This window comes from Myxococcus sp. SDU36 (genome assembly GCF_030168875.1).
GTDB classification, from domain to species: Bacteria; Myxococcota; Myxococcia; order Myxococcales; family Myxococcaceae; genus Myxococcus; species Myxococcus vastator.
Genome location: NZ_CP077414.1, coordinates 2,576,296 through 2,633,966, shown reverse-complemented (window position 1 = coordinate 2,633,966; position 57,671 = coordinate 2,576,296). Strand labels below are relative to the sequence as shown.

Sequence of the window (57,671 nt, the reverse complement as noted above, 5' to 3'; positions counted from 1 at the left end):
TGACGATGCCCAGCATGGTCAGCAGCGACCGCAGCTTGTTGGCGAGGACCGCATCGAATGCGACCCGGATGATTTCACCCATGACGTGTCCTCCTCGTTGGCGTGGGGGTTAGCGCGGTCCGCGCGGGCCGCCACCCGCGCCGGGAATCACGCCGCTCGTCCTCTGGCGCATCCGCTCGGTGCTCTGCTGCTGCTGCTGCTGGAGCTTCGCCACCGTGATGAGCACCACCTCCTCGCCTTCCTCCAGGCCACGCACCACCTCCGTGCTCTCCCAGTCGCTCATCCCCAGGGTGACGCGCCGGGGCTGCGGGCCGGTGGGGCCCTGCACGAAGACGACGCCCTGCCGCGTGTCCGTCGCGCCCTGGACCTCCTCGCGAGCCCGGCGGCCCGCGCGGCCCTGGCCTCCGCCGCCCTGGCCTTCCCCCATGCCACCCTGGCTCCGGGCGGGCACCGCGCCCGGCCCGGCGCCGCTTCCCACCGCGGCGGTGGCGCCCACGCCGGCCTCTCCCACGGCCGACACCGTCGTCGCGTCGGACGGCGCGCCCGGGGTGCTCGGAGCTCCCGGCGGCCGCATCACCGCGCGCAGCGCTTCTTCGGAGACACCCACCGCGGCGGCCGCGGTCCGGGCATCCCGTACGCCCACCACCGCGCTGTTGGGCACGGTGAGGGCGTTGCGCCGGCGGGAGATTTCAATGGCCACCTCCGCGTTCATGCCCGGCCGCAGCAGGCCGTCCGGGTTGTCCATCCGCACCAGCACCGGGAAGAGGGTGACGTTCTGCTCCACCAGGGCCTGCGGCTCAATCTTCACCACCTCGCCGATGAAGGTGCGGCCCGGGTAGGCCTCCATGGTGACGCGCGCCTTCTGGCCGGGCTTGATCTGCCCGACGTCCGTCTCGTCCACCTTGGCGCGCACCTGCATCACCGACAGGTCCGCCATCTTGAACAGCGCGGTGCCACCGGACACGTTGTTGGTGGCGGAGGCGATGATGACGCCCGGCTGGATGGTCCGCTCCAGGATGGTGCCGGGGCTGCGCGCGATGATGGTGACGTCCCGGCTGCGCTCACGCGCCAGCTGGAGGTTCGTCTCCGCCCGCACCTTGGTGGCCCGCGCCGTCGCGGACGCGTCCACGGCCGTCTCGTATTCCTGCTGCGTGACGTAGCCGTCCTTGCGCAGCGTCTCCATGCGCTGGCGCTGGGCCTCCGTCGTGTTCAGCCGCACCCGCGCGGACTCCAGGTCGGCCTGGGCCTGCGCCAGCGCGTTCTGCACGTCGCGCGGCTCGATCTCCGCCAGCAGCGTGCCCTTGGCCACGGTGTCGCCCGTGTCGTGGTGGACCTTCAGCACTTCACCGGAGGCCTGGGACTTCACCTCCACGACGCGCAGCGGCTCCACCAGGCCCGCGGACTCGGCCACCACTTCCATGTCCCGGCGCTCCACCACGGCCACCGCCGCCGAGCGCTCGTTCGTCTGGGGCTCCTCGCCGCGCTGGGTGACGTACACCCCCGCGCCGAGAAGAAGCGCCGCGCTGCCTGAGATGATCCACTTCTTCGTCTTGCTCACGACGACCTCCCGTTCCCTGTCCCACGCAGCGCGCGTGGCGAAAATTCAGTCCCGATTCCGCTCGTCCCGCTCGATGACGCCGTCCTTCAGGAACAGCACCCGCCGCGCATGCGCCGCGATGTCCGCCTCGTGGGTGACGATCATCAGCGTCTGCCCCTGGCTGTGCAGCTCGCCGAAGAGGGCCATGATCTCCTCGCCCGTGCGGCTGTCCAGCGCGCCCGTGGGCTCGTCCGCCAGCAGCAGGGCGGGCTGCGTCACCAGCGCGCGGGCAATGGCCACGCGCTGACGCTGGCCGCCGGACAGCTCGTTGGGCCGGTGGTCCATCCGCGCGCCCAGGCCCACCTTGTCCAGCATCGCCGCCGCGCGCTCGCGCCGCTCCTTCCTGGGCATGCGCGCGTAGATGAGCGGCAGGGCCACGTTGTCCAGCGCGGAGGCGCGGGGCAGCAGGTTGAAGCTCTGGAACACGAAGCCCAGCTCGCGGTTGCGGATGCGGGCCAGCGCGTTCTCCGACATGCCCGCCACCGGCTGGCCGTTGAGCCAGTACTGGCCGGCGCTGGGGACGTCCAGGCAGCCGATGAGGTTCATGAAGGTGGACTTGCCGGAGCCGGACGGGCCCATGACGGCCACGTATTCGTTGCGGTGGATGGTGAGGTCCACGCCGCGCAGCGCGCGCACCACCTCGGAGCCCATCGTGTAGTCCTTGCGCAGGCCCTCCACGCGGATGACGACGCCGGAGATGTCCCGCGCCGGGCCCGCGCCCGCCTGCTGCTGGGTATCCGTGGACGTGCTCACAGCGGCCTCCCCGCGAGCGCTTCCAGCTCCGCGCGCGCAATCCGGTAGTCGAAGCGGGAGGCCACCAGGTTGATCTCCGCCGTCACCAGATTCTCCTGGGACGTCAGCAGCTCGATGATGGTCGTGGCGCCCAGCTTGTAGCGCTCCTGCTGCACCTTCAGGTCCTCCTGGGCCACCGCGACGGACTCGGTGGCCAGGGCGATGCGATTCGACGCCAGCTTGAGCTGGTTCAGGGACGTGCCCACGCTCGAGCGCAGCACGCGCCGGGTATCAGACAGCGTGGCCTGGGCCACCGACGCCTGCGTCCGCGCATTCACCACGCGCTCCTCGCGAACGAAGCCATCGAAGATGGGGTACGACAGGCCCATCCGGACCGACCAGCTCGTGCGGCCGCCGATGAAGGCGGGCTCGTCATTGAACCAGTCATAACCGCCGGACAGCCGCACCGTGGGCAGGTAGGACGACCGGGCCACCTTCACGCTGGCTTCGGCCGCCCGCAGGTCCGCCTCCGCGGCCTGGATGGACGGCGCCTGGGCGGTGATTTCGTCGGTCAGCGCCTCGTCGGTGAGCGCGAAGGTGGACACGTCCTGGAGCTCCAACGGCTGGGCGTCCACCGGGCCATCCTCGCCGATGAGCCGGCCCAGCGACAGGGCCGCCGCGGCGTGCTGGGTCTGCGCGGAGAGCAGCGCCTCCTGCGCGGAGGTGAGGTCGTACTTCGCCCGCAGCACGTCGGAGCGCGTCGCCGAGCCCACCGCCAGTCGCCGGTCCGCGGCCTCCGCGTTCTGCTTCGCCCGCTCGATGCGGGACACGGCGACCTCTTCCAGGCCCCCGGCGCGGAGGACTTCGTAGTAGGAGCGCTCCACGTCGAGCACCGCGGACGCGCGCTGCGCAATCAGTCCGGCCCGCGCGGCGCTGGAGCGCGCCTGGGCCTGCTTGCTGGTGGCGCCGCGCTGGCCGCCGGTGAAGACGTTCCACGAGCCCGACACGCCGGCGCTGTACGTGTCGCTGGGCGCGTTGAACACCACGCCCGTGTTGGGGTCCAGGCGCTGGCTGCTGGCCAGCGAGCCGTTCGCGTTGGCGGACAGGTTGGGCAGGTAGGCACCAAACGCGCTGCGCTCGGCGGCCCCTGTCGTGAGGACCGCCCCGGCGGCTTGCGCCACCTGGGGGCTCGTCTTCAGCGCCCGGGCGATGGCCTCCTCCAGGGAGACTGTCGTCATCGTCGCCTGGGCCAGACCCACGCCGGGCGCCGTCACCAGCCCGAGGAAGCCCAGGGCCAGGGCCGTCATCCGGTAGGGTTGCCGCTTCCACCACGGTGTCTGTGCGTTTTTCATCGCAAGCCGGACCACTGCATGTGCCTTGCCACGGTCCAACTCCCTGAAATGTGGAGGGAAGGTGGCGCCGGGGCTGCGGGAACCGCAGCGCGAGTGCGGATTCCGCATGCGAGGCCGGCCATCTTCGCATGCACACCTCGGTGGCCCCTGGGGCCCGCGCGAGCGAGCCTGGACAGCGAGCCTGGGCCCCGTGATTGCACAGGGCAGAGGCGACAGGTGGGCGCGCCGAGGTTCCGTGCCTGCTCCTCCGCTCTGCCAGCGGCCACATGGCCGCCCTCCACCCCCCGGAGAACGCCTCATGCCCCCGCTCATGCTCGGACGACCGACGGCTCCCAAGGCGCGCGGCGCCGATAGAAGAGGGTGCGGATTCCGCACTCCGCATGCAGAGTTCGCAGCCTGTGGAGGTGTGCGATGGAGCTGGAGTCCCCGCGGCGGAGGTCGGCGATGAGCGGCGCTCGCTGGTGGCGGCCGCTTGGGCCTCGAGCGCCCTGGGTGGCGGCGGTGCTCATGTGCGCGGTGCTGATGTCCGCGGCGCTGTTCATCCGGAACACGGCCATGGAGTCGTCCGCCCTGGTGGCTCGGGGCATGGCCAACGTCATCATGGTGGCCGGCTTCGAGGCCTTCCGCGACGCGGAGGGCCTGCCGGACCTGTCCGCGCTGAACGCCTTCCTGGCGTCCCACATGGAGGGCGGCCTGCGCTACGTGGCCGTCATGGAGGACGACCGGGTGCTGGCGTCGGCCGGGGAGGGGAAGCTGGGGCGGCTCCTCTTCCAGGAGGGCGCGCCGCTGGTGGTCGAAGGGGCGCGCGCGCGCCTGGTCCACCGCATCCGGCGTCCTCGGCCCGCGTACGGCCCCCTGACGCAGCAGGAGGTGCGGGCCTTGTCGGAGCAGGGGGCGTCGCAGGAGCCGCGCAAGCACCTGCGCATGGTCTACGAGTTCGCGCCGCTCACCGCCCTGGAGCTGGAGTCGCGCTCGCGGCGTCTGCTGGGCGTGGCGGTGGCCTCGTGCGTGGGCATCCTGGTGTTGGCCTTCGCCTTCTCCCGGTTGTTGGCGCAGCGCGAGGCGCTGTCGGAGGAGCTGGAGCGCGGTCGGCGGCTGGCGGCCCTGGGCACCATGTCCGCGGTGCTGGCGCATGAGCTGCGCAATCCCCTGGCCTCGCTCAAGGGCCATGCGCAGTTGCTCGCCGAGCGCGTGGAGCGTGACGCCGTCCTGGCGCCCAAGGCGGACCGGGTGGTGTCGGAGGCCGTCCGGCTGGAGCAGTTGATGAACGACCTGCTGGGCTTCGTGGCCAGCGGTGAGCTGCGCCGCGTGGAGGCGGACCCCAATGACGTGCTCCGCGCGGCGGTGGAGAGCGCCGGCGCGACGCGGGTGGAGGCTCACTACCTGCCGGACCGCACGCCCTGGCCGCTGGACGCGGGCCGGTTGCAGCAGGCGCTGGAGAACGTGCTGCGCAACGCCGTCCAGGCCAGCCCCGAAGGCCAGCGCGTGGAGGCGACCGTGGAGCGGCGGGACACGTCCCTGGTGTTCACGGTGAAGGACCATGGGCCCGGCATCGCGGCGGGGGAGGAGGAGCGCATCTTCGAGCCCTTCATCACGGGACGCGTTCGCGGCGTGGGCCTGGGGCTGGCCATCACCCGCCGCATCGTCGAGCTGCATGGCGGCACGGTGAGCGCGCGGAGCCATGCCGGCGGTGGCGCGGAGTTCCGCCTCACCGTGCCCGCGAGAGGAGCCTGAGCCATGGCGCGAATCCTGGTGGCGGATGACGAAGAGGGCGTGCGCTCGTTCCTTGCCGAGGCGCTGGAGTACGAAGGGCACTCGGTGACGATGGCCGCCGACGGCGAAGAGGCCGCGAGGCTGATGGCGCGGCAGGGCGTGGACCTGTTGCTCACGGACCTGCGGATGCCGGGGATGGACGGGCTGACGCTGCTGCGCAAGGTGCGCGAGGAGCAGCCCGACGTGGAGGTGGTGGTGCTCACCGCCGTGGGCACGGTGGAGAGCGCCGTGGCGGCGATGAAGGCGGGCGCCTTCGACTACCTGCTGAAGCCGGTGGGCAGCCCCGCCGAGCTGCGCATGACGGTGGCGCGGGCCCTGGAGCGGCGCGCGCTGCTCAACTGGAAGACGCAGGCGCGGCAGTCCGCGGGCGCGGTGGAGCTGAGCTGGGGCGCTCCCGCCATGCACCCGGTGGTGGAGGCGCTGCGGAAGGTGTCGCCCACGCAGGCCACGGTGCTGCTGGTGGGGGAGAGCGGCACTGGCAAGGAGGTGACGGCGCGGGCCCTGCACCAGTGGAGCGAGCGCGCTGATGGGCCCTTCGTGGCCGTCAACTGCGCGGCGCTGACGGAGACGCTCCTGGAGAGCGAACTCTTCGGCCACGAGAAGGGCGCGTTCACCGGCGCGGTGGCCCAGCGGCGCGGCCGCATCGAGCTGGCGCAGGGCGGCACCTTCTTCCTCGACGAGGTCGGCGAGCTGAAGGCCGAGCTCCAGGCCAAGCTGCTGCGCGTCCTCCAGGAGCGCCGCTTCGAGCGCGTGGGCGGCACGCGGACCCTGGAGGCCGACGTGCGCTGGGTGGCGGCCACCAACCGCGACCTCAAGGGGATGATGGCGCGCGGTGAGTTCCGTGAGGACCTCTACCACCGGCTGGCCGTGTTCCCCATCCGGCTGCCGTCCCTGCGTGAGCGGCGCGAGGATTTGCGGCCGCTGTCGGAGCTGCTGCTGCGCCGCATCGGCGACGAGCTGGGACGCCCGGGGCTGCGCCTGTCACCCGAAGCCGTGGCGCGCCTGGAGGCGTTCACCTGGCCCGGCAATGTCCGCGAGCTGCGCAACGCGCTCGAGCGGGCCGCCATCCTCGCGGATGGGCCGGTGGTGGAGCCTGGGCACCTGTGGCTGGATCCGACGGGCGCGGCGGGGCCCGTGGTGGATGCGCCCGTCTCGGAGGGGGGCCGGCTTCCCAGCCTGACGCTGGAGGAGCTGGAGCGACGGGCCATTGAGCAGGCCATCGCGGACGAGGCGGGCAACCGCAAGCGCGCCGCTCAGCGGCTGGGGATTGGCTTGCGGACGCTGTACGACAAGCTGCGGCGCTACGAGTCGCCCTGAGCGCATCGAGCGGCGCGGAGATGCACCTCCGCGCCGCGAGTGCCCCGGCAACCTACGCGGGGGTCACGGAGGGCCGTTGCCCTGCCGCTTCGAGTTCAGCTCCACCGCGGTGGCGTAGATCTGCGCCCAGGAGCGGTACTTCACGCGATCCAGGAAGCCCTTCTGGTCGTTCGCGTAGTCGAACATGTCCTTGCGGAAGAGGGCGTCGGCGGCCTTGCGCGCATCCGGCCCGAGCGGCGTGCCCTTCTTGTCGAAGTAGCGCAGCAGGTCGTAGCCGTAGTCGTGCGTCTTGGCCGCGGGGTCGAACTCCTTGTCCGGGCCAATCTTCAGCGGGACGGAGGCGTAGCCCAGCGGGTCCTGCATCCGCTGCCCGTGCGGCGTCTGGATGGCGTAGGGCTTGTAGCCGATGACCTTCTCGAAGTCCGCCGGAGGAGGGCGGGCGCCGGTCAGGTACTCCATCATCAGCTTGCCGTGGTCGCCCGCGGGCGCCGCACCCACCTTCGCCGTGCGCTGGAGCGCCGTCGTCGTGTTGCTGAACGAGTCCTTCTGGTGGATGGCCGCGGGGACAGCGGCGGCGTTGGGCTTTTCCGCGGTGGGCGACTCCGAGGAGGAGTTCGCCGGGCGGCGGGCCGAGACGGGGGCGTTTCGAACGAGCATGATGAAGTCCGGGGGAGAGCTTCCTCTCAGTTTGTCGCAGTTTGTAGACTTGAAGTTGCGTGGAAATGACCGACGCACCGCGTGGTGCCAGGAGAACTCAGTGGAAACGGACCTTTATCGCGACGGAATGGCCCGGCTGGACGCGGGGGATGTGGCCGAAGCCCGCCGTCTGCTGGAAGAGGCGCTGCGCAAGTTTCCCGGCGACGTGGCGGTGATGCACGGATTGTCTCGCGTGTTGGATCGGGCGGGCGAGCGCGCACGCTCCGTGGAGCTGCTGGAGCACGCCCATGCTCGGGCGCCCTCGGAGCCGGGCCCGGCGCATGACCTGGCCATGGCGCTGCTGGAGCGGGAGGAGGACACACGGGCGGTCCAGGTCCTCACGCCCGTGCTGGAGGCCCACCCCGAGGACACGCGGGCGCACCTCTTCATGGCCATGGCCCTGGCGAAGTCGGACGCCGCGCGTGCTCGCGTTCACACCGCGAAAGCCCTGACGGACTCGAATCCCGACGTGAAGCTGCAGGCCAAGGCCCTGGACGACGTGCTCGCGGAGCACCAGCGCGTGTCCTGAGCTGCGCCACGCGCGGAGCGATGCCCGGAGCGCGCTACCAGGGCATCGCTTCGATTCAGTCCGTATCGCGGGTGCGCTCAGGCGCGAAGGGCGATCACGGTCACCCCGTCCCCGCCTTCGTGGCCCTCCCCCGGCCGGTACATGCGGATGTACGGCGACGCGGACAGGTAGTCACGGATGGCCTGCTTGAGCGCCCCCGTGCCATGGCCGTGGATGACGAGCGCGGCTTCTTCGCCGCTGCGCATGCCCCGGTCCAGGAAGGACTCCAGCTCCGCCAGCGCGTCGTCCGCGCGCATGCCCCGCACGTCGCAGCGGAAGTTCGTGGCTTCCACCTCGGCGGGCGCCGCGGAGGCCGCGCGCTTGAGCGCCGAGTCCTGTTTCTGACGCTCCGGGAACTTCGCCTGCTGCGGCTTGCGCGTGCGCGCGCCTGACAGCTCCGTGGTGGGCACGCGCATCTTCAGCGCGCCACCCGCGGACACCACCGCGTGGCTGTCCGCCAGCTCCAGGATTTCCACATCGCGGCTCAGCCCCGAGTGGTGCACCCAGGCGCCCACCTTCAGGTTGGCCGGGCCGGGGGCCTCCACCTGGAACAGCTCCGCCTTGGCGGCCAGGGCGCGCTTCTGCGCTTCGTCCGCGCGCTGCTGGAGCTGCTGCCGGGCCTCGGAGAGGGCCTTCTCGTTCTGCTCGGAGCGCAGCTTCGTCAGCAGCTTCTGCACCTCCGCCGCCGCGTGCTCGCTGGCCGCGTGCACGTCGTCGTTGAACTGCATCATCCGGGCGCGGCGCTCGCGCTCGAAGGTCTGCTTCTGCTTCTCCAGGTCGGCCCGGAGCGCCTCGGCCTCCTGGGCCGCCACGCGGGCGCGCTCCAGCTCCTCGTGGAGCTTGCGCCGCTCCTCCTCGGCCGCCGCCAGCGCCTTGGTGAGCGGACCGCCCGCGTTGACGGACAGCTCCCGGGCGCGCTCGCACACGCGCAGGGGCAGGCCCACGCGCGCCGCCATCTCGATGGCCGACGACTGGCCCGCGGCGCCCATCTGGAGCCGGTAGGTGGGGGCCATGCGCTTCGAGTCGAAGCCCACGCGCGCGTTGAGGAAGCGCGGGTCCATGTGCGCCAGCGCCTTGAGCTCCTCCAGGTGCGTGGTGACGAGCACCACCACGCCCTTGGACATCAGCTCCTCCAGCACGGCGATGGCGATGGCCGCGCCCTCGCGGGGGTCGGTGTCCGCGGCGATTTCGTCGATGAGGACCAGCGAGCCCTCGCCCACGGCGCCGATGATGTCGCGCAGCATCACCACGTGCGCGCTGAACGTGGACAGGCCCTGCTCCAGGTTCTGCGCGTCACCCACGGTGGAGTGGACGGAGCGGTACAGCGGCATCCGGGAGCCTTCGGCCACCGGAATCGGCAGGCCGGCGCGGAGCATCAGCGCGCAGAGGCCCACGCCTGTCAGCGTCACCGTCTTGCCGCCCGCGTTGGGGCCGGAGACGACCAGGGCCTTCGCGTCGCCCGTGAGCGTCACGTCGTTGGCCACCACCTCTGCGCCCTTGAGCACCAGGCGCGGGTGGCGCAACTGCCGCAGCTGCATGTCGGTGACGTTCTCGAAGGTCGGCGTGCTGGCTGCCAGGTCCGCGGCGAGGAGGGCCACGCCTTCGGCCTCGTCCAGCTCCGCCACGGCGTCCAGGCCCTCCAGGATGCGCTCCGACTCCCGGCCGAGCTGGTCGCTCAGGGCCTGGAGCACCTTGCGCTCCTCCTCGGTCACCTCCGACTGGGCGATGGCGAGGTCGTTGCCCAGCCCCACCATGGCCTGGGGCTCCATGAAGAGCGTCTGGCCCGTCTGGCTGGCGTTGTGGACGATGCCGTCCACCTCCGAGCGGTAGTTGGCCACCACCGGCACCACGTAACGTCCGTTGCGGAGCGTGTAGTAGTTCTCGCGCAGCTTGGGGAGGAAGGCCTCGTCGTGGAGCAGCTCGTCGAGCCGCGACTTGATGCGGCGGTGGAGGCCGCGTGCCCGGTCCCGGGCCTCGCGCAGCTCCGGGCTGGCGCGGTCGGAGATCTCACCGTCCGGTTCGAAACACTGGTCGATGCGGCGGGCCAGCGGCTCCAGCGAGGGCATCCGGCGGGCAATCTCCACCAGCCGGGGGACGCGGGCTTTACGCTCGTCCAGCGCCTCGCGGGTGCGGACGAAGGCGAACAGGAGCTGCGCCGAGTCGATGAGCTGGCGGGGCTCCAGCATGCCGCCCTTGGCCGCATGGCCAATGGGCGTGCGCAGGTCCGTCACGCCACCCAGGGGGAGGGAGAACTGCTCCTGGGACAACGCGCGCGTCTCCGTGACGAGCGCGAGGGCCTCCGCCACGGCCTCGGGGGTGTCCAGGAAGGGCCGGGCGAGCACCCGCTCCCTGCCTGGCTCCGTCCTGCAGCGTTGCGCCAACGCGCGGAGCACATCCGCGAAGCCCAGGTCTTCCAGCGTTCTTTGCGATATCTGCACGGTCATGGGTTTCATGCGCGGCCGTTTGGCCGTCAAGAGGATCTATTGAGGCGCCCGGGTCGGCTCTGCTATCAGCCGCACATGAGGTGGGTCATTCTGATGGCTTTGCTGGCGGGCGCGACTGACGCAGCGGAGCCTTCCGCCCTGACACCGGCCTCGTCACGGACGGTGGCTTCGCTCCCGGAGGCCCTGGCCCTGGAAGCGGATGGGAATGATGCGGGCGCCATGGCGGCGCTGGAGGACCTGGTCCGGGCCCAACCCGCGTGGGAGCTGCCCCGGTTGGAGCTGGCCCGGCTCCTGTTGAAGACGGGCGGCGCGCTGGAGCAGGCGGAGTCCCACCTGAACGCCGCGCTCCAGCAGGCTCCCAATAATCCCCGCGGCTGGTACCTGCGGGGATTGTTGTGGGAAGAGCGGGATGACCGTCGGCAGGCCGTCCAGGCGTACGAGCGGGCCGTCCAACTGCGCGCGTCCTATGAGGAAGCCCGCTTCCGGCTCGGGACGCTCTGGAGGGACCTGGGAGATTTGCTCAAGTCGGAGTTGCACCTGCGTTACCTGTCTCGGCTGAAGCCGGAGTGGGTGCAGGTGCGCCTCCAACTGGCGGAGGTGCTGGAGAAGCAGGAGCGCTTGCTGGACGCGGAGAAGGAGCTGCTGGCGGCGCGAGGCTTCCAGCCGGCCAGTCCGCTGGTCCTCCGGCGGCTCGCCGACTTCTACGCGCGCACGGGGCGACCCCAGCTCGCGGAGCGGGTCCGCGCGTCGCTGGGAGCCCCTCCGAAGCGGCGAATGCGCGACCTCAAACCATCTCGTCGCTGACAGCGAGCAGTCATGCGGTACGCGGTTGCGATTGCGCCCTCGACGGTGGCGCATACACTGCGCGGGCTTTGAAGACCGCCAACCTCGCCATCGTCTTCACCGACATCAAGGGCTTCACCGAGCGGACCAGCCGGCAGACGCTGGAGGAGAACCAGCGCCTGCTCCAGGTCCACGAGGCCCTGCTGGCGCCGCTGTTCAAGGCGTTTGGCGGGCGCATCGTGAAGTCCATCGGTGACGCGTACCTCGTCACGTTCGAATCGCCCACCCAGGCGGTGCTCAGCGGCATCGCCATCCAGGACCGGCTGTGGCACCACAACCGGACGGTGGAGGTGCCGGAGCAGCTTCACGTCCGCGTGGCCATCAACGTGGGCGAGGTGCGGCTGGACGGGAACGACATCTTCGGCGAGCCCGTCAACATCGCCGCCCGGGTGGAGGGCATCGCCGAGGCGGGCGAGGTGTACTTCACCGAGGCCGTCTACCTGTCCATGAACAAGGCGGAGGTGCCTTCGAAGGAAGTGGGCGCCTTCGAGCTGAAGGGCATCCCGGGGAAGATTCGCGTCTTCCACGTGCCCCGGGCGCCGTACCGCGTGGAGGCCCCCTCCGCCAGCGCCATCGCCGAGGAGCCAGGCGCCGAATCAGCGCCGCCCTTCGGGAACCTGGCCCTGTCCCGCGTGGCGGAGGCTTCGTCGCCGGGGGCGCAGGTGGATTTGTCAGTGCTGGGCCAGCGTGCCGCGGCGGGCGCCGCGGTCATCAGTCAGCGCGCGGCCGCGGGGGCCACGGTGCTGGGGCATCAGGCCGCGGAGCTGGGACGGCAGGCGCGCACGGTGAGCGGTTCGCTCTTCTCGCGCGGCATGGCGGCGCTTCCGCCGCAGGTCTTGAAGCACCGCGCGCTGGTGGGCGTGGGCGCGGCCGTCGTGCTCGCGGGCGTGGCGATGCTGGCGTTCAGCGGCGACGAGACGGTGCGCGCCATCAAGGCGGTGGAGCGGGCGCCGGAGGAGGAGCGGACCGCGCTGGCCAAGGACGTCCGGACCCTCATCATGAAGGAGGAGGACTCCGGGCGGCGCAACTTCCTGCTGGGTCGCTTGACGGAAGCGACGGGCAAGCCCGATGACGCGCTGAAGGTCTACTCCACGGCCGTGAAGGCCGGCAGCCGCGCCGCGGAGGACCGCCTCATCGAGATGCTGTCGCATGCGCGGTGCGACGTGCGCTCGGATGCCGCGTCCACGGTGGGCCGGCTCCAGTTGAAGCGGGCGGTGAGCGCGCTGGAGGACCTGCAGTCCGACGGCGGTCCCGATGACGGGTCGCGGACGGGCCTGTTCGGCTTGTCCAAGTGCGACTCGAAGCAGGCCGCGCAAAGCGCGCTCAAGGGCTTCAAGGGGCGTTGATGCGCCGGCCCTCGGGGCTGGCTGAGGAAGGGACGGCCGTGACGAAGGTGAAGACGGGACTGGACGTGTGGGTGGAGCAGGGCTTCTCCGCGTTGAAGGGCAAGCGCGTGGGCGCCATCGTGAACCCCACCAGCGTGGATGCTCGCTTCCGCCACCTGGCGGACCTGCTGTCGGGCGCGGACGGCGTCACGCTGGCGGCGCTCTTCGGTCCGGAGCACGGCATCCGCGGTGAGGCGCAGTACATGGTCGCCGTGGACGAGGCGAAGGACCGCCGCACCGGCGTGCCGGTGTACAGCCTCTACGGCGCCACCTTCGAGTCGCTGTCGCCCCGGCAGGCGTCGCTCCAGGGGCTGGACGCGCTCGTCTTCGACATCCAGGACGTGGGCAGCCGCTACTACACCTACGTCTACACCATGGCGCTGGCCATGAAGGCCGCGGCGAAGGCCCGCGTGCCCTTCTACGTGCTGGACCGGCCGAACCCGCTCAACGGCGTGGCGATGGAAGGCAACCTGGTGGGGGAGGGCTTCCGCTCCTTCGTGGGCCTGTACCCGCTGCCCAACCGCCACGGCATGACGGCGGGGGAGCTGGCCCGCCTCTTCAACGCCCAGGAGGGCTTCGGCTGCGACCTGACGGTGGTGCCGTGCGAGGGCTGGCACCGCGGCCAGTTCTGGTCGGAGACGGGGCTGCCCTTCCTCTCGCCGTCGCCGAACATGCCCACCGCCGACACCGCGCTGGTGTACCCGGGCATGTGCCTGGGCGAGGGCACCAACGTCTCGGAGGGGCGTGGCACCTGCCGTCCCTTCGAGCAGTTCGGCGCGCCGTGGGTGGACACGGACCAGTTGCTGGCGCGGCTGGCGAAGGAGGACCTGCCCGGGGTCGCCTTCCGGGCCGTGGGCTTCACGCCGACGTTCGACAAGTACACGGGCCAGTCCTGCAACGGCGCCTTCATCCACGTGACGGACCGGCAGGCCTTCCAACCCCTGCGCACCGGCGTCGCCATCTTCCAGGCGCTGCATGACATTGGCCCGGGCTCGTTCGGCTGGCGCGCGGATGCCTACGAGTTCGTCGAGGACGTGCCCGCCTTCGACCTGCTCTGCGGGACGGACCAGGTGCGCCGAGGCATCGAGGCGGGGTGGCCGCTGGAGCGGTTGCTGGAGGGGTTCTCCGCTCAGACGGAAACGTTCGCACGTCACAGGACGTCCTACCTGCTATACGCTTGAGGCGTGATCGGCGTCTTCTCTGACAGCCATGGGGACCTCGAAGCCTTCGACGCGGCCTACGAGCTGCTGCGCTCCAAGGGGGCGCGGCGTTTTCTCTTCGCGGGCGCGCGCTACACGGACCTGGATGAGTGGGTGCTGTGGCGGCGGCAGAAGAGCCGGGGCGGGCGTGAGTACTCGGACGCGGACTTCCTGGCGGACGTGACGAACTGGCTGGGCAGCCAGGACGCGCTGCCTCGCACGCCGTCGCGCGCGGAGGCTCCGGCGGACGTGGCCTCGGAGGACGACCGTCGGCTCGTCATGGAGCGCTTCATCCGCGTGCCCGAGCGCGAGTCGCTCCAGTACAGAGACCCCTCCATCAACAACAAGGTCATGGACCTGATGGGGGACACGCTGTGCTGCGTGGTGCACGACAAGAACGACCTGACGCGGGATGACCTGCTCAACGCGCTGCTCTTCGTCCACGGCAAGGAGCCGGACCCCAAGGTGGTGCAGATTGGCCCGCGCTACTTCCTGACGCCGGGACGGCTGGTGGGCGCCGCCGAGCAGACGTGCGCGCTGCTGGAGAAGGTGGACCGGAACCTGCGCTTCTCCGCGTTCCGCCTGGACGGGCACTCGATATTGGAGCCCCAGGTCATCGTTCTGGAGAAGAAGGCTCCGAAGTTGTCCCTCAAGTGACGTGAGGCCCGCCGTGCAGGTCGCGCTCCTCGGAGGCTCGTTCAATCCGCCCCATGTGGGGCACCTCATGGCCGCCACCTACGTCCATGCCACCCAGGCCGTGGACGAAGTGTGGCTGATGCCGTCCTGGCAGCACCCGTTCGGCAAGCAGATGGAGCCCTTCGAGCATCGCGTCGCCATGTGCGAGGCGCTGTGCGCGGAGACGTCCGGCTGGCTGAAGACGAGCCGGATTGAGCAGGAGCCGGGCCTCTCCGGCCGCACCGTGGACACGCTGACCCTGCTGGTGGCGCGGCATCCGGACATCCGCTGGTCCATCATCATCGGCAGCGACATCCTGCGCGACCTTCCGCATTGGAAGGACTTCCACCGCATCGAGGAGCTGTCGCGGGTGATGGTTCTCAACCGCGCGGGCTACCCGGCGCCGAACACGCTGGGGCCGCCGCTGGCGGAGGTGTCGTCGTCGCTGATTCGCGACCTGCTCGCGCGCGGCGAGGCCCCGTCGGACCTGGTGCCCGCGCGCGCCATTGCCTATGCGCGCGAGCACGGCCTCTATGGCCTGACGCGGACGCCGTAGCGCCGCCGTCCGTCACAGGCCGAAGCCGATGAGGTGCAGGTGGTCCAGGCCCTGCTCGAACCGGTAGGCGTACTGGTAGAAGAGGGACACCGGCACGGCCTGGCCGAAGGTGAGGTTCAGGTGCGTCGAGGCCCCCACGGCCGCGTGGTTGGCGCGGTTGTCGGTGCGGGCCAGCGAGCCGAAGGCCTCGAAGCCGACGTCGCGCACGAAGAGGGACGGGAAGAGCCACAGCGTGGACGCCCAGCCGTAGTCGATGGGGACACGGTATTGGTACGTCGCGGAGCCGATGAGCGCGTTGCGGGCGCGAATCTCCAGGTCCTCGTAGCCGCGGAGGTACTCGCTGAAGGCGATGCCCGGCTGCAGTTGCAGGGGCAGGGACGCGGTCTGCTGGCTGTCGCGGTTGGTGTACCAGATTTGTCCTGCCCTCAATCCGCCGACCTGAAGGAGCCCGGACGGCGCTCCGGGGAGGAACCGGGCCACCGCGGTGAGCCGGAGGTTGTCGCGCCCCGTGAAGGGCAGGCCGCCCGTGAAGCCGTCGACGCCCAGCCGGACGTCGCCCATCGTGGACTCCCGGAGGAATGCACCGGGATACACGCCCGCGGCCAGCGTCATGCCCAGACCTCGCTGCGTGCTGCCGTAGGACGTGGAGTCGCCCGCGAAGTACGACATGGAGACCTCTGGGCCGATGATGCGCGTCAGCAGGCCTGGGAAGCGGTCCGTGGCGTCGTACTCGCGGCGCAGCGCCAGCACGCCGAACGTCACCGGCGTGGTCCAGAACGCGCGCGACGCGAAGGCCGTGGCCTGGAGGTCCGTGCGCTGATTCTGTCGGATGTACGCGCCCGACACCTGGACGTACCAGGGCGCGAGCTGCGCGTTGCCGTAGGCCAGCGAGAGGCTGGGGGCGTCTTCTCGCGAGTCGAAGGAGAGCAGCAGCGAGTACGCGTGGAAGCCGAGCCGGTCCTGCCCCGCCAGGGCCAGCCCGCCCATCGCGTACGTGTCGTCCGTGTTGTCGGGGTCGGTCCCCGCGAGCAGATAGGGCACGCGGAGCTCGGGGATGAAGAAGCGCTCCAGCGGTGAGTAGGGCTCGTCCGAGAGGATTTGAAGTTCCGTGCCCGGGGCCGGCGGGGCCTCGACAGGGCCGTCGAGGCCCGTGGGTGCGGTGGGCGCGTCTTCGGCCGCGGGGGATGGGGACGGCGGTGCGCTGTCCTCGGGAGCAGGGAACGCGGCGAACTCGGACTCGGCAGGCACGGCCGTGGCCGTCTGATCCGACTCCGACGACGGAGGCTCCGTGTGCATGTCGGGGAGCCGGGGCGCTCCGGGTTCGGCCTCGGCCTCGGGAGATGTCGCCGAAGGGTGGGGTGCCTGCGCCAGCACCGCGTGCCCCTCTACCTCCACGCGCGCTGTTCCAGCGTCAGCCTCCACTGGCGCAATGGGCACCAGTGGGGCGCGGTCGATGGTGAAGTTCAGCCCATCCCGGTTGAGGAACACCACCTCCCCGGTCCCCACGGGATGGACGTCCATCACCAGGTGGGGCGCGTCCGTGATGCGAACCACCTCTCGCGTCGTCACCGTGAGGACGTGGGCCTGCAGCCGTCCCTCGTGCTCCCGGAGGAACACGAGGCGTTCATCATCCAGCCACCTGGGCGAGTAGTTGAAGCGCCCATCGCGCGTCAGCCACCGAAGGCGTCCGTCCGCTTCCCGCAGCACCAGGTCCCAACCCGAGTCCCCGGAGACGGGGAAGACGACCCGCTCACCATCCGGAGCGACCGCGGGCGGCCCCACGGAAGTGCTGGCGCTGAAGTCGGTGAGGGCCGTCCGGGTGCCCGTCTCCAAATCCAGCCGCGCCACGTTGGCCGAATCCCCGTCGACGCGGACGTAGACGTAGGCCGTCTCATCCGGGGTGATGCCGCCGCCCATCCCCATCACGTCGTCCCAGAGCCGAACGACGTCACCGGTGCGCGCATCCACCTTCCACAGCTTCGCCGTGTAGCCCCCTTCCGTGTTCAGGTCGGCCATCACCAGGTACAGCCACGCGCCATCGCGGCTGAACGACATGCCGCTCACCAGCGTCGCGGAGCCCAGCACCCAGCGGCGCCCGGGCAGCAGCTCCACCAACGGACGCTCGAAGCGCACGCGGCCGTCCGGCTCCAACACCGTCAACCGCGTGTAGCGCTCCCGGCCCACGCCCACCGTCGCGGTGACGCCACTGGCCGCGTGCGAGGCCAGCCGGGAGAAGTAGCCCGCGTCGGACACCCACGTCCGCTGCGTCGAGGGCCGCTCGCGCACCCGCAGGTCCTCCCGCAGCGACTGCGTGTACTCCGCGAACAGCGAGCCGATGTCCCGCCCGTACACGCGCTTGAAGCGCAGCGTCACCGCCAGCGGTGGCACCAGGGAGCCGCCCTGCTCGTCCACCAGCTTCCAAAGCTTCGCCTCCCCGTAGCGCGCCGCGAGGTACTCCACGAAGTGCATTCCGGTGATGTAGTTGCCGCCGAACGGGTCCAGCGCGCGCTGCTCGGGGGACAGGTAGCCGGGGTTCAGCCGTCCCCCGGTGGCCTGCACCACGGAGTCGTACCAGCCGCGCCAGATGGGGCTGTGCGGCCGTCCCGCGTCCTTGTCGAACTGGCCTTCGTAGTAGGTGGCCAGTCCTTCCAGGAACCACGACTCCGTATAGGAGTTGGGCTGGAACAGGCCGCCCGTGACGAGGTTGAGGAAGCCCCACACGCCGTCCGTCTGCTGGAGCTGCACGTAGTGGACGGCCTCGTGGCAGGCCACGTCGCCGACGTCCACCTCGCCCAGGTTGAACAGGTGGAACAGCTCCAGCGTCAGGTGGGACGGCATCACCATCTGCTGAGGCGTGCTGGCGTAGTCGGGGACCACGTAGGCGTTGTTGAAGTTGGAGCTCGTCAGGTAGACGAGCACCCGGTCCCGCTTCTTCTTCCGCCACGTCTGCTCGTGGAGGCGGGCCACGCAGCCCTCCAGCCGCGACGCCATGCGCAGGGCCGCGCCCCGGAGCTGGGCGGGGTAGTAGAGCTCCAGGGACTCCGTCGTGAGCTTGCGCATCTCGTCCCGAGCGAACGAGGCCTGGATGTTCTGGGGGAAACGGGGTGTGACGAAGGCACACCCGCCGTTTGTCAGCAGGAGACAGGTGGCGAGGACAGCCCAGCGAAGCCACCAGCGGGAAGCGGGCATGCGGGCCATCCTACAGGCCACAAATCGTAGCCACGACCGCGATTTTCACGGTAAGGGATGGCCCCGTCGCCTCCCTATTTCCGAGTCTGGATTCCGCCATGTCCGAGCCCGCCACCCAGGCGCATCCCGTTCCGCAGCACGTTCACAATGCCCAGATGCAGGTCGCCGCTGCGCTGGAGCAGGCCACCGGCAAGCCGGTCGACCTGCTCAAGGCGCCCTGGGCGGAGGTTGAACCCGCCATCGCGCAGCTGACGGGCGGCCAGTTCGAGGTGAACAAGCCGGAGCATCAGACGCTCGCGCTGGGCCTGGCGGGGGCGTTCGCCCTGCGGCTCATCCAGGAGCACCAGGCCTTCTGGTTCCCCAACCGGGACTCGCCGGAGGGCGCCACGCTGGGCTTCCCGGATGCCATCATCATGCTGTCGCCGTTCGGCGCGGTGATGGACTCGCTGGGGCAGGGCAAGTTGGCCCGGCTGGAGGACCTGGCCGCGGACATCCGCCGTTCGCTGGGGCAGGCCCGCTTGGGCGGCAACCCGGCGCAGGTCCTGGGGGGCCAGGCGCCCAAGATGACGCCGGTGGACTACCAGCGCCTGTTCGACCCCGGGTTCCTCCAGTTCGTCGTCCTGGACCCGAAGAAGGCCGCCACGGCCCTGGAGACGAAGCCGGACGGGCTCGCTCGGGACGTGCGCAACGCGCTGGGCCGCACCCAGCCGCCGCTGCCCCCCGAGGCGCGCCAGCAGTTCGAGGGGCAGATTGTCCAGTCCCTGCAGCGCCTGGACACCACCAAGTCGCTCATCGACCAGGCCGAGCGCGCGCCGCGTCTGGCGGAGCTGATGGCGCACCTGTTCGGCACCGTCGGTGGGACGGGCTCGGCGCCCGAGGACTTCTGGCACGACCTGGTGCTGCCGCTGCTGTTCATCGGCAACCCGGCCAGCTTCCCGCCGCTGGACGAAGAGGAGCTGGAGATGTTCCGCCAGGGCGCGGACCCGCTGCCGCTCTTCGTGGACCTGGTGCCGCACGCGCACAAGGCTCCCGATGAGGGCCTGCTGGGCGCGTTCGAGATGAGTGACATCGGCCTGGTGCACCCGGGCTTCGGCCGCGTGGGCGCGCTGCGCCTCATCCGCATCAACGCCTCGCGCATCCAGCCGCTGCTGGAGCAGTTCGACCCCGCGAAGACGGCGGAGACGCTCCAGCGCTTCACGGAGTACGTGGCGAAGGCCGCCGGCAAGCCCGCCACCGAGTCGCCGCAGGGCAAGGAGATGCTGCAGGCCGCGCTGACGTTGCTCGCCGACCTGAAGCGCTCCGTGACGCAAGTCCAGGGCGGCGAGCTGTCCCTGCGCCGGCTCACCGAGGCGGAGGCCGCGTCCGAGCAGGCCCTGGCCGTGGTGCGCAAGGCCCTGCAGGGTTCCATCATCCTGACGGCTTGAGCAGCCGCTCCAACGCGGCGCGCGACGTGGGCTGCAGCCGGTCTCCGGCCAGCCCCAGCGCGCGCCGCGACAGCAGCCGGTAGAGGGGGGCGACGTCCGGAGGGAGCGCCTCCAGGTGCGCCGCCACCACGCCGGAGTCTCCGCGGACGATAGGGCCGGTGAGGCCCCCCGCGAGGCCCCGGGTCTCCAGTCCCTTCAGCGCCGAGTGCATCAGCGGCAGCAGCGCCGCCAGTGCGTCCGCGGGAGGGATTCCCGCGGCACCCAGCGCCGCCACCGCCGCATCCGCCAGCGACACCAGGCCCCCGGCGCTCAGCACCGCGCCCGCGTGGTAGGCCGCGCGGTGGGCTTCTGGCACCTCGATGACGCGGAGCCCCGCGTCCACCGCCATGCGGCGCAGCACGTCCCGCAGCGCGCGTGACGGGGTGCTCACCGCCACGGTGCTGCCCGCCAGCGCGTCACGCGGCGAGGACACGGCGCAGAGCGGATGGAACGAGCCGCGGCTCCGCCCCTTGGCCGTGCCCAGCGCAGCGAGCGAGAGCGCGCCCGCCGTATGCACCAGCGCGGCCGTGCGGGGGAGGGTGGCGGACAGCGTCTGGGCGACGGAGGGGACCGCCGCGTCCGGAACGCACAAGAGGATGACGCGGGCCCGCTTCAAGTCCGAGGGAGCGGCCGTCTTCAAGCCGAGCGCTTCCGCGCGCTGGCGGCCTTCACCCGTGCGGGAGTGGATGCGGACGGGCCAGCGCTTCGCCTGGAGCGCCAGCCCGAGCGCGCCACCCAGGCGGCCCATCCCGACAATCACGACGGGTGGGCGCCGCTTCGAAGGCCCTGCGCGTCGGCGGGGCCCGGGGCTCATCGCTCGCGCTGGAACTGAAGCTGCCCGGAGTTCACCGCGATGCGCACGCGGTCGCCCGTGCCGAACTCACCCGACAGGATGCGCTCCGCCAGGGGGCCCTCCACCAGCCGCTGCACCATCTGCCGCATGGGGCGCGCGCCGAGCTGCGGGTCGAAGCCGCCGGACTTCAGCAGGTGGCCCACCACGTCGTCGCCCGCCACGTATTCGATGCCGCGCTCGGTGGCCAGGCGCTTGCTGCTCTCCTCCAGCAGCAGCGTGGCGATGCGCGCCACCTCCACCTCCGCCAGGGGACGGAAGGGGAGGCGTTCATCAATGCGGTTCCACAGCTCTGGCGGCAGCGCCTTGCGCGCCACCGAGGACGCCGTGTCCATGGCGTCCCCGGGGCCCGCGGCGTCCGCGCCGAAGCCCACCGGGCGGCCCGTGCGGGAGAAGGCCTCCGCGCCCAGGTTCGTCGTCATGACGATGACGGTGTTGGAGAAGTCGATGTGGCGCCCCTTGCCATCCGTCAGGCGGCCCTCCTCCAGAACCTGGAGGAGGAGCATCTGCACCTCGCGGTGCGCCTTCTCGATTTCGTCCAGCACCACCACCGACGAGGGCCGGCGGCGCACGGGCTCCGTGAGCTGTCCGCCCTCACCGAAGCCCACGTAGCCGGCGGGCGAGCCGATGAGGCGCGAGACGCCGTGCTGCTCGGACATCTCGCTCATGTCCAGGCGCACCAGCGCGTCCCGGTTGCCGAACAGCACGTCCGCCAGCGCGCGGGCCATCTCCGTCTTGCCCACGCCCGTGGGGCCCAGGAAGAGGAAGCTGCCCATGGGGCGGCGCGACGCGAAGCCCGCGTAGTTGCGGCGGATGACCCGGGCGATGCGGGTGACTGCCTCCGAGTGCCCGATGACACGCTCCGCCAGGTCCTGCTCCAGCCGGAGCAGCCGTGACGAGTCGTTCATCAAGAGGCGCTCCTCGGGGACGCCCGCGAGCTTGGCCACCACGCGCGCCACGTCGGAGGGCTCCACCACGTCGCGGCCCTCGCGGTGGCAGCGGCTGCCCGCCAGGTCCACCACGGAGATGGCCTTGTCCGGCATGAAGCGGTCCGTCACGTAGCGGCTGGCCAGGGAAGCCGCGGCCTCCAGCGCCTCGGGCGTGTAGCGCAGCCCGTGGTGCTCCTCATAGCGGCCGATGATGCCGCGGAGGATCTCCATCGTCTCCGGCACGGAGGGCTCGTTGACCACCACGGCGGTGAAGCGGCGCTCCAGGGCCGGGTCGGTGCTGATGAACTTGCGGTATTCGTCGTGCGTGGTGGCGCCGATGCAGGGGAACTCGCCGCGCGCCATGGCCGTCTTCAGCTCGTTGGCCGCGTCCTGCGGACCGTCACCCGTGGAGCCCGCGCCCACCAGCGTGTGGATTTCGTCGATGAAGACCACCACGCGGCCCTCGGCGCGGCGGACCTCTTCCTTCAGCGCGTTGAGCTTCTCGGAGAACGAGCCGCGCAGCTGCGTGCCGGCCACCAGCGTGGCCATGTCCAGCTCCACCAGCACCTTCTCCGACAGCGAGCCACGCAGCTCGAGCATCCGCTGCGCCACGCCTTCCACCACCGCCGTCTTGCCCACGCCGGGCTCGCCCAGCAGGCAGGGGTTGTTGGTGCGCCGCTTGCCCAGGATGTCGATGACCTCCTCGACCTCGCGCGCGCGGCCCACCACCGGGTCCAGGCGGCCCTCGTGGGCGGCCTGACTCAGGTTGCGGCCCAGCGAGGTGAGCAGGGGGTAGGCCTTGGCGTCCAGCACGGGCGACGCGGAGGCGGGCTGCGCCGGCCGGGCCGCGGGCGCCGCAGTGGGAGTCGGGGCAGGGGACGGCGCGGCGCGCGCCACGGGCGCGGGCGGCGGCGCAGGCACTTCCGGCTCCTCGTCCACGTCGATGAGGTCGCGCGGCGACAGCGCGGGTGTGCTGTAGCGCGGTGGCGGCGGCGCGGTGAAGGACGGGAGCGACGGCGGCGCGCCGGGCCGGGAGCGCGGCAGGCTCAGCGTGACGGCGGAGGCCGGAAGGGGAGACGGCGGCGCGCCCAGGGGCCGGCTCGCTGGCCGGGGGCCCACGCTCTGTGAGCGGCCCAGCTGGAGGCGGCGCGGCATGTGGCCGCTGGTGAAGTAGGACATCGCCATGCGCATGAGGCCGCCCAGGTCCAGCCCGGCCTGCTGCAGCAGCTCCTGGGCGGCGCAGCGCACCCGGGCCACGGCGATGAGCAGGTGGAGGCAGTCCGCCTCCTGGGAGCCCACATTGGTGGCGATCTCCCGGGTCTTCTCGCGCAGCTCGCGCAGCAGGCCGTCCGGCTCCGCGGGAGCGGCCGTCAGCAGTTGGAGGATGGCGTCCTCGTCCACGCCTCGCTCCTTGAGCAGCAGCTGCGCACGGTTCTCCACCGTGAAGAGCGCCAGGAGCACGTGGGCGGAGGTGACCCTCTGCACCACGCTCTGTGCGATGTCATTCGCTTCGTGGAGGACCTGCGCGAGGTCCGTGCTATCGACCATTCGAACTCCGGCAAGCGGCCAGACGAGCGGAATACACCCTCTTGGGGTGTCCGGCAAAATTTCCGCTACAGGCCGCTACATGTGCCTTGAAGCACTGGAGTAGAAAGCGTCCGCCAGCGGAATTTGGCTGGCTGCCTGCCTGTTCGGCGCCTTTCTTCGGCTGGCCAGGCAATTGCCTGAGGACGAGCGACGTACCTCGCTCCGAGACCTCCACCACCATATGACTTCTCTTGCTCAACCGGCCCGCGTCTTTGTCGATCCCCTCGATGGGACCCGTGCCGCCGTCGAGGCGCGCCGCTGGGTGTGGCCTCTCCTCATCCTGGCCCTGTGCGTGTCCGCTTCCGGGACGCTCTTTTCCCTCCGTTGGGACGCCTCGCCTGACGTCATCCGCCAGCTCCAGGGTTCGGGGGAGCTGATGGGGCTGTCCGAGGCGGACCTCACGGACAAGATCCAAACGGAGTCGCGCAAGGCGCTGGTGGGCGGCATCGCCAAGGGCGTCATCCTCATGCCGCTGATGGCGCTGCTCCTGGCCTGCATCCTGTGGGTGGCCAGCTGGCTCTTCGACCGGCCCGCGTCCTTCGAACAGTTGCTGTCCGCGGCCGTGCTGGCGCTGCTGCCCATCGCGCTCTACCACCTCATCCTGACCCTCTGTGTCGCGGCGCAGCATTCCATTACCGTGGCGAGGGTGATGAACCTCGTACCGTCGAATCTGGGAGCCGTGTTGCAAGGCCTGAGTCCGAAGATGCAGCGCGTGGCGTCCACCGTGGACTTCTTCAACTTCTGGAGCACGGGCCTGCTGGGGCTGGGCTTCTCCGCCGCCACCGGGATGAGCCGTGGGCGCGCGTTGCTGCTGGCGGTGGCGCTGTATGCCATGTACGCGGGAATCTTCCTCATCGGCCTTCCCGCCCAGGCAGGTGCGCAATGAACGCCTTCGTGCTCGCGGTCGCCCTGGCCGCCGCTCCCTCGGACTCCGGTACACCCATCACCCTGGACCAGGCCCGCGCGGAGGGACGGCAGAACGTCGCCGCCATCCAGGCCCTGCTGGACGTGGCCATCGCGGACGAGGATGTGAACCTGTCGCGCTCCGTGCTGCTGCCGCAGCTCTCGCTCGATGCGTCGGCGGGGAAGATCTGGTTCGGCCGCCGGCAGGAGTTCATCACCGTTCCGGACCCGGCCAACCCGGGAGGCTTCATCCGCAACGCGGTGGAGACGCCCACCACCAGCACGCAGAACTACGACCTGGGCATGTCGCTCACGCAGGTCATCTACGACCGCGCCCGCTGGAAGCAGCTGGAGCAGAGCGGCGTGGTGCGTGACGCGCAGAAGGGGCAGGCGCGGGAAGAGGCGGACACCTCCGAACTGGAGGCCATCCGCCGCTTCTTCACCCTCTACCGCACCCAGGCCACGCTCCAGGTGCTGAAGGCCACGGTTGAGCGCAGCGAGCAGCAGGTGGAGCAGGCGCGGGCCCTCTTCCTGGCGGGCCGCACGGGCAAGAACGAGGAGATCACCGCCACGGTGAACCTGGGGACCGACCGCATCAACTACACCGCGCTGCTCGGGCAGCTGGTCAACGACCAGTCCCAGCTCGCCGTGTGGCTGGCCCGGCCTGGCACCGAGGCGCTGACGGCCTCCGATCCGGGCGTGCTCACGACCGAGCCGCCGCCCGCGCCGTCCGTCAACGAAGCGCTTTCGTCGGCGCGCGCGTACCGGCCGCTGCTCAAGACGTTGGAGCTGCGCATCCGCGCCGCGGAGCTGCAGCAGTCCATTGCCCGCTCGGAGTATCTGCCCCGCCTGGTGGCCCAGGGCCTCTACAACCGCGGGGGGCCGGATGCCTCGCTGGTCTTCACCGAGCCGCGCCTGCAGAACCGCTTCTCGGCCGCCGTCGGGTTGAGCTGGGATTTGTTCACCGGGCTGTCCACGGGGGCGCGCTCCCGTCGCGCCGAGGCGGACATCCGCAAGGCGCAGCTGACGCTGGAGCAGACGGCGCGGGAAATCGAAGGGGAGGTGCGCGCCGCGCACCGCACGCTGGAGGCCCAGCTGGAGGCCGCTCGCCTGGCCGCGCAGAACGTCGAAGCGGCTGCCCTGGGCCTCAAGATGCAGGAGGAGCGCTTCACCGCTGGCGCGGGCTCCACCCTGGAGGTCCGCGACGCGCAGCTGAGCCTGACGCGCGCTGAGCTCGCCTTGTTGGAAAACAGGATTGATGTCGAAATCGCCCGCTATTCGTTGCTGCGGGCCATGGGCGCCCTGAGCCCGGGAGAGTCGAAATGAAGTGGTGGAAGGGTGCCATTGCTGGCGCGTTGTTCCTGGGGGCCGCGGCCATCACGGCGGGTGGGTTGAAGGACCGTCCTCCGCCGTCGCTCGAAGTCCAACTGTCGAAGGCCCGCAAGGGCACCATCACCCGCACCATCACCGGCGCGGGCAAGGTGCAGGCGGCCACGACGGTGAAGATTTCATCCAGCCTCTCCGGTGACCTGGTGGAGCTGGCGGTGAAGGACGGCGAGCCGGTGACGAAGGGCCAGGTGCTGGGCCGCATCGATCCGCGCCTCTATCAGGCCGCGCACAAGCAGGCCCTGGCGTCGCTGAACGCGTCGCGCGCCGACGTGCAGGTGGCGGAGGTGGAGGTGGGCCGCGCGCAGCTGGAGCTCGCGCGCGTGGAGGACCTGGCGAAGAAGGGCCTGACGTCCACCGCCGAGGTGGACACGGCGCGGGCCACGAAGAACACGGCCGATGCGCGGCTCATGTCCGCCAAGCAGATGCAGGCGCGCAACATGGCCATCGTGGACCAGGCGCAGACGGACCTCACGCGCACGACGCTGGTGTCGCCCATCGACGGCAACGTCATTGAACTGTCGCGCGAGGTGGGTGAGCGCGTGCGCGGCTCGGACCTGTCCGAGGACGTGGTGATGACCATCGCCGCGCTCAGCGCCATGGAGGTGAAGTTCGAGGTGGGCGAGCACGAGGTGGTGCACCTCAAGCCGGGCCAGATCGCGGAGATTACCTTGGACGCGCTGGAGGGCCAGACGTACTCGGGCGCCGTGGTGGAGATTGCCCAGAAGGCGCTCATCAAGAACGAGGGCACCGAGGCCGAGGTGACGAGCTTCCCCATCACCGTCGCGCTGGACACCCGTCCGCCTGGCGTGCTGCCCGGCATGAGCTCCGAGGTGCGCATCTCCGCGGAGACGCACAATGACGTGGTGCTGGTGCCCATCCAGGCGGTGACGGTGCGCTCGGAGCGCTCGCTGCCGGACTACAAGGCGCCCATTGAAGGGGGCGGGCTGACTGCGAAGCGGACGGAGTCCCTGGCCAAGGTCGTGTTCGTGGTGGACAGCAGCAACAAGGCGCAGGTGCGCCGCGTGCAGACGGGCATCGCCTCCGACACGGAGCTGGAGATCGTCACCGGGCTCAATGAGGGCGACCGGGTGATTGAAGGTCCGTACCGGACGCTGTCGAAGGAGCTGAACGACGGCGACATCGTGCGCGAGCCCGAGCCGGGCGCGGGAATGAAGGGCGGTCGGAAGTCGTGAGTGAGGCCAGCGGCGCGGGACCGCTCATCCAGGTGGAGAACATCACCCGCGTCTTCCACGTGGGCGGGGAAGAGGTGCGCGCGCTGCGCGGCGTCTCCTTTGGCATCAACCGGGGAGAGTGGGTGGCCATCATTGGCCAGTCAGGCTCTGGCAAGAGCACGATGATGAACGTGCTCGGCTGCCTGGATACGCCCAGCAGCGGCCGGTACATGCTGAACGGCAACGACGTGTCGCGCATGAGCGACGACGAGCTCGCCGTCATCCGCAACGTGGAGATTGGCTTCATCTTCCAGACCTTCCAGCTGCTGCCCAGGGAGACGGCCCTGGCCAACGTGGAGCTGCCGCTGGTGTACCGGGGCCTCGGCACGCGGGAGCGGCGCGAGCGGGCCAAGGCGGCGCTGGACAAGGTGCAGCTCACCCACCGCATGCACCACCGGCCCAATGAGCTGTCCGGTGGTCAGCGCCAGCGCGTGGCCATTGCCCGCGCGCTGGTGTCCGAGCCCTCCATGCTGCTGGCAGACGAGCCCACGGGCAACCTGGACTCGGCCACGGGTGAGGAGATCGTCCGGCTGTTCGAGCAGCTCCACCAGGCGGGTCACACGCTGGTGCTCGTCACGCACGAGCCCAAGCTGGCGGCGCGCTGCCCCCGGGCCATCCGCCTGAGCGACGGAGAGATTGTCGCCGACGGTGACGGCCGCACGGTGGCCATGGGGACGGCGACGGACGTGCTGAACACGGGGGGGGCATGAGCCAGCCGTCCGCCTTCCGCGTGGATGTGCTGGAAGGCGCACGCATCGCGGTCTTCTCCCTGAAGGCGAACCGCCTGCGCACGGTGCTGACCACGCTGGGCATTGGCATCGGCGTGGCCACGCTGCTGGCCATCGTCGGCATCATCCAGGGGCTCAACACGTCGTTCCACCAGCAGCTGGCCACCTTCGGGGCGAACACGATGTACGTGTCCAAGTTCCCCTGGATGATCAAGGGCGACTGGTGGAAGTACCGCAACCGGAAGAACTTCACCCTGGATCAGCTGCACCGGCTGCGCACGCTGGCGCCTTTCGTGACGGCCATGTCCCCGTCGGTGTCACGCCTGTCGGACGTGGCGCACGGCGGCGAGCAGCTGTCCACCGTGCGCATCCAGGGCGTGACGCACGAGTACCTCAACATCTCCGGCTACGAAATCACCGGCGGGCGCTTCCTCACCGAGGCGGACGACGCGACGACGCGGCCGGTGGCGGTGGTGGGCGCGGACGTGGTGGACGGGCTCTTCCCGGGCGTCAGTCCGGTGGGGCAGTCGATTCGCATCGACAACCGCAGCTTCCAGGTGGTGGGCACGCTCAGCCGCAAGGGGAAGATGGTGGGCGAGAGCATGGACCTGCTCGTCTTCATCCCCTTCAAGACGTTCTATTCGAGCTTCGGCAAGGGCCGCGGCTTCGAGATTGCCATGGCGGTGGAGGATGCCTCGCGGATACGGTCCGCGGAGGACCAGCTCACCGGCATCCTCCGGCGTGTGCGCTCCACGCCGCCGGGCGCGGAGGATGACTTCTCCATCAACCGGCCGGAGGCCATGGCGCAGACGTATGAGCAGCTCACGGGCGCGCTCTACGGCGTCGCCGTGGGCGTGGGCCTCATCACGCTGCTGGTGGGCGGCATTGGCATCATGAACATCATGCTGGTGTCGGTACGCGAGCGGACGCGGGAGATTGGCGTGCGACGCGCGCTGGGCGCCCGGAAGCGGACCATTGTCTTCCAGTTCCTGATGGAGGCGTCGAGCGTGTCCGCGGTGGGTGGCCTGCTGGGGACGACCGTGGGGTTGGGCACGGCCAAGGTGGTGTCGCTCATCACGCCGCTGGCAGCGGACGTGCAGCCGATGACCGTGGTGGCGGGGGTGGGCTTCGCCGCGCTGGTGGGCCTGCTGTTCGGCATCTGGCCGGCGGCGCGCGCGGCGAACCTGGACCCCGTGGAAGCCCTTCGTTACGAGTAGCGCGATGCGAGCGTTCCTGGACAATCTGCGGCTGGCGTTGAGCACCTTCCTGGGCAACCCGCTGCGCTCGCTGTTGACGCTGCTGGGCATCGTCATCGGCGTGGCGACGGTCATCACCATGATGGGGCTCATCGAGGGCCTGCGCATTAAGGTGAACAACGACCTGGGACGGATGGGGGCCCACACCTTCCAGGTGACGAAGTGGCCCGCGGGCGGCTTCGGGCGCGTCAACTGGGCCAAGTACTCCAAGCGCAAGGACTTCGAGATGCTCGACGCGCGGGCCATCGCGGAGGCTTGTCCGTCGGTGGGGACGGTGGTGCCCACCGACGACGACGGGGGCCAGAAGCTGGTCACGGCGAGCTCGGAGACGCGGCCTTCGGTCCGCGTGTACGGCACACCCGCCAACTACCCGCTGGTGAGCGGCGTGTCGGTGCAGGCCGGCCGCTACTTCAACGAAGTGGAGGCGCTGGACGGCCGCCACGTGGTGCTGCTGGGGACGGACGTGTCGGACGCGCTGTTTCCCGGCATGAACCCGGTGGGCCACGAGGTGCGAATCAAAGGCCGGCCCTTCCGCGTCATTGGCCTGCTGCAGAAGCGCGGCAGCATCCTGGGCATGTTCAGCCTGGACAACCAGGTGATGATTCCGCTGAGCGTCTTCCACCAGCTCTACGGGAAGAAGCGCTCGCTGGACATCAGCGTGCAGGCGAAGTCCCCGGAGCTGTTCGCCAAGGCACAGGATGAGGTGGCCTCGCTGATGCGCCGGCGCCGCGACGTGCCGGCGACCCTGCCCAACGACTTCGAGCTCCACACGAACGAGTCGGTGACGGCGTCGTTCAACCAGCTCTCCAGCGTCATCACCATCGCGGGCGTGGGCGTGTGCCTGCTGTCCCTGGTGGTGGGCGGCATTGGCATCCTCAACATCATGCTGGTGTCGGTGATGGAGCGGACGCGGGAGATTGGCGTGCGCAAGGCGCTGGGCGCGCGCAAGCGCCGCATCCTGGGGCAGTTCGCCACGGAGGCGGTGTTGCTGTCGCTGATGGGAGGCACCCTGGGCCTGGGGCTGGGCTTCGGGTTGGTGTTCCTGGGGAAATGGATGATGGGCTTCCCCATGCAGGTGCCCCTGTGGGCGGTCGGCCTGTCCCTGTTCATGAGCTGCGGGGTGGGGCTGCTGTTCGGCATCTACCCGGCGGCGCGCGCGGCGAAGTTGGACCCGGTGGAGGCCATGCGGGCGGATTGAGGGCGGTGGTTCCCGGTGACGGGCGCCACCCTTCGCGTTAAGCACGGCCCATGGCGCCTCGCATTGGAACGCTCTGGGACTCCGTCGGAAACACCCCGCTGCTGCGCATTGGCTCGCTGAGCCGGCGGACGGGGTGTGAAATCCTCGCGAAGGCCGAGTTCATGAACCCCGGCGGCAGCATCAAGGACCGCGCCGCGAAGGGGATGATTCAGCGCGCGGAGGCGCAGGGCCTGCTGAAGCCGGGCGGCGCCATCTTCGAGGGCACCGCGGGCAACACCGGCATCGGCCTGGGGCTGCTCGGCCGCGAGCGCGGCTACCGCGTGGTCGTCACCATGCCGGACAACCAGGCTCGCGAGAAGTACGAGCTGCTGGAGGCCATGGGCGTGGAGGTCCGCAAGGTCCCCGCCGTGCCCTTCGCCAACCCGAACCACTTCTTCCACCTGGCCCGCGTGCTGGCGGAGGCGCAGGGCGGCTTCTGGGCGAACCAGTTCGAGAACCCGGCCAACGGCGACTTCCACTACGAGACGACGGGCCCCGAAATCTGGGAGCAGTGCGAGGGCCGCGTGGACGTGCTGGTGGCGTCCGTGGGCAGCGGTGGAACCCTGGGCGGCGTCAGCCGTTACCTGAAGGAGAAGAACCCCTCCGTGCGCGTGGTGCTGGTGGACCCTCCGGGCTCGGGCCTCTTCACCTTCGTGCGCGAAGGGCGCATGGAGGGGCCCGGCTCCTCCATCACCGAGGGCATTGGCATCATGCGCCTCACGGAGAACTTCCGCCGGGCCCGCGTGGACGAGGCCATGCGCCTGGGGGACCAGGAGATGGTGGAGATGCTCTACCACCTGGCCCGCGAGGACGCGCTGGTGGTGGGCACGTCGGCGGCCCTCAACGTGCGAGCCGCGTGGGAGCTGGCGCGCCGTCACCGGGGGGAGGGGCTGCGCATCGTCACCTTCCTGTGCGACCACGGCAGCCGCTATGCGTCAAAGGTGTTCAACCCGGCGTTCCTCGCGTCCAAGCAGCTGGAGGTGAGGCCGCTTCCGGTGGACTGAAAGCGCGGGGTTTTCGGGTGGCAGTGCTGCAATTCAATACCCTGGGACTGCAATGACACCCTGGGCTCTGTGACGTCTGGTGTTACAGGGCGCGTCACACTGTGGCGTGATTTGTCATTGGCGCCAGCGTCGGCGCGCGTGCTGCCCATGAAGGCGTTGAAAGGGGACTCTGGCCTGCGGGGTGCACGAGGCCGCATTGCAGTCTTCCCGCGAGGAGTCCCCCATGAAGCAGTCATCCAAGAAGTTTCCAGGCGTGTTGCGCGCCTGGTCTGGCGTCGTCGCCGCATCCCTGCTGGCAGGGTGTGGTGGCCCGGAGTCCCTCCCTTCGGAGGAGCCGGCCGCCGCGGCGCAGGAGCAGGCGCAGACGGGCGCCGCGCCCATCATCGAGTCGATGGACGCCATCGCGCTCGACAGCGAGCTGACGGCGAGGACGCGCAGCCTCATCCGCGCGAAGCTCGCGCAGGGCCAGGAGCATCAGCAGGTCCCCGTGGTGTCGGACTCGGGCCAGGCGCTCGTGCTGAACGACCAGGGCCTCAACGGTGACGAGCGGGCCGGTGATGGCGTGTTCTCCGCCGTGGGCGACGTGGACTTCGTCACGCACCGCGACACGCAGGACCGCATTCGCGACTTCCAGGCGCGCAATCCCCAGACGCCGCTGACGTTCGCGACCTTCGACAACCGCGTCCGCGTCTCCGAGCAAGTCCTCACTCCGCTGTCGCCCGACATCTTCCGGCCAGGGGTCCCCATCCCCATCTTCCCCGCGGGTATCTCCCACGCGGTGAATCCGAAGAACTCGCTCATCATCACCCACCCCAACGTCGTCAATGACCCGACGCGCACGTACGATCCGTGCACGAACGCCGGCAACCCGAACGGCGTGTGGACGTTCAACCACCTGATGCGGGAGATGGCGAGCTCGTACGTGTCGCCGGCGAACCTGACGGAGCACTGGCTGCGGCAGTGGACCGTCAACCAGAACATCAACGGCTGGTCGGTGCCGGCGCGCACGGCGATGACCCCGCGCATCCTCACCCCGTGGCCGCGGGTGAGTGGCGCGCTGGACCTGACGCGGTCGCCCTTCAAGCTGGTGGCCATCGTCAACCGCCTGGACCTGGGCGGCAACGCGGGGCCGTCCGCCTACGCCTCCGGGAACGCGGGCGAATTGCGCTTCGTCTTCGCCGCGGTGGACCGCTCCAGCGGCACCTGTGGCGTGCGGCCCTTCCTGGTCATCTTCGAGTACGGCGTCCCGCACGCGAGCTGTGACGCGGTCCGCACCTGGGCGCGGGGGTGGCTGAACCTGTCATCGTCGTCCATGGTGCTGGGCAGCTCGGCGTACAACACGGCGCTGGCCAACCTCACGCAGCAGGTGGTGATGCGCAACGCCGCGCCCCGCAAGCCGAACGGCAGCGCCATCAACCAGATTCGCACCAACGAGGAGTGGCTGCGCTACCCGTGGGAGCTGCGTGAGTTCCACCTGATGGGCTCGGGCCCCTCGGTGAACCGCCTGCAGGGCCAGCCGACGGTGCTGACGCCTGGGGATTCGCACAACGACACGGCGGTGCTGCGAAACTTCATCAACGCGAACACGTCCGCCATCCTCGCCAACAGCTACACCGTGCCGCCGACGTACCCCACGGCGGCCACGCCGTTCCTCGGCGCGTTCCCGTGGATTTCGTCGGTGACGGATTCGTACTGGCGCGCGTCGGGCATCTCCGTCAACGAGGCCCGGCACAAGTTCTCCTTCAACACGTGCAGTGGGTGCCATGGCCGTGAGTCGCGGACCGCCTTCACGCACATCAACGAGAACGGGGTGTTGTCTCCCTTCCTCGCCACGGGCATGGCCAGTCCCTCCACGCCCTTCATCGTGCAGGACCCTGTCGTGACGTCGGTGTCCCGGCCGTTCTTCGAAATCCAGATGCGCACGCAGAACCTGGACAGCGTGGCGAACCAGTCCTGCCTGGCGCGCGCGTTCGACCGGCCGATGCTCTCCGCGCACTGATGCGGGGAGGCCCGACCGGGGCGCATCGATTCAACGGTGCGCCCCGGGAGGGGGCGGGACCGCTACAGGAGCGGCGTCGGGAGGATGGACAGCGGCGGCGCGTCCAGGGGGGCGTCCTCGGGGCGGCGCGCGTAGGCGAGCATGTTGCCGCCGTCCTCCGATTCAGCGAAGAACTGCTCGATGGGGCCGAAGAGGAAGTCCAGCTCGTCGTCCGTGCACGTGGGCAGGTAGACGCGCAGCACGCGCGGGTCGTAGTAGCGGAACACCAGCGACTTGCCGCTGGCGTCCTTGACCTTGAGGAAGCGCCGCAGGTGCCGCCGCAGCGCGTCCGGGTGGGCCGGGCTCTGCACGAAGATGCCCCAGCTCTGGCCCCAGCCCGCGGCGAGCAGCTGCTCCGTGGCGGGCGCGCCGGGCCGCAGCTGCACCAGGTAGGGCGCCACCTCCACCAGCTCCGGCGGCAGCTTCCCCGCATAGAGGCAGCTCTGCGTCAGGCCACAGCTGAGCACCAGCCGGTGGACATTGGGGGCCCGCGCCCCGTCCAGGATGGCGTAGAGCGCCGAGGTGGGCGCTTCCTCCGTGGCCTGGCGCACCCACCGCAGCAGGCCCGGAAGCTGGGGGACGGGAGCGCTCACGCCGCCGCCTGCTGCTGCTTCCGCTTCTCACACTCCTCGCAGAACGGCACACCCGCCGCCGCGGCCTGGCGCAGGGCTTCAGCCTGCCGTGCCGGGTCGGGGAAGAGGGTGAAGACCTCCACGGGCGGGCGTGCCAGGGGGATGGCCTCGGGCTCGGCCCGAGGGGGTGGCAGGGCCTGCTCCGGCCACGCCCAGGCGGCGGCGCGGCGTTGCACGCGCAGGGCCACCAGCTCACGGCGCTCCAGCGCCTGCGCCAGCCGCTCCCGCACACGGGCGTCCTGCCGGGCGCGCTCCAGCGAGCTGACGTTCCACGGAAGGATGCCGCCCAGGGCCTCGTACATCTCCAGCAGGGGCCTGCGGGCGGAGGTCAGCCAGTGGTCGAGCTGCCAGGTGATGTGCTCGGCCGGGACGCACTCCCGCTCGTCGAGCGCCGTCACGGCGCGCAGGACGAGCAGCTCATACTCTTCGGCGCCAGAGCGGAGCCGCCAGGGGCCAGGGAAGCCGATTCCAGGGACGGACATGACGACCTTGTCGGGGCGTGAAGACACTCCAAGTGTACCCGGGTCCAGGTGACGCTGCACCCCGGCCTGCACGAAATCTGCACGAACATTCCTTGGCGGCCGCACAAGGGGGCCATCACCGTTGCACGGGGGGCGCACATCCTGCGCCCATGAACGCACCTCCTCCGCTGCCTCCCCGTCCGCCGCGAACGCCCGAAGGCGCCCTTCGCCGGGCCTTGCGCTGGCTCGTGGCCCACCACGTCTTCGGCAGTCTCATCATCGTCGTGTTCGCCACGGCGGTCATCGCCGGGCAGGTGGCGGACCGGACGGACTTCGCCAACTCGGAGCTGGCCGCCGGGGTGGAGGACCGCTGGGGCGCGCCCGTCACCCAGCCCGCGCCGTCGCTGCGCTACGTGCATAGCGGCACCATCTTCACCGAGCTGAAGCCGCTGCCCTTCGACCGCCAGCACGTCGAGGTGCAGGCGATGATGAACTACCGCAAGCGCGGGCTGCGCTACTTCTCCGGCTTCGACTTCACCCTCAACGCCGACTACTCGGTGGTCAACCGCGAGAGCACCGACATCGACGTGGCGTTCATCTTCCCCATGGAGATGGACAAGTCGCAGGTGCTGCTGTCGGAGCTCCAGTTCCTCGTCGACGGCAAGGAGTCCAGCCTGGACCTGGGTGAGTCCGGCAACCGGCTGGTGTGGACGGGCCGCATCGCCAAGGGCGCCACGTCCCGCTTCACCATCCGCTACCGCGCCCGGGGACTCAATTCGTTCGTGTACCGCCTGGACCCGGCGCTGCCCGCGCGGGACGTGCGCGTCCACGTCGCCGTCGAAGGCGGGGAGAACTACGACTACCCGGCGGGCGTGCTGGCCGCGTCGTCGGTGAACACGACGTCCGACGCGGTGACGCTGGACTGGGCCTTCCAGTCGCTGGAGTCGGGGGTGAACCTGGGCGTCATCCTCCCGTCGGAGAAGACGTTCGACGCGCTGGTGGGCACCATGGCGACCCGGGCCTGGGTGCCCTTCCTGGGGCTGCTCGCGCTGCTGGCGGCCCTGGGGTTGCGCCACCGTCGCTCGCTCGCGCTCCACGAGACGTACCTGCTGGCGGCCGTGTACGGCTTCTTCTTCGTGCTGCTGGCGTACCTGGCGGCCTTCATGAACTTCTACGCCGCCTACGCCCTCTGCGCGGTGGGCCTGGGCGCGGCGGTGGTGGTCTACGTCCGCTGGCTCTTCCCCAAGGAGCGGACGTCCGTGCTCGCGGCGCTGTGGGGCGCCACGCTGGTGGTCCCCACCGGCGCCGTCATCCTCCAGGGCTACACCGGCCTCATCTACACGCTGGAGATACTCGCCGCGCTGCTGGGGCTGATGGTGCTCTCCACCCGCGCCGGTGTGCGGGCCTTCCTCTCCGATTTGTCCCTGCCCGGCGAGCCTCCGCGCGCCGCCGCGGCTCCCGCTGCCTCCACCCCTGTCACCCCGGAAGCGAGCTGATTGCGCCATGTGGACCGTACCGCTCTTCGTTGGACTCCTGCTGACCACGGCCGATGGCTCGGCCGTCAAGACTCCCTCCGGCAGCGCCACCGTGCCGCTCCAGGAGCTGATTCCCCTCTACGCGCAGCGCCAGTCGGCGCCCGCTGAAGCACCTCCGATGGAGGCCCTGGTGAAGAGCCAGCTCAAGGGCCGGCTCACGGCGGATGCCCTCTTCGTGGACGGGCACTTCGACGTGGAGGTGCTCGCGGATGGGCGCTGGACGCAGGTGCGCCTGCTCCAGCTCGACGCGGACACGTTCCCGGCCGCGTTGCCCTCGCTGGAGGAGGGCACCGTGGGCGTCGTCGACGGGTACCTCTGCCTGCTCACGCGGAAGGCGGGACGCTATGTCTTCGACGTGGGCGTCTCCATCCGCTCGCCCGGCGCGGGCCCGGAGCGCCGTGCCCAGCTTCGCTTCGGGCCCCACGCGTCCCCGGTGCCGCTGGCGCTGGAGGCGGACACGTCCGTCTTCACGCTCACCGAGCCGCTGGCGTCCATGGGCGGCGAGTCCCACGCCGTCTATCCCGTGCAAGGCGCGCTGCGCGTCGGCTGGCGCGCGTCGGTGGCGCGGGTGGCACAGAGCCAGAAGCAGCAGGTGCGCCCACCGCTCGAGCCGCGCATCACCGAGGCCACCGCGTCCTGGGTCTCCACGCTGGAGGGCCGTGCCACGCTGCGCGTCAGCTATGCGCTGAGCCTGGACCGCGAGCAGCCGCTGGAGCTGGTGCTGCCGGAAGGGCACAGGCTGGAGCGCGTCACCCTGAATGCCATTCCCGTCCCCGTGGAGTCGCAAGATGGCACCCTGGCGCTGAAGGCCGCTCCCGCGCGGCTGGGCGAGACGGGCGGGACGCTGGAGGTGGTGCTGTCGCGAGAGCTGGGCGTCTTCCACCTCTCCGGCCGGTTGCAGCTGGCGCTGCCGCGCGTCTCCTGGCCCGTGGCGGAGCTCCGCGCACGCGCGCACTTCCCGGCGGTGTTCAACTACCGGCGCGAGGGCGGCAGCCTGGAGCAGTACGAGTCGACGGAGGCGGTGGCCTCGGAGGCGTCGGGCCTGCCCGGAAAGGCGCTGCACTTCCGCCAGTTCCTGGTGGCGGCGTCCTCGCCCACGCTGGAGCTGGGCTATTCGGTGGACATCTCCGACAGCTACTTCCGCTGAAGCCGAATCACGGGCGCCACCACCGCGAAGGTGGTGCCCGGGGTGGAAGGAAGCAGCTCCAACCTCGCGTGGAAGGCGCGCAGCATGGACTGGGAAATCGTCAGCCCCAGGCCCGTGCCGCCGCGCTCCCGGGCGGTGGTGAAGAAGGCGTCGAAGATGCGCGCGCGGTTCGTCTCGGAGATGCCTTTGCCGTTGTCCTTCACCACCACGCGCACCAGGTCCGCCTCCGGGGCCTGCTCCACCGACAGGTCCACGCGGACGGTGTCCCCGCCGTGCTGGCGGGCGTTGGTGACGAGCTGCCAGAGCACGTCGTCGAGCACCTCCTGCGGCAGGCTCACCTTCAGGCCCACGGGCGGTGCCGTCACGTGGATGTCCGTGGCGCCTTCGGCGCGGGCGCGGAGGGCGAGCCCCTCCAGCAGCGGGCCCAGCTCCACCCGCGCGGGCGTGGCCGTCATGGAGTCCGCCCGGGCCAGCTCCAGCAGGCGCTGCACCAGGCGGGTGAGCCTGCGGGCATCCGCGTCCACGTTGGCGAGGAACCGCGCGCGTTGCTCGGGGGACATCGCGTCGGCGCTGTCGCGCAGCAACTCCACCGCGCCCTGGATGGAGGCCAGCGGCGTCTTGAACTCGTGCGACACGTTGGCCGCGAAGGAGCGGATGTACTGGTTCCTGTCCCGCAGCGCGGTGGCCATGCCGGCCAGCGACTCGGAGAGCTCGGCCAGCTCCGCCACCACGGGGCGCGCCATGGGCTCGAAGCCCGCGGGGTCGCTCATGGCGATGGCGCGCGTCTGCTTCACCAGCGCGCGCACCGGCCGGCCCACCAGCGCCGCGGCGGCCAGCGACATCAGCGCCACCGCGCCGAGCAACACGAAGCCGGTGGCGGTGAGGTTCCACCGGTCCGCGTACGTCGCCTTGGCGAACGTCATGGGCGTGCGCGTCAGCACCACCGCGCCCCAGACGCGCTCGCCCTCCAGCACGGGCAGCGCCACCGTGACGCGGATGCCGGTGTCGCGGCTGAGCGACGCCAGCGGGGTGTCCTCGGGATCGGCGACGCGGCGGCGCATCACGCTGACGGGCTCGCCGCGCAGGGCCCGCTGGACCTCCGTGCGGTCCGCCAGGGTCGTCCACAGCAGCGCGGGGCTGCTGCTGGCCACCACCACGCCCTCGGTGTCCACCACGCGGATGCCGGCCAGGGTCGCCGCGCGCACCTGTTCGAGCAGCGGCGTCAGTCGCAGTCCGGCCGCATGTGACAGCGGCTCCGCGGGAACGCGTGAGGGCTGGGGCGTGGCGCCCGGCGGCAGGGTCGCATCCGAGGCCCTGAGCGACGGGAGGATGGGGCGCAGGCGCGTGTCGTCGGGGATGGGGAAGGGCCAGGGGGCGGTGCGCTCGCGGCCGTATGCACCCGCTGGCACGGTGGCGCGCAGCCGCTCGCGGAAGACCTCCGCGACCACCGCGCCCTGGGCAATCAGCTCCGACTCCGTCTGGCGAATGAGCTGGTTGTCGTAGACGCGCACGAAGGCGAGCCCCCCGAGCGTGAGCGCGAACCCCGCGACGCCCACCGCGGCGAACACCAGCCACAAGCGCGGACGCGCGCGGCGCTCAGGGGAGGGCGAGCCGATAGCCAAGGCCATGCACCGTCTCGATGACGTCTCCGCCCGCGCCCGCGAACTTCTGCCGCACCCGGCGCACGTGGCTGTCGATGGTCCGGTCGCTGACCACCACGTCGTCGTAGACGCGGTTCATCAGCTCGTCCCGGGTGAAGACCTTGCCGGGGACCCGGAGCAGCGTGGCGAGGAGCTGGAACTCCGTCACCGTGAGCACCACCTCCGTGTCCTGCCACCACGCGCGCCAGCGCTCCGCGTCCATGCGCAGCGGCCCTCGGGCCTGCATCCGCGCCGACGGCGCTTCGACCTCCGGGGCCGGCGCGGGCCGCGCGCGCCGGAGCACCGCCTTCACGCGGGCCACGAGCTCGCGCGGACTGAAGGGCTTGGTGAGGTAGTCATCGCCGCCCAGCTCCAGGCCGAGGATGCGGTCGACCTCGTCGTCCCGCGAGGAGAGGAAGACGATGGGCAGCTCGTGCTTGCGCCGGACCTCGCGGCACACGGCGAGCCCGTCCAGCTCCGGCATCATGATGTCCAGGACGATGAGCGCCGGGAGGGTCCGGTCGACCTGCGTCAGGGCGGCGCGGCCATCCGCGGCCTCATCCACCTGGAAGCCTCCCTGCTCCAGGGCGAAGCGGACAATCTCCCTCAGGTGGGGATCATCGTCGACGACCAGGACTGTGGGACGTTCGGCCACGGCTGCTCGGGAGGGGAGGGTTGCGACGGCTGCCGCACTCTACACCCACCGAAGGCCGGGGGAGACGGCCGGGGCGCAACCCCGGCCGAGAGCAAGACTACCGGCGTGAGCGCCGGCGGGGCCGCGGAATCACAATCGCCGCGGCGAGTAGGAGAACCACTGGAATGAACACGAGCATCGTCTGCGCCGTCACCTTCGCCCCCATCAAGGAAGTGCCGCTACTATGGCGGGCCGGTCTGACGTTCCGCTCGCGGCAATCCTGAAAACAGGGTTTGACGGGACTGTGACAGCGCCCGGCGTCAGAGCAGCTCGCGGGTGATGACCTCGGAGCGCTCCTGGTCGTTCCAGGTGACCTTCCGGGTCTCCCGGCCGTTGAAGTAGATGGCCTCCCGGTCGTTGATGAGCTTCCGGATGGTGATGCGGGCGACGGACTGCTGTTCGTCCACGCCGTGGGTCAGCTCGTACCGGGCGACGTCATGAGGGAACTCGCCCAGGCGGAGGCGCACCTCGCCCAGCATGTCCACGTAGTCCGCCAGCGCCTGCATCTGCCCCAGCGCGCGCCGCATCACCGTGCCCGTGCGCTTGCTGAGCACCCGGTCCCAGAAGAGGTAGCCCGCGCCCAGCGTGGCCGTGCTGGTGAAGAACATGAAGAAGGTGAGCGCTGGATCCAGGTACCGGTTCTGGGTGAGGCCCCGGTGCCTCGAGGCTTCCACCAGGATGTCCTTCATGGCCTCCACGGCCGTGCGGTGGGCCAGCCGCGTCCACTCGCGCGCGTCCCGCTCCGCGCCCAGCAGCAGCCAGCAGAGGCCCAGGTGCAGGGCGATGAACGACAGCCGGGCCTTGTCGCGCTCGGTGCCCATGGCTTCCGTGAAGCAGCTCCGCGCGGACTTCAGCCGCTCCAGTTGTTCATCGCGGGTGGCCTGGGGGGCGCGCACGGCCTCCAGGTGCAGCCGCCCGGCATGGAAGGGGCCTTCCCGCAGCGGCCGGACATCGCGATGCAACCCACGAAGGAGGGTGAGCTGGGTTTCGTGAAGGCCGAGGAGTGTCTCCAGCAGAGAGACCGCGGCGGGAGCCTGAAGCCTGCCGCCCGCGTGCGGTGGAATCGCCAGGACGAGATCATCCCACTTGGCCATGTGCGGACTCCCTGTGGCTGGGCGATACAAGACGTGCGGCAAGCCCCCCACGGATCAGTCTGCCATAACCTCCACGCCATCGAAGAATCTGGACCACGGTTCACGCGAGAGCGGCATTCTTCAATGAGTCTGTTTTTACTCCCCCGGGCCGAGCCGTCGCGCGTGGCTCAGCCCTGGCCCGGTGGAGGCGCCAGGTACATGCGAAAGCGCGTCACCGGCCGGTAGCCCAGGCGGGTGTAGACGGGCTCGCCCGAGCTCGTGGCGTGGAGGACGGTGCGCTCGGTGCCCCAGTCCTGATGGGCCTTCGCCAGCGCATGTCGCATCACGGCCTCGGCGGCACCTTGCCGGCGGTGTCGCGGCTGGGTCGCGACCAGGGCGACGTAGGCGGCGGAATCCACGCGCAGCACCACCGTGCTGGCCGCGGCCTCTTCGTCGCGGCACGCCACGAAGCCCTGACAGTCCGGGGTGTAGAGCGTGTCCTCGTCGAACGCTTCACGGCCGAAGTGGCGGGGGACGTCGTAGGCGTTGGCGTTGATGTCGGCCACGGCCTGCCGGCCCCAGGCATCCGTGACGGGGCGGACGTTGAACGGAGGCTGTGGGCGAAGGGGGGGCGCCAGCCGGTCCGCCACCATGCCGGTGACGTTCATCTCCGACTTGAGCCCGTACCAGGCCAGGATGGAGGGCGCGTTGTCGCGCACGGAGGGGGCCAGCCAGTCGTCGCAGATGACGAAGCTCCAGCCATGTCTACCGGCGGAGAAGTAGCGCGCCGCCGAGGCCGCCGCGGCCGCGAGCGCTTGTTCCGTTTCGACGGGCGCGCGCAGGAAGGCGGAGTTCATCATCGACCAGGCCACGTGGCAGGCGGTGATGTAGACGTCGGGGCGCTCGACCACTTCACCCGACTTGCTGCCCAGGGCGAACAGCCTCCAGGCTCCACGGTACTGCGCGTTGGATTCATCTATCTCGACGCGTGAGGGGGTGGGCATCGTGCCTCCTGGGGTGAGGGGAATCGGCGAGCATACCCGAGCCCGGATGCGGTCAGCGCGCCACTGCCCGGCGGTCGCGGGTGGCGGTGGGCGCGGGGCACGTCTACGTTGAGAGGATGACGCATGCGGTTCCCGAGACGTGGACACTGCCCTGGCGGGGCCTGGGGCTGAGCAGCAACCTGAGCGTGGCGGACGTGCCGCAGCCCTACCGCTTGCTGGACGAGTCACCGGGCCTCTTCGACTACGTGGAGTACAGCGCGCCGCTCTCCTTGGAGGAGTCGAAGGCGCACGCCTCGCTGTTCCCGGAGATGTGGCGCCGGCGCCAGGACGTCCCGGTGCTCTTCCATCCCGTCCACCTCAACCTCTGGGGGCCCGCGCTGGAGCCCGGCCAGGCCTTGCGGGAGTTGGACGCCCACGCGCGCGCCGTGGAGAGCCCCTGGGTGGGCAACGACGTCGGCTGGTGGCACGTGGACGGGCAGCCCTTCCCGGGCTACCTCTACTTCACGCCGCCCTTCAACGAAGCGGGCCTGGAGGCGTGCGTGTCCCACGCGCTCCATGTCCAGCGGCACCTGTCCAGGCCGCTCGCGCTGGAGAACCCCGCGGTGCTCGCGCGGCGCGGGCAGTGGCACGTGCTGGACTTCATGGCGAAGCTGCACGCGCGCACCGGGGCGCCGCTGCTGCTCGACCTGGGGCACCTGCTCAGCCATCAGCTCTCCGCCGGTCTGCCACTGGAGACGGGGCTGGACGGCTTTCCGCTCGACCAGGTCATCGAGCTGCACATCGCCGGAGGCGTGGTGACGCATCGGGGGCCGCGCAGCTTCTACGTGGATGACCACACGCAGCCGGTGCGCGAGGAGCTCTTCGAACTGCTGGCTTCGTTGATTCCGCGCTGCCCGTCACTGCGCGCCGTCACCTTCGAGGGCGACGGCCACCCGCCCGAGGTCGCCCGGATGTCCTTGCGCCGCCTGCGCCAATGGGTGCCCGCGGGAGCGCGTCCGCCGCTGACGTGGCGTGTCCCCCCGGCCGCCGCGGCCGTGCCGCCCCTCATGGAGGACAGCCAGCCCTGGGCCTTGTTCGACGCGGGGTACGCCGCCGCGCCCGCGGCCTCCGTGGAGGACGAAGCGGGCACGCTGGCGGACCAGGACTTCCGTCTGGCCGTGGTCGCGGAGGTCCTGGACCGCGAGTGGCCACTCACCCGGCTGTTGCTCGCGGGCACCCGGGAGGGGCTGGCGGCCTTCACCGGCTCGAAGGAGTACCGGAAGCTCTTCGACTCCGTGGCGCGCACGCCCGGGCAGTCCTTCGCGTCCTGGGCCATGCGGCGCCTGCGCGAGTCACCGGATGAGGGCGCGTCGGCGGCGCTGACGCTGGAGCTGCTGCTGCCGTCGCTATTCACGCGGCGGGCGCCCGCGCCCGCGCCGGGACAGGTGGGGTTGATGGAGGACGTGCGGGCCGGGTCGCTTCCCGTGGACCTGTCCGAGCTGATCCACTCCGCCCGCGCCGTGCGGCGGCATCTCACGGCCCGGGCATGGGCGTGTGGCACGTTGGAGCTGTCCGGCCTGGATTCGCTGAGCCAGGTGGCGCGCCGGCCCGGCCCGGGGCCCTGGTCCTTCGTCGCACGGCGTAGGGCAGGCGGGCCGGAGGTGACGTCGGTGCCCCCGGTCCTGGGGGAGTTCCTGAGAATGCTCGCTGTCCGGCCCATGGCCGAGGCGGAGGTGACGCCTGGGTTGCTGGAGGAGGCGAGGGGGCGTGGGCTGATTCGCAGGGGCTAGCGGGAGAAATGTCCGGGATTGGACCGAACCCTTGCGCTGGCCGTCCCGGTAAGATAGTTCGCGCCGCCATGGCGTCCCCCCTCGTCGTCGGAATCGCGGGCGGCACCGCGTCCGGCAAGACCACCGTTGCCCGCAAGGTCCGCGAGGCATTGACTGATTGCCGCGTGGCCTTCATCGATCAGGATTCGTATTACCGGGACTTGAAGGACCTTCCGCTGGCGGACAGGCGCGAGGTGAACTTCGACCACCCGGATGCCTTCGACAGGGAGCTGCTGGTTCAGCACCTGCGAGCGCTGAAGTCCGGGCAGCCCATCCAGAAGCCCGTCTACGACTTCGTCACCTCGTCGCGTCAGCCGCAGACGAAGAACGTCGACCCCGGCGACATCATCCTCATCGAGGGCATCCTCGTCCTCCACATGAAGGAGGTCCGGGATGAGATGGACGTGAAGATCTACGTCGACGCGGACGACGACCTCCGCATCCTCCGGCGCCTCACCCGCGACATCAAGGACCGCGGCCGCGACTTCGACCACGTGGTGAGCCAGTACCTGCGCCACGTGCGGCCCATGCACATGGGCTTCGTGGAGCCGTCCAAGCACTTCGCGGACATCATCATCCCGCACGGCGGCAACAACGAGATTGCCATCGGCATGCTGGTGGGCGCGCTCCGCGGCAAGCTCTCCGGCGCCGTGAGGCGGGACTAGTCAGCACCGCCGCAGGAAGTCGCTCAGCGGGCCATGGAGCCGCTCCGCGTCCTGGAGCAGCGCCGCATGGTCCCCGGGCCCCGGCAGCTCGAGGAAGCGGGCGCTCACGCCCGCGGCGCTCAGCAGGTGGTAGGTGTCACGCACCCGGTTCACCGGGGCCATGGCATCCGACGTCCCCGTCACCAGCAGCACCCGCGCGCGGATACGCGAGAAGCCGTCCGACACGTCGCTGCCCGCGTACGCCGAGCACAGCGACGCCCAGGACACCGCGTCGAAGGCGTCCGCGAAGGCGTCCGCTTCCGCCTCCAGCGCGGCGCGGGCCGCTTCGGGGGCCGGGTACGCGGAGGCCAGGAACTCACGTCCGCAGAGCAGCTTCTGGAAGTCCAGGCGCAGCTTGCGCATCGTCTTGCGCGGCGGCGCATCCAGCGCGTAGAGGCCGTCCCGGTAGTCGGGGTCCGCGCGCAGCACCTGCCAGGACAGGCCCAGCTTCTCGCGCACGCCTTCGGGCAGCGCGCGCGCCGCGCCGATGGCCACCACGCCCTCGGCCAGGTCCGGGAACAGCGACGCCAGCCGCAGCGCCACGTGGGCGCCCAGGCCCACCCCCACCAGCGCGCGCACCTGCGTCAGCCGCCGCGCGCGCAGCGTGGCCGACACGGCGCGCGCCATGTCCTGCACGGTGAGCGGCGGCAGTTCGAGCCCCCAGCGCTCACCCGACGCGGGATTCACCGTCGCGGACGACGTGCTGCCGAAAGGGCTGCCGAGCAACCCGGGCGAGAAGACGGGGGTGACGGCGGGGTCCAACGCGAGGTTCGTCCCCACCAGGGCGCGCCCCCAGCCGGAGGGCTGGTACGCCGAGTCCTCCGGCGGGCCCAACGCGAGGTGAGAGTGCGCCAGGTCGTGCAGCAACACCACCGCTTTGCCGTCGGATGGTTCTCCGTAGGCCGCCCAAGCCACCTGGGGATTGCCCAGCAGCTCTCCTTCCTCCAAGGGAAGGGGCGTGGTGAACAGGTGGGTCCCGGTGGCCTGGATCACGTTGGGGATTTTTCATATCACTGCCAGGACAAAGGCACAGGAGACTGCCGCGTGAAGCGCTACTTCGGAGTCATCGTCATCGTCGCGGGTGTGCTGCTGGCCGCCGTCATGAGCTATCGCAGCGCGAGCAGTCGCGCGCTGGAGGCCCAGCGGAATGCGGATCAGCAACGGATTCACGCGGAGTACCTCGAACGGGTGGGCTGGATGCGCGCCAACCCGGACGAGGCCAGCTACCGCGATGAGTTGAAGCCCTTCTTCAAGAACTACTTCGAGCAGGTGGACGCGCACCTGACGCGCTTCAAGGGGAACACGAAGTTCGACGACTACCTGCTGGAGCTGGAGGCGCGCGAGGAGCGTGGCGCGAAGGATGACCGCGCCAACGACCGCAAGGCCTTCTACGAGTACACGCGCAAGACGTTCGACAGCCTGCGCGAGGGCCGCTACCGCCCGGTGTGGACGGCCACGGACAAGGGCATGCGCCTGGACATCATCTCCTCCGACGTGGTGATGGTGCTGGGCAAGCCGCAGATCCGCCTGCAGTTGGCGGTGTGGGGCGCGCAGCGCGTGCTCAAGGACGACGGCAAGGTGCTGAAGATGATGACCAGCGCCACGTTCGACACGGTGTGGAAGCTCACCGATGCGAAGGGGAAGCTGCTGGGCGAGATGCGCGGCGCCGACCCGTCCATGAAGATTGACCACCCGGAGCGCTTCGTCCCGTCGTTCCCCCCGCAGATGGTGCTGGGGCACTACGATTTGGACCTGCTGCCGAACGAGGTGGCGAAGGTGGAGATGACCATCAACCTCTCCTCCAGCGCGGCTTCGGGTGGCACCGCGACGTCCAGCTACGTGTGGAAGCTGGACGTGCCGTCTGACTGGAAGCTCGGCGCCGGCGAGTCGTGGGAGGGCGCCACCCAGGAAGAGCGCCCCGAGGAGGAGATCGACCCGTCGAAGGCCGCGGCGAACTAGGCCTTCGCGGGGGGTTACTCCACCACCGTGAAGTGAGAGCCGAGCCGGTACGCGGACAGCGTGCCGGCGTCGTCCAGGAAGTAGAGGTTGAGGCGCACGTCGGCCTGGAGCGCGACGAGCCCCACGCCGGCCTGGACCTCCGCGAGCACCTGCCCGCCGCGGGGGTCCACCGCGCGGACGCGCTCCCCTGGCACCAGCGTGACGTCGCGCGCGGTATGGGCGGGGAGCGCGCTGATGAGGGGCTCGCCCGCGGCGCCCACGCGCCAATCCACCGTGCCGGAGGCGGCCACCCGCGTGGCGGCGCCCGAGGCGCTCGTGACCACCACCGCGCGGGGGAGGGCGGCCAGCGCATAGGGGCCAGGCCCCAGGTTCAGCGGGCGCTCCCAGAGGCGCCGGCCCTTCGCGTCCAGGCAGAGCAGCATGCCTTCGCGCTCGCGCTCGCCGGCGATGAACACCCGTGAGCCCACGGGCAGGGGCGCGGACAGGTGGGACAGGTTCGGCTCGTACGTCCACACGGATTCGCCGGTGTGCGCGTCCGCGAGCAACACGGCCCAGTGCGAGCCGCGGCCCAGCATGGCCAGGAAGCGCCGGCCCCAGGCCACCGGGGGCCCGTGGAATGGCATGGGCGCGCGCATGCGGTAGCGGACCTGGCCGTCCTCCAGGTCGAGCCCATAGAGGTAGCCCGAGTCCGTGCCCACCAGCGCACGGTGTCCCTGGGTGGCCAGCCAGCTGCGCTGGGTGCGCGGCGGCGCCAGGCGCCAGACCTCGCGGCCCGTGGCCTCCGCGAAGGCCGCGACGGTGCGGTCCTCGGACAGGGTGAGCAGCAGGCCGTCCTTGCGCAGCAGCAGCGGGCCCAGGGGGATTCCGTCGTGGTCATGCAGCCAGCGCGCGCCGCCGCCCCGGCCCGTGAAGCCGTAGACGCGCGCGATGTCCGCCGCCACCGCGTGGCCATCCGCCGACGCGGCCACGCCCAGCGCCGCGGCGCGCTTCCACAGCAGCGCTCCGTCCTTTCGGGAGAACGCGGAGGCCAGCTGCGGCGCGCAGTACACCGGCCCGTGCCGGCCGAGCAGCAGCCGCGACTCCTCCGCGTCCGGCAGGCCGCGCTTCTCCCACAGCTTCTCGAAGCGCAGCCGGCGCAAGCGGCCGGGGACCTTCAGCGGGCGGGAGGTGCCCTGGCCCGTGGCCCGGGCCTTCTTCTCGCGGGCCGCACCCTGGGCCTCGGGGGGCTGCACGGGGCCGCGCAGGTGTGAGAGGCCCTCGCGGCAGCGCTCCGCCAGCTCCATCCGGTACGGGTTGGCCACCAGCGCGCGGTCCGCTTCCGCGAAGGCCGCGGCCAGGGACTCGCCCAGGTGGAGGAGGGCGGCGGCGAGCACGTTGCCCGCGAGCGGGAAGGGCGTCCCGGTGCGCCCCGCCTTCGCCTGGCCCGTCTTCAGGTCGACCAGCAGCGAAGGCTTCGCGCCCGCGGGGGCCAGCTCGAAGCGGTTTTCGCCCAGCTCCACCGCGCGCGCCAGCTCCACCGCCTGTCGCGACAGCTCCAGCGCTGTCAGGAACGGCGGGCCGGGGACGCGCCAGGCCTCGGGCTTTCCGGGCAGCGACAGCCAGACCTCGCCCGACGCCAGCAGGGGCGCCAGCAGTCCGCCCGTCCCCCGCGCGGCGCCACGGCCCGTGGGGACGCCGGCGTCCCGGAGCTCGAAGCCGAAGCCTGGAATTTCCGTGGGCTCCACGCGCCGGGTGGCGGGCCGGGCCGGCGCCTCGTCGGGAGGACGGGCGGGGCGGTTCAGGCCTCGCAGCGGCTCCTTGAGGGCCTGCCCCACGGTGGTGGCGAGCGCCTTGGGCCCGGCCCGGGTGACGTCGGCGAGGAACCGCTCGCCGGCCTCACGGACCGCCCCCACCAGCTCCTCCAGCTCCACCCGGACGGGCGGGCGCATCAGCCGGGCAGGGCGGGAGAGGTTGGCCACGAGCAGCTCCACCTCCGGCCCCATGCGGCGGAGCACCAGCTCCAGGTGGGCCTCGGGCAGGGAGACCTGGGCCAGTTTCTGCCGCCCACCCGCGAGCGCCGCAACTGAGCGCACCAGGGAAGGGACGACTTCTGCTAGAGACTCCTCCACGGCCCCGGACAGAAGGTCCACCCCGTCCAATTCCAGTGCGATGGAATCGAGCGGGGAAGCTGCGGGTTCGCGTTTCCAGCGCTGTCCGATGCGTATGCGGGTCATCTTGCGTTCGTTGACAAGCCAGTTTAGCGATGGCTAGCATCCGCCGCCTATACGGACCTACATTTTTGTAACCGTTCGGAATTCCTGGGGAATACTCGATGACATTCTACGAGGCCGCGCTCCGCATCCTGGAGAGCGAAGGTCGTCCCCTCCACTTCCTTGAAATTACCGAGAAGTCCATCCAGCAGAGCCTGCTTTCCCACGTGGGCAAGACGCCTGAGGTGACGATGCTGTCGCGCCTCGCAGCCATGGCGCGCCGCACGCGGGATCGCAAGGTGCTTGTGACGGCGAAGGACACCTTCGCGCTGGTCGACTGGTCGATTCCCGAGGACGTCGAGGCACTGGCTCAAACCGGCGTGGTGGAGCCGCACCCTGAAGAAGACCTGCCGCCGCTGCGTCCGGCGGAGCGTCACCCGGAGCCGCGCACGGACAACGTGCGGGTCGCGGGCCGTGGCAGTGACCGCAAGCGTCGCCGCGACGAGGACGAGGAGCGTGGCGGTCGCCGCAAGCGCTTCCCGCCGCTGCCCGAGGTGGTGTTCGAGATTCTCAGCGAGTCGGACATCGGGCTGCGCACCGAGCAGATCATCGAACGTGCCCGGGCCAAGGAGTTGTGCGCCGAGGACACCACGGTGGAGGCGGTGCTCACCGCGCTGCTGGAGGACAACCAGCGTCGCATCGACGCGGGCCGCCGGCCGCAGTACGCCTTCAGCAAGGACTCTGGAGAGGTGTCGCTGGAGCGCGCAGGCGCCCCGAGCGAGGCCCCGCCGCTGGAGCTCCAGGCCGCGTTCGCGCAGGCGCTGGGCATCCCGCTGGAGGCTGGCCGTCCGTTGCTGGGCAAGCCGGCTGCCGCGAGCGAGGCCCCGGCGGATGCCGCGCTGGTGTCCACGCTGCGCGCCGCGCTCAAGGACGCGCGCCGCTCCGTGGCGCGTGGGCTGCGCAAGCGCCTGGGCGAGCTGGACGTCGGCACGTTCGAGAAGTCCGTCGTGAAGATGATGCACGGTCTGGGCTTCCGCGAGCTGAAGGTGGCCAAGCGGTCCAAGGAAGGGCCCTTGCTCACGGCACGCAAGCGCGAGGGCAGCGTGGAGCTGCGCTACGCGGTCCGCATGCTGAAGGGCACGCCCGGCATCGACCGCAAGTCGGTGCAGGAGCTGCGGCGTGACCTGGGCCACTACTCGGCGCAGGTGGGTCTGTTGGTGAGCGCGGGTGACGTGCGCGGCGATGCGCGCACCGAGGCGCAGGCCAATGGTTCACTGGTGATGCTCTGGTGCGGTGACGCGCTGGGCGAGAAGTTCCTGGAAGCGGAGACGGCCGTCTCCGTCACGCAGGTCGCGCTGTACGAGGTCGACGAGACGTTCTTCGAGGCCGCGAAGCTGGATGCCGAGGAGGCCCAGAAGCGCCGCGAGGAGCGTCAGCGCGAGAAGCAGGCCCGGGAGGGCGGCGAGGAGCCCACCGAGGCCGCTGCCGCGCCGGAGCGCGAGCGCCCGCGTGAGAAGCGCCGCCGTGAGCGTGAGAAGCGCGAGGCCCGTGAGGCTCGTGAGGCCGAGGCCACCGCGGAAGCTTCCACCGAGGAGCCTTCGGCTGCTCCCGCCGGGGATGTGCGTGAAGCCGCTCCCGTGCCGGCCGCGCCGGTCCTGCAGGGCCGCGAGGACGATGAGGAGGACGACGACGAGGACGGGGAGGATGACGACCTCGAGGCCGCCAGCGCTTTCGTGGGTGGTGCGCGTCCCGATGGGGCTGCCGCGGACGCCGGTGCCGAAGGGGCACAGGGTGACCGCAAGCGCCGCCGCCGTCGTCGCCGGGGCCGTCGCGGCCGTGGCAGCCGCGCGGGTGAGGCCGGTGCCGCCGGCGCTTCCGGTGAGGCCGGTGCTGCTGGCGAAGCGGGTGAGGCGGGTGCCTCGGTTGCTGGTGCCGCTGGTGAGGCCGGAGCCTCGGCTGCTGGTGCCGCTGGTGAGGCCGGTGCCTCGGCTTCGGGTGCCGCTGGCGAGGCCGGTGCCTCGGCTTCGGGTGCCGCTGGCGAGGCTGGTGCCGCTGGCGAGGCTGGTGCCGCTGGCGAGGCCGGTGCCTCGGCTTCGGGTGCCGCTGGCGAGGCCGGAGCCTCGGCTACGGGTGCCACTGGCGAGGCCGGTGCCTCGGCTACGGATGCCGCGGGTGCATCCACCGCAGGTACTGTTGGTGCCACGGGTGATGCGGGTGTCTCCTTCGTGGGGGCTGGTGGTGCAGCCGGTGAGGCGGGTGTCTCCTTCGCGGGTGCTGGTGGTAACGCTGGCGAGGCGGGTGTCTCGGCTGCGGGTGCCGTCGATGCCACGGGTGAGGCAGGTGTCTCTACCTCGGGTGCTGGTGTCGTCGGCGAGGCGGGTGCCTCCGCTCCGGACGCTGCGGGTGCCGCTGGCGAGGCCGGTGCCTCGGCTGCGGGCACTGGTGGAGATACGGGCGTCGCTGGCGTGACGACTGCTGTCGGTGCCATTGGCAACGCCGGTGTGTCGACTGCCGGGAGCGGTGCTTGGGGTGCCACGGGGGGCGCGTCTCCTGAGGTCAGCAGTGCTGGCGAGGCACCTTCCGTCTCCAAGGCGAGCGCTGACAGTGGCGCGGGCTCGGCTGCTGTCACTGGTGCGGTGTCGAGCGAAGCGCTTGCCTCGGCGGACAGTGGCGTCACTTCCGCGCCGGTCTCCGGCGATGTGGACTCCGCGTCCGTGGGCGTCGCCACACAGGCGGATGCGTCCGGGACTGCTCCTTCCGAGGGGACGTCATCGGCTGCTCCGGCGGAAGGGCTGACGCAGGCGGGCGTGCTGGACGGCTCGGCGGGCGAAGTGGCCCCTGGTGCCGCGACGGCGGCGTCTTCCGGATCCGATGATGGCGCACAGGCCAGCGAGCCTGCTTCCTCTCCCACCGAGGGTGATCCGTCCGCTGACGCGTTCGTGCCCCCCAAGGGACCGGCCGGGGAGCGCGATAGCTGACGCGGCACGCCAGGGGGTGAGGGATTGGTCGGCGCCACCGCTCTCCAGGTGTTAGCCTGGGGAGCGATGAAGCCGGTCCTGTTGCTCGCCTCCTGCGTCGTCCTGGTGCTCGGTGCCTGCCGATGGCGGGCGCCGCGCTACCCGGTGGCGCCGGTGGAGCTCTCCGGAGCCACCCTGCGGGACAACGCCCTGCTGGGACTTGCTCCCGAGGGCGTGGCCACGCTCTTCACCGCCGCCCTGAAAGACTCCGGCCGTTTCGAGCAGAATGGCGCGGAGGCGCCTCGCGAGGAGCGGCCCTGGCGCCTGACGCTGGACGTGCCCTTCACCCGCGAAGTGCTGAAGGACGGTGACCCGCGCAGCTTCGCCGAGGTGGGCGCCAACCTGGTCCTGGAGCGCTTCGGTGGGCGTCTGCCTCAGCGCTACGAGCTGGTCGGGCTGGGTGAGGCGCCCGTCGAGGAGGACTCGCCCGCGGGACGGCAGGAGGCCATGCGCACGGCACTGGCCAACGTGCTGCGCCAGGTGACCGAGTCCACCGTCATGCAGTTGACGGCGCTGGACCGCACCGATGAGGAACTGGTGCAGGACCTCAAGGCCACGGACTCGCGAGTGCGGGAGTTCAGCCTCCGCACGCTGGCGGAGCGGCAGCACCCGGCCGCCGCGCCGCTGCTCATCGACCGGCTCAAGGAAGCGACCGACGCCGAGACGGTGCGCAGGACGATGGGCTCGCTCGTGGAGATGAAGGCTCGGGTCGCGGTGCCCGTGCTCATCGACCTGGCGCGTGGCCGTGACCTGGGCTTCGTGCAGGAGATTGTCTTCGCGGTGGGCGAAATCGGCGGCCCGGAGGCGGAGGCCTACCTCTACACGATGGCGCAGGGGCACGATGCGCCCACCGTCCAGGCCGCCGCGCAACAGGCGCTGGACACGCTCTACGCATCACGTAAGCACTCATCTGCGGAGGCGCGTGGCCCCAGCCGCGCGGACTGACATCGACATGAAGCGTTCATTCGGCATGGGCGGGGCCGCGGTGCTGGCGGCCCTGGTGCTGGGCACGGGCTGTTCCAAGAACGTCGACGCGGCGGCGGGCGCGAGCGCCAGCACCGACGACGTGTCCGTGTACTACCCGCTCGCGGTGGGCAACAGCTGGACCTACCGAATCAACGGCCGCGACGACAAACGCGTCACCGTGGAGATTCTCAAGGAAGAGGCCGGCGTCTTCCACGACAGCCAGGGCGGTCAGCTCTCCCTGGACGGCTACGGCTTGAGAGATCCCAAGCGCTACCTGCTGCGCGGTCCGGTGCGGACCGGGCACTCGTGGACGAACGTGGTGTCCGTGTCCTCCACGGAGCGCTACCACATCGTCCAGGCGGGGGACCCCTGTGAGACGCCCGCGGGCACCTTCCCGAACTGTGTCCAGGTGGAGGGCCGCAACCGGGTGGACGCCAAGGCCACGCTGGTGAACACGATGACGTTCGCGCCCGGCGTCGGCATGGTCCGCATCGAAATGGCCGTGGAGACCAACGGCCAGTTGATGCCGCAGACCTCCCTGGAGCTGACGGCCTGGCAGCTCCGGGACGGCGCGGCGCCGCCTGCGGGCTGATACGGTGGAGAATCACCACGAGGTGCCGCTGTGGCCGCCAATGCGAACGAGCAGTCCCAGGAAGCGCTCATCCTGAGCTTCCTGTCGGAGAGCGGGAGCGACTACACCTCAGGTGAGGCGCTCTCCAACAAGCTGGGGCTGTCGCGCACGGCGGTGTGGAAGCACGTGGAGGCCCTGCGCGCGAAGGGCTACCGCATCGAGGCGGTGTCCGCGCGAGGCTACCGGCTGGTGGCGGTTCCGGACCGGCTCACCTCGCTCGAGGTGGGCCCGTTGCTGGACACCCACGACCTGGGCCGCACCATCCACCACCACGAAGCGCTGCCTTCCACCAACGAGAAGGCCTTCCGGCTGGCCCAGGACGGCGCCGAGCACGGTGAGGTGGTGGTGGCCGAGCAGCAGACCGCGGGCAAGGGGCGCCGGGGCCGCACCTGGGTGTCGCCGCCCGGCCTCAACCTCTACTTCTCCGCCGTCCTCCGTCCGGACCTGCCTCCCCAGCGCGCGCCAGAGCTGACGCTGGTGGCGGCCGTGGCGCTGGCGGAGTCGCTGCGCGACGCGGGCGTGGAGGCCGCCATCAAGTGGCCCAACGACGTCCACATCGACGGCCTCAAGGTCGCGGGAATCCTCACCGAGCTGTCCGCCGAGCCCGAGCGCGTGCACTTCGTCATCGTGGGCGTGGGGGTCAATCTCAACTCCCAGGCCGAGCACTTCCCGGAGGCGCTGCGGGCCACCGCCACGTCGTTGTCGCTGGCCCTGGGGCAGCCGGTGCACCGGGCCCGCTTCGCCGCGGCCCTCTGGACGCGGCTGGAGGCGTGGCTGGACCTCTACCTGGACACGGGCTTCGACGCGGTGCGTGCCCGCTGGAAGGCGCTGTCCTCCACGCTGGGGCAGGACGTGCTGGTGCGCACCGACCGTCAGGAGCTGCGGGGGCGGGCCGAGGACATCGACCCATCCGGGGCCCTGCTGGTCCGGACGGCGGAGGGCTCGCTCGAGCGCGTGTTGGCGGGCGACGTGGAGCAGCTTCGCCCACGGCGGTAGAGTGCGCGGTGTGATGCTCCTGGCCATCGACGTCGGCAACACCACCACCGCGCTCGGCGTATTCGAAGGCCGGCGCCTGCTCGACCACTGGCGCGTGGAGACCAGCACGCGCCGCACCTCGGATGAGTACGGCATCCTCGTCCGTCAGCTCTTCACCCACCGCGGCATCGACCCGGCGAAGGTGACCGCCGTCGCCGTCTCCAGCGTGGTGCCGCCGCTCCAGTCCAACCTGGAGAAGATGAGCGAGCGGTACTTCCGCGTCCGCCCCATGTTCGTCGGGCCCGGCGTGAAGACGGGCATGCCCATCCTCTACGACAACCCCCGGGAGGTGGGCGCGGACCGCATCGTCAACGCGGTGTCCGCCTACGAGAAGCACCACGCCGGCGTGGTGGTGGTGGACTTCGGCACCGCGACGACGTTCGACGCGGTGTCGCCGAAGGGGGAGTACCTGGGGGGCTGCATCTGCCCCGGCATCAACATCTCCATGGAGGCGCTGTTCCAGAACGCCTCCAAGCTCCCGCGCGTGGAGTTCGCGCGGCCGCCGCATGTCATCGGGCGCAACACCGTGCACTCCATGCAGGCCGGGCTCGTCTACGGCTACGTGGGCATGGTGGACGGCATCTGCGCCCGCATGCAGGCCGAACTGGGTTTTCCGGTGAAGGTCGTCGCCACCGGAGGGCTCGCGTCGCTGGTGGCCAGCGAGTCGAAGGTCATCCACCAGGTGGATGAGCTCCTCACGCTCGAGGGCCTGCGCATCATCTACGGAAGGAATCACGCGTCATGACCCCTGCCGCTCCCAACGCCGTCCCGACGCCGCCCCCGGGCTGCCCCTTCGATGCGGAGTTCCTGCCGCCCAACCTGCGCAAGCACGTGGACCCCGCGGCGCCGGTGCCGCTGCGGATGATGGCGGCGAAGTCGCTCGTCCCGCTCAGCCCGTCCGACATGGTGGGCGCGCTCTACATGCTCACGTTCGATCCGGACCCGGGCGTGCGCGAGACGGCGGCGAAGACGGCCGCGGGGCTGCCGGACAGGATTCTGGGCTCCGCGCTGCGTGACGAAGAGGTGCAGCCGCAGGCGCTCGGGTACCTCCTGGGGCTCGTGAAGGGCAACGCGGCCTACGCGGAGATGCTGGTCCTCAACGCCAGCACGCCGGATGCCGCGGTGGCGGACGTGGCGAAGGACTGCGACCCGAAGCTGGCGGAGATCATCGGACAGAATCAGCTCCGTCTGCTGCGCCACGAGGACATCCTCCGCAACCTCTGCGCCAACGCGAGCGCGCCGGTGTCGCTCATCGACAGCGTCTGCGACTTCGCGGTGCGCAGCGGGCTGACGCTGATGGACGTGCCGCAGATGAAGGCCGCGCGGGTGCGCGTCTTCGGCCCCGAGGCCGCGGAGGCGCCGCCGCCGCAGGGCCCCACCGCGGAGGAGGTGCTTCAAGAGTTCCAGGAGGCCGCGGACGAAGCCGCCGCGCCCATGGAGGAGGGCAAGCGCCTCACGCTGGCCCAGCGCATCATGCGCATGTCCATCGCGGAGAAGATCAAGCTGGCCACGCTGGGTAACAAGGAAGCCCGCACCGCGCTCATCCGGGAGACGAACAAGCTGGTGGCGGTGGCCGTCATCCGCAGCCCGCGCATCACCGACGGTGAGGTGCTCTCCTGCGCCGCCAACCGCGCGATGATGGATGACGTGCTGCGCGTCATCTACAGCAACCGCGAGTGGACGAAGAACCACAAGGTGAAGATGGCGCTGGTGAAGAACCCCAAGGTCCCGCTCACCGTCACCATGAAGTTCCTCAACGCGTTCCGCGACGCCGAGTTGAAGGACCTCAGCCGCGACAAGAACGTGCCCGCGGCCGTGCAGGGCTTCGCGAAGAAGCTGCACGAGAAGAAGACGGCCCCGAAGAAGCAGGGGTAGGGGCGGGCGGTGCCCCGGGCGCGGGTGGCTCGGGGAGCGCGGCCCGTGCGACTCAGGCCGCCGCTTCGCTGGCGTCGTCCGCCACCGAGGAGGCGGGCTCTTCCAGGAGCTGCTGGGCGATGACGAGCGCCTTCTTCGTCTTCTCGCGCAGCTTCTCCTCGCTCTTGATGCGCGCGTAGAGGCGCGTCACGCGCTCCTCGCCGCGGGCCGTGGCGGCCTCCAGCTCGGAGATGCGGCCGCGCAGCTCCTCGGCCTCCGCGCTGGCGCGGCTGCCCTGCTCGGACAGCTCCACCTGGGCCTGGCCCAACTGGACGCGCAGGTCCTCGGCCTCCTGCTGCGCGGCCTGGACGTCCGCCTCCAGCTGTCCCGCGCGAGCGCGCAGCTCCTCCAGCTCCGCGGCGTAGGCATGCGCCTGGGCCTGGTGCTGGTCCAGCTCCGTCTGCAGCGCGGTGAGCTGCGCGGACGCGCTCCGGGCCTCGTCCTTGGCGGCGGCAAGCTGCTGGTCCACGCGCTTGCGGTCCGTGGCGAGCGACTCCGCCCGGGCGCTCAGCGTCTTGAGCTGGGCGTCGCGCTGGGCGAGCTCGGACTCGGCGGTGCTGGCCTTCTGCTCCAGCTCCAGGCTCTGGTCCTTGAGCTCGATGATCTCCTGGTCCTTCTGATTCAGCTCCGTCTTGAGGCGGAGGATCTCCTTGTCCTTCTTGTTGGCCGCGTCGCGGAGGGCGAAGGTGTCCTTGTCGTTCTTCCCCGAGGACGCCCGGGCCGTCTCCAGCTCCGTGGCGTGGCTCTCCAGCTGCGCCTCCAGGTCACGCACGCGCTCCTCGGCGTGGGACGCCGCGCCGCGCGAGTCGTCGAGCTCGGCCTGGAGCTCGGCCACCCTCGTGCGCAGGCTGCGCAGCTCCGCGACGTCGGCGGCCGGCGCCATCGCGACGGGCGGCGGGGCGGGGCGGGGGGCCGCGCTGGGCCGGGATACTGGGGGCGGCGCGACGGCGCGGGGCGACTCGGGAGGAGGCGGGGCCACGGGAGCGGGGGCGATGAAGCCAATCACCGTCTTCTCGTCGGAGTCATCCAGCCCTTCCAGCGGATCATCCAGGTCGGTGCCCAGCGAGTCGAGCGTGGAGAAGTCCTCCTCCACGCCTTCCACCACCGCCTCGGGCGGCGCGACGACGACTTCCTCCTCGAAGGACGGCGTCTCCTCGGGCGCGGACAGGTCGCCGAAGGCGGCGTCCAGGTCCAGCTCCTCGCCCGTGACGGGAGGCTCCTCCGCGGTCTCCACGGAGATCTCCTCGCCGAAGTCCGCCGTCATCGGCTCGTCGCCGAGCGCGTCCAGCGTGAGGCTCTCATCGACGAGGTCCTCGGAGGCGGGCAGCTCGGGGAAGCCGATCAGCGCACCCGCGCGCTCCACCAGTTGAGCCGCGTCCACCGGCTTGGCGACGTACTCGTCGGCGTGGGCCCTCAGCTTGCGGTGCGGCGCGAAGCCGTCCGGGTTGCCGATGATGACGATGGGGACGTTCTTGAGGTCATCGTCCTTCTTCAGCTTGCCGCAGATGAGGTAGCCGTTCTGCCCTGCGGACAGGTCCACCGCGAGCACCACGAGGTCCGGCCGGTCCCTGCGGATCTGCTCCACGCTGCCCTTGCCGTCGGTCGTCTCTTCGACCGTGAAGCCCCGGCCTTCCAGGGCCGAACGCAGGGAGGCGGAGAGCGCGGTGTCGCTTTCGACGATCAGGATTTTCTTCGACATGGAGGGACGGCCCGTCCTGGTGTGCGGCGCGCGCAAACGCCCTACCGGCCGCGACGCGCAAGGAAAAGATGTGCGTCGAGGCTATCGGCCATGCGCGGGAGCGTCAATGTTCGGACCGGGCGGAATTCCGGCCGCCCGGGGAGCGGACAGGCGGCGTCACATCAGCGCACCCGCGCGCTCCACCAGTTGAGCCGCGTCCACCGGCTTGGCGACGTACTCGTCGGCGCGGGTCTTCAGCTTGCGGTGCTGCGCGAAGCCGTCCGGGTTGCCGATGATGACGATGGGGACGTTCTTGAGGTCATCGTCCTTCTTCAGCCTGCCGCAGATGAGGTAGCCGTTCTGTCCTTCGGACAGGTCCACCGCGAGCACCACGAGGTCCGGCCGGTCCCTGCGGATCTGCTCCACGCTGCCCTTGCCGTCGGTCGTCTCTTCGACCGTGAAGCCCCGGCCTTCCAGGGCCGAACGCAGGGAGGCGGAGAGCGCGGTGTCGCTTTCGACGATCAGGATTCTCTTCGACATGGAGGGACGGCCCGTCCTGGTGTGCGACGCGCACAAACGCCCTACCGGCTTTGACGCGCAAGGAGAAGATGCGCGTCGAGGCTATCGGCCATGCGCGGGAGC

At 70.7% G+C, this 57,671-nt stretch carries 46 protein-coding genes and 1 pseudogene (1 of these 47 running past the window's edge); 28 read left to right on the top strand and 19 right to left on the bottom strand.

The features are described 5' to 3' along the window. The 4 genes in view from KGD87_RS10185 to KGD87_RS10170 are tightly spaced (at most 45 nt apart) and all read right to left on the bottom strand, a layout consistent with a single transcriptional unit that may run on beyond the window. On the bottom strand, positions 1–82 hold the start of the coding sequence (locus KGD87_RS10185) for an ABC transporter permease (protein ID WP_284667266.1). 1,124 nt of this gene lie to the left of the window's left edge; only the first 82 of its 1,206 coding nucleotides appear in the window; the start codon lies at positions 80–82; the stop codon falls past the left edge of the window. A 27-nt stretch (positions 83–109) separates the two neighbouring features. Further along, entirely contained in the window at positions 110–1,558 is a 1,449-nt protein-coding gene (locus KGD87_RS10180; protein ID WP_284667265.1) for an efflux RND transporter periplasmic adaptor subunit, read from the bottom strand. Between the two features lie 45 nt (positions 1,559–1,603). Further along, the gene (locus KGD87_RS10175) at positions 1,604–2,350 is read right to left on the bottom strand and encodes an ABC transporter ATP-binding protein (protein WP_284667264.1); all 747 of its coding nucleotides are present in this window, start codon (positions 2,348–2,350) and stop codon (positions 1,604–1,606) included. After that, positions 2,347–3,636 (bottom strand): TolC family protein, encoded by a 1,290-nt coding sequence (locus tag KGD87_RS10170; RefSeq protein WP_350102519.1) that lies wholly within the window; start codon positions 3,634–3,636, stop codon positions 2,347–2,349. The genes KGD87_RS10175 and KGD87_RS10170 overlap by 4 nt, the downstream gene beginning before the upstream one ends. Positions 3,637–4,173: 537 nt before the next feature. Here KGD87_RS10170 and KGD87_RS10165 point away from each other — a divergent pair. Both KGD87_RS10165 and KGD87_RS10160 read left to right on the top strand, forming a co-directional pair. After that, positions 4,174–5,415, top strand: a complete 1,242-nt coding sequence (locus KGD87_RS10165) for a sensor histidine kinase (RefSeq protein WP_284667262.1) — start codon at positions 4,174–4,176, stop codon at positions 5,413–5,415. Positions 5,416–5,418: 3 nt separating this feature from the next. Beyond that, positions 5,419–6,771: a sigma-54-dependent transcriptional regulator gene (locus KGD87_RS10160; protein ID WP_284667261.1), complete on the top strand. Its 1,353-nt coding sequence runs from the start codon at positions 5,419–5,421 to the stop codon at positions 6,769–6,771. 63 nt (positions 6,772–6,834) lie between these two features. On the opposite strand, the gene KGD87_RS10155 is transcribed toward KGD87_RS10160, so the two are convergent. After that, positions 6,835–7,428 (bottom strand): hypothetical protein, encoded by a 594-nt coding sequence (locus KGD87_RS10155; protein ID WP_284667260.1) that lies wholly within the window; start codon positions 7,426–7,428, stop codon positions 6,835–6,837. 31 nt (positions 7,429–7,459) lie between these two features. On the opposite strand from KGD87_RS10155, the gene KGD87_RS10150 reads away from it, so the two are divergent. Beyond that, positions 7,460–7,996, top strand: a complete 537-nt coding sequence (locus KGD87_RS10150) for a tetratricopeptide repeat protein (protein ID WP_284667259.1) — start codon at positions 7,460–7,462, stop codon at positions 7,994–7,996. 77 nt (positions 7,997–8,073) lie between these two features. Here the strand turns inward: KGD87_RS10150 and KGD87_RS10145 are convergent, their stop codons facing one another. Further along, a complete protein-coding gene (locus KGD87_RS10145; RefSeq protein ID WP_284668611.1) occupies positions 8,074–10,479 on the bottom strand; it encodes an endonuclease MutS2 in 2,406 nt (801 codons plus the stop codon). A 75-nt stretch (positions 10,480–10,554) separates the two neighbouring features. On the opposite strand from KGD87_RS10145, the gene KGD87_RS10140 reads away from it, so the two are divergent. From KGD87_RS10140 to nadD, 5 genes are all read left to right on the top strand, one after another. Beyond that, positions 10,555–11,283: a tetratricopeptide repeat protein gene (locus tag KGD87_RS10140; RefSeq protein WP_284667258.1), complete on the top strand. Its 729-nt coding sequence runs from the start codon at positions 10,555–10,557 to the stop codon at positions 11,281–11,283. A gap of 68 nt (positions 11,284–11,351) precedes the next feature. Continuing rightward, complete coding sequence (locus KGD87_RS10135) at positions 11,352–12,668, top strand: adenylate/guanylate cyclase domain-containing protein (RefSeq protein ID WP_284667257.1); 1,317 nt, start codon at positions 11,352–11,354, stop codon at positions 12,666–12,668. Beyond that, positions 12,668–13,888 (top strand): exo-beta-N-acetylmuramidase NamZ family protein, encoded by a 1,221-nt coding sequence (locus KGD87_RS10130; RefSeq protein WP_284667256.1) that lies wholly within the window; start codon positions 12,668–12,670, stop codon positions 13,886–13,888. Before KGD87_RS10135 ends, KGD87_RS10130 begins: the two co-directional genes overlap by 1 nt. Positions 13,889–13,891: 3 nt before the next feature. Then, complete coding sequence (locus KGD87_RS10125; RefSeq protein ID WP_284667255.1) at positions 13,892–14,563, top strand: hypothetical protein; 672 nt, start codon at positions 13,892–13,894, stop codon at positions 14,561–14,563. A 1-nt stretch (position 14,564) separates the two neighbouring features. Beyond that, positions 14,565–15,137 carry a nicotinate (nicotinamide) nucleotide adenylyltransferase gene (nadD, locus tag KGD87_RS10120; protein WP_284667254.1) on the top strand — a complete coding sequence of 191 codons (573 nt, stop codon included), beginning with the start codon at positions 14,565–14,567 and terminating at the stop codon, positions 15,135–15,137. Positions 15,138–15,149: 12 nt separating this feature from the next. Here the strand turns inward: nadD and KGD87_RS10115 are convergent, their stop codons facing one another. Then, complete coding sequence (locus KGD87_RS10115; RefSeq protein ID WP_502888015.1) at positions 15,150–18,326, bottom strand: hypothetical protein; 3,177 nt, start codon at positions 18,324–18,326, stop codon at positions 15,150–15,152. Positions 18,327–18,424: 98 nt separating this feature from the next. Between KGD87_RS10115 and KGD87_RS10110 the strand changes: the two genes are divergently transcribed. Continuing rightward, the gene (locus tag KGD87_RS10110) at positions 18,425–19,750 is read left to right on the top strand and encodes a hypothetical protein (RefSeq protein WP_284667252.1); all 1,326 of its coding nucleotides are present in this window, start codon (positions 18,425–18,427) and stop codon (positions 19,748–19,750) included. Here the strand turns inward: KGD87_RS10110 and KGD87_RS10105 are convergent. Further along, on the bottom strand, positions 19,734–20,603 hold the full coding sequence (locus KGD87_RS10105; RefSeq protein ID WP_284667251.1) for a Rossmann-like and DUF2520 domain-containing protein: 870 nt from the start codon (positions 20,601–20,603) through the stop codon (positions 19,734–19,736). The two genes, KGD87_RS10110 and KGD87_RS10105, sit on opposite strands and share 17 nt — an antisense overlap. Beyond that, the gene (locus KGD87_RS10100; RefSeq protein ID WP_284667250.1) at positions 20,600–23,116 is read right to left on the bottom strand and encodes an AAA family ATPase; all 2,517 of its coding nucleotides are present in this window, start codon (positions 23,114–23,116) and stop codon (positions 20,600–20,602) included. Before KGD87_RS10100 ends, KGD87_RS10105 begins: the two co-directional genes overlap by 4 nt. A 220-nt stretch (positions 23,117–23,336) precedes the next feature. Between KGD87_RS10100 and KGD87_RS10095 the strand changes: the two genes are divergently transcribed. The 8 genes from KGD87_RS10095 to KGD87_RS10060 all read left to right on the top strand — a co-directional run bounded on the left by KGD87_RS10095 (position 23,337) and on the right by KGD87_RS10060 (position 32,903). After that, entirely contained in the window at positions 23,337–24,041 is a 705-nt protein-coding gene (locus KGD87_RS10095) for a YIP1 family protein (protein WP_502888014.1), read from the top strand. Then, positions 24,038–25,384 (top strand): TolC family protein, encoded by a 1,347-nt coding sequence (locus tag KGD87_RS10090; protein WP_284667248.1) that lies wholly within the window; start codon positions 24,038–24,040, stop codon positions 25,382–25,384. Before KGD87_RS10095 ends, KGD87_RS10090 begins: the two co-directional genes overlap by 4 nt. Beyond that, complete coding sequence (locus KGD87_RS10085) at positions 25,381–26,640, top strand: efflux RND transporter periplasmic adaptor subunit (protein WP_284667247.1); 1,260 nt, start codon at positions 25,381–25,383, stop codon at positions 26,638–26,640. The genes KGD87_RS10090 and KGD87_RS10085 overlap by 4 nt, the downstream gene beginning before the upstream one ends. After that, a complete protein-coding gene (locus KGD87_RS10080; RefSeq protein WP_284667246.1) occupies positions 26,637–27,389 on the top strand; it encodes an ABC transporter ATP-binding protein in 753 nt (250 codons plus the stop codon). The genes KGD87_RS10085 and KGD87_RS10080 overlap by 4 nt, the downstream gene beginning before the upstream one ends. Then, on the top strand, positions 27,386–28,624 hold the full coding sequence (locus tag KGD87_RS10075; RefSeq protein ID WP_284667245.1) for an ABC transporter permease: 1,239 nt from the start codon (positions 27,386–27,388) through the stop codon (positions 28,622–28,624). The genes KGD87_RS10080 and KGD87_RS10075 overlap by 4 nt, the downstream gene beginning before the upstream one ends. Before the next feature lie 4 nt (positions 28,625–28,628). After that, positions 28,629–29,861: an ABC transporter permease gene (locus KGD87_RS10070; protein WP_284667244.1), complete on the top strand. Its 1,233-nt coding sequence runs from the start codon at positions 28,629–28,631 to the stop codon at positions 29,859–29,861. Between the two features lie 50 nt (positions 29,862–29,911). Further along, complete coding sequence (locus KGD87_RS10065) at positions 29,912–30,904, top strand: cysteine synthase A (protein ID WP_284667243.1); 993 nt, start codon at positions 29,912–29,914, stop codon at positions 30,902–30,904. 223 nt (positions 30,905–31,127) lie between these two features. Beyond that, positions 31,128–32,903, top strand: a complete 1,776-nt coding sequence (locus tag KGD87_RS10060) for a hypothetical protein (protein WP_284667242.1) — start codon at positions 31,128–31,130, stop codon at positions 32,901–32,903. A 62-nt stretch (positions 32,904–32,965) separates the two neighbouring features. Here the strand turns inward: KGD87_RS10060 and KGD87_RS10055 are convergent, their stop codons facing one another. Further along, complete coding sequence (locus KGD87_RS10055) at positions 32,966–33,535, bottom strand: DUF4123 domain-containing protein (protein ID WP_284667241.1); 570 nt, start codon at positions 33,533–33,535, stop codon at positions 32,966–32,968. Beyond that, positions 33,532–34,056, bottom strand: coding sequence for a hypothetical protein (locus KGD87_RS10050; RefSeq protein ID WP_284667240.1), 525 nt, complete (start codon positions 34,054–34,056; stop codon positions 33,532–33,534). The genes KGD87_RS10055 and KGD87_RS10050 overlap by 4 nt, the downstream gene beginning before the upstream one ends. Positions 34,057–34,205: 149 nt before the next feature. Here KGD87_RS10050 and KGD87_RS10045 point away from each other — a divergent pair, with 149 nt between their 5' ends. Together KGD87_RS10045 and KGD87_RS10040 are read left to right on the top strand one after the other, a co-directional pair. Then, a complete protein-coding gene (locus KGD87_RS10045; RefSeq protein ID WP_284667238.1) occupies positions 34,206–35,531 on the top strand; it encodes a hypothetical protein in 1,326 nt (441 codons plus the stop codon). 7 nt (positions 35,532–35,538) lie between these two features. Beyond that, positions 35,539–36,717 carry a hypothetical protein gene (locus KGD87_RS10040; protein ID WP_284667237.1) on the top strand — a complete coding sequence of 393 codons (1,179 nt, stop codon included), beginning with the start codon at positions 35,539–35,541 and terminating at the stop codon, positions 36,715–36,717. Here the strand turns inward: KGD87_RS10040 and KGD87_RS10035 are convergent. The 4 genes from KGD87_RS10035 to KGD87_RS10020 form a co-directional block, all read right to left on the bottom strand. Further along, on the bottom strand, positions 36,705–38,345 hold the full coding sequence (locus tag KGD87_RS10035) for a sensor histidine kinase (RefSeq protein ID WP_284667235.1): 1,641 nt from the start codon (positions 38,343–38,345) through the stop codon (positions 36,705–36,707). The two genes, KGD87_RS10040 and KGD87_RS10035, sit on opposite strands and share 13 nt — an antisense overlap. Then, on the bottom strand, positions 38,314–39,012 hold the full coding sequence (locus tag KGD87_RS10030; protein WP_284667234.1) for a response regulator transcription factor: 699 nt from the start codon (positions 39,010–39,012) through the stop codon (positions 38,314–38,316). Before KGD87_RS10030 ends, KGD87_RS10035 begins: the two co-directional genes overlap by 32 nt. Before the next feature lie 299 nt (positions 39,013–39,311). Continuing rightward, a complete protein-coding gene (locus KGD87_RS10025; protein WP_284667233.1) occupies positions 39,312–40,145 on the bottom strand; it encodes a hypothetical protein in 834 nt (277 codons plus the stop codon). Between the two features lie 167 nt (positions 40,146–40,312). Then, a complete protein-coding gene (locus KGD87_RS10020) occupies positions 40,313–41,128 on the bottom strand; it encodes a GNAT family N-acetyltransferase (RefSeq protein ID WP_284667232.1) in 816 nt (271 codons plus the stop codon). Between the two features lie 116 nt (positions 41,129–41,244). Between KGD87_RS10020 and KGD87_RS10015 the strand changes: the two genes are divergently transcribed. Both KGD87_RS10015 and udk read left to right on the top strand, forming a co-directional pair. Beyond that, positions 41,245–42,897, top strand: coding sequence for an MbnB/TglH/ChrH family RiPP precursor modification enzyme (locus tag KGD87_RS10015; protein ID WP_284667231.1), 1,653 nt, complete (start codon positions 41,245–41,247; stop codon positions 42,895–42,897). Positions 42,898–42,965: 68 nt separating this feature from the next. After that, on the top strand, positions 42,966–43,601 hold the full coding sequence (udk, locus tag KGD87_RS10010) for a uridine kinase (protein WP_176414958.1): 636 nt from the start codon (positions 42,966–42,968) through the stop codon (positions 43,599–43,601). Here udk and KGD87_RS10005 read toward each other — a convergent pair whose 3' ends face one another. Then, a complete protein-coding gene (locus tag KGD87_RS10005; protein ID WP_284667230.1) occupies positions 43,602–44,633 on the bottom strand; it encodes a homoserine O-acetyltransferase family protein in 1,032 nt (343 codons plus the stop codon). Between the two features lie 51 nt (positions 44,634–44,684). On the opposite strand from KGD87_RS10005, the gene KGD87_RS10000 reads away from it, so the two are divergent. Continuing rightward, entirely contained in the window at positions 44,685–45,599 is a 915-nt protein-coding gene (locus tag KGD87_RS10000) for a hypothetical protein (protein WP_284667228.1), read from the top strand. Between the two features lie 14 nt (positions 45,600–45,613). Here KGD87_RS10000 and KGD87_RS09995 read toward each other — a convergent pair whose 3' ends face one another. Then, on the bottom strand, positions 45,614–47,812 hold the full coding sequence (locus KGD87_RS09995; protein WP_284667226.1) for an outer membrane protein assembly factor BamB family protein: 2,199 nt from the start codon (positions 47,810–47,812) through the stop codon (positions 45,614–45,616). A gap of 98 nt (positions 47,813–47,910) precedes the next feature. Between KGD87_RS09995 and KGD87_RS09990 the strand changes: the two genes are divergently transcribed. The 6 genes from KGD87_RS09990 to KGD87_RS09965 all read left to right on the top strand — a co-directional run bounded on the left by KGD87_RS09990 (position 47,911) and on the right by KGD87_RS09965 (position 55,312). Further along, positions 47,911–50,766, top strand: coding sequence for an HTH domain-containing protein (locus KGD87_RS09990; RefSeq protein WP_284667225.1), 2,856 nt, complete (start codon positions 47,911–47,913; stop codon positions 50,764–50,766). Between the two features lie 66 nt (positions 50,767–50,832). Then, complete coding sequence (locus KGD87_RS09985) at positions 50,833–51,750, top strand: HEAT repeat domain-containing protein (RefSeq protein WP_284667224.1); 918 nt, start codon at positions 50,833–50,835, stop codon at positions 51,748–51,750. Beyond that, positions 51,728–52,363: a hypothetical protein gene (locus tag KGD87_RS09980; RefSeq protein ID WP_284667223.1), complete on the top strand. Its 636-nt coding sequence runs from the start codon at positions 51,728–51,730 to the stop codon at positions 52,361–52,363. The genes KGD87_RS09985 and KGD87_RS09980 overlap by 23 nt, the downstream gene beginning before the upstream one ends. Positions 52,364–52,393: 30 nt before the next feature. Beyond that, the gene (locus KGD87_RS09975) at positions 52,394–53,398 is read left to right on the top strand and encodes a biotin--[acetyl-CoA-carboxylase] ligase (RefSeq protein WP_284667222.1); all 1,005 of its coding nucleotides are present in this window, start codon (positions 52,394–52,396) and stop codon (positions 53,396–53,398) included. Positions 53,399–53,411: 13 nt separating this feature from the next. Continuing rightward, entirely contained in the window at positions 53,412–54,182 is a 771-nt protein-coding gene (locus KGD87_RS09970; RefSeq protein ID WP_163785812.1) for a type III pantothenate kinase, read from the top strand. Then, positions 54,179–55,312 (top strand): hypothetical protein, encoded by a 1,134-nt coding sequence (locus KGD87_RS09965; protein WP_284667220.1) that lies wholly within the window; start codon positions 54,179–54,181, stop codon positions 55,310–55,312. Before KGD87_RS09970 ends, KGD87_RS09965 begins: the two co-directional genes overlap by 4 nt. Before the next feature lie 52 nt (positions 55,313–55,364). On the opposite strand, the gene KGD87_RS09960 is transcribed toward KGD87_RS09965, so the two are convergent. Both KGD87_RS09960 and KGD87_RS09955 read right to left on the bottom strand, forming a co-directional pair. After that, complete coding sequence (locus KGD87_RS09960; RefSeq protein ID WP_284667219.1) at positions 55,365–57,050, bottom strand: response regulator; 1,686 nt, start codon at positions 57,048–57,050, stop codon at positions 55,365–55,367. 159 nt (positions 57,051–57,209) lie between these two features. After that, positions 57,210–57,569: pseudogene (locus KGD87_RS09955) on the bottom strand (response regulator); the annotation flags it as partial. Between the last annotated feature and the right edge of the window lie 102 nt (positions 57,570–57,671).

Coding starts and splice junctions, on each gene's coding strand:
- KGD87_RS10170 (WP_350102519.1), bottom strand. CDS start 3,636: ATGACGGCCCTGGCCCTGGGCTTCCTCGGGCTGGTGACGGCGCCCGGC.
- KGD87_RS10160 (WP_284667261.1), top strand. CDS start 5,419: ATGGCGCGAATCCTGGTGGCGGATGACGAAGAGGGCGTGCGCTCGTTC.
- KGD87_RS10155 (WP_284667260.1), bottom strand. CDS start 7,428: ATGCTCGTTCGAAACGCCCCCGTCTCGGCCCGCCGCCCGGCGAACTCC.
- KGD87_RS10145 (WP_284668611.1), bottom strand. CDS start 10,479: ATGACCGTGCAGATATCGCAAAGAACGCTGGAAGACCTGGGCTTCGCG.
- KGD87_RS10140 (WP_284667258.1), top strand. CDS start 10,555: ATGAGGTGGGTCATTCTGATGGCTTTGCTGGCGGGCGCGACTGACGCA.
- KGD87_RS10130 (WP_284667256.1), top strand. CDS start 12,668: ATGCGCCGGCCCTCGGGGCTGGCTGAGGAAGGGACGGCCGTGACGAAG.
- KGD87_RS10115 (WP_502888015.1), bottom strand. CDS start 18,326: ATGCCCGCTTCCCGCTGGTGGCTTCGCTGGGCTGTCCTCGCCACCTGT.
- KGD87_RS10110 (WP_284667252.1), top strand. CDS start 18,425: ATGTCCGAGCCCGCCACCCAGGCGCATCCCGTTCCGCAGCACGTTCAC.
- KGD87_RS10105 (WP_284667251.1), bottom strand. CDS start 20,603: ATGAGCCCCGGGCCCCGCCGACGCGCAGGGCCTTCGAAGCGGCGCCCA.
- KGD87_RS10100 (WP_284667250.1), bottom strand. CDS start 23,116: ATGGTCGATAGCACGGACCTCGCGCAGGTCCTCCACGAAGCGAATGAC.
- KGD87_RS10095 (WP_502888014.1), top strand. CDS start 23,337: ATGACTTCTCTTGCTCAACCGGCCCGCGTCTTTGTCGATCCCCTCGAT.
- KGD87_RS10090 (WP_284667248.1), top strand. CDS start 24,038: ATGAACGCCTTCGTGCTCGCGGTCGCCCTGGCCGCCGCTCCCTCGGAC.
- KGD87_RS10085 (WP_284667247.1), top strand. CDS start 25,381: ATGAAGTGGTGGAAGGGTGCCATTGCTGGCGCGTTGTTCCTGGGGGCC.
- KGD87_RS10075 (WP_284667245.1), top strand. CDS start 27,386: ATGAGCCAGCCGTCCGCCTTCCGCGTGGATGTGCTGGAAGGCGCACGC.
- KGD87_RS10070 (WP_284667244.1), top strand. CDS start 28,629: ATGCGAGCGTTCCTGGACAATCTGCGGCTGGCGTTGAGCACCTTCCTG.
- KGD87_RS10065 (WP_284667243.1), top strand. CDS start 29,912: ATGGCGCCTCGCATTGGAACGCTCTGGGACTCCGTCGGAAACACCCCG.
- KGD87_RS10060 (WP_284667242.1), top strand. CDS start 31,128: ATGAAGCAGTCATCCAAGAAGTTTCCAGGCGTGTTGCGCGCCTGGTCT.
- KGD87_RS10050 (WP_284667240.1), bottom strand. CDS start 34,056: ATGTCCGTCCCTGGAATCGGCTTCCCTGGCCCCTGGCGGCTCCGCTCT.
- KGD87_RS10045 (WP_284667238.1), top strand. CDS start 34,206: ATGAACGCACCTCCTCCGCTGCCTCCCCGTCCGCCGCGAACGCCCGAA.
- KGD87_RS10040 (WP_284667237.1), top strand. CDS start 35,539: ATGTGGACCGTACCGCTCTTCGTTGGACTCCTGCTGACCACGGCCGAT.
- KGD87_RS10035 (WP_284667235.1), bottom strand. CDS start 38,345: ATGGCCTTGGCTATCGGCTCGCCCTCCCCTGAGCGCCGCGCGCGTCCG.
- KGD87_RS10025 (WP_284667233.1), bottom strand. CDS start 40,145: ATGGCCAAGTGGGATGATCTCGTCCTGGCGATTCCACCGCACGCGGGC.
- KGD87_RS10020 (WP_284667232.1), bottom strand. CDS start 41,128: ATGCCCACCCCCTCACGCGTCGAGATAGATGAATCCAACGCGCAGTAC.
- KGD87_RS10015 (WP_284667231.1), top strand. CDS start 41,245: ATGACGCATGCGGTTCCCGAGACGTGGACACTGCCCTGGCGGGGCCTG.
- udk (WP_176414958.1), top strand. CDS start 42,966: ATGGCGTCCCCCCTCGTCGTCGGAATCGCGGGCGGCACCGCGTCCGGC.
- KGD87_RS09995 (WP_284667226.1), bottom strand. CDS start 47,812: ATGACCCGCATACGCATCGGACAGCGCTGGAAACGCGAACCCGCAGCT.
- KGD87_RS09990 (WP_284667225.1), top strand. CDS start 47,911: ATGACATTCTACGAGGCCGCGCTCCGCATCCTGGAGAGCGAAGGTCGT.
- KGD87_RS09985 (WP_284667224.1), top strand. CDS start 50,833: ATGAAGCCGGTCCTGTTGCTCGCCTCCTGCGTCGTCCTGGTGCTCGGT.
- KGD87_RS09970 (WP_163785812.1), top strand. CDS start 53,412: ATGCTCCTGGCCATCGACGTCGGCAACACCACCACCGCGCTCGGCGTA.
- KGD87_RS09965 (WP_284667220.1), top strand. CDS start 54,179: ATGACCCCTGCCGCTCCCAACGCCGTCCCGACGCCGCCCCCGGGCTGC.
- KGD87_RS09960 (WP_284667219.1), bottom strand. CDS start 57,050: ATGTCGAAGAAAATCCTGATCGTCGAAAGCGACACCGCGCTCTCCGCC.